The sequence below is a fragment of the Clostridium sp. NSJ-49 genome, assembly GCF_014287725.1.
Lineage (GTDB): Bacteria > Bacillota > Clostridia > Clostridiales > Clostridiaceae > Clostridium > Clostridium disporicum_B.
The window spans coordinates 1-47,437 of record NZ_JACOOP010000028.1; the positions used below are offsets into that span (position 1 = coordinate 1).

Below are 47,437 nucleotides of genomic sequence, written 5' to 3' on the forward strand. Positions count from 1 at the left end.
ATCAATTTTATTGTAGGTTTGTTTACCATACAATAAAAAATTCAAACTTATATAATTTTCAAAGAGCGAGCAATTCTATGAAAAATCAAGCTATTTTTTCATATCAACTTAACAGATTCAAAAAGATATATGTTTAATAATATCATATATCTTTTTAAAAACAAATAAGAAACTCCTAAAAGAAGTTTCTTATAAATCTTATTTTAATTCAGCAGAAATTATATTTAAAAGCTCAATACAAGTTTCTTTTGTTTTGTTATTTAAATCTAATTCTGGATTATACTCAACAAAATCTATAGATTTAACCAAGCTTGTACCTAAAATTGATTTAAGAAGTTTTTTACTTTCTTCAAAAGTTAAGCCATTTTCTACTGGAGTACCAGTGCCGGGAACATATTCAGGATCTAAACAGTCTATATCATAAGAAAGATGAATATTTTTTATATTATTTTCTTTAATCATAGATAGTAAATCAGCGATAATTTGATCTAAATTACCATTTTGTATATCATCTATATTCCAAACATTTATTTTAAGTTTTTCTATCAATTCAACTTCACCTTGATCTAAGTCTCTACATGCTATAATAAATACATTTTCCGGTTTAACTTTAAAATCATCAAAAAAAATTGAAGTTAATTTTTCATAACCAATCCCCATAGATGCAGCTAATGGCATTCCGTGAATATTGCCAGAAGGAGAAGTTGTTTCTGTATTAATATCTCCATGAGCATCTATCCATATTACGCCTAAATCATTACCGTAATATTTACTTGAACCTGCAATTGAGCCTAAAGCTAATGAATGATCACCGCCAATAATAAAAGGTAAAGTGTTGTTTGTTAATGCTTCATATACTTTAGAGGCAAGTCTATTATTTGCATCAACTACTTGTTTTAAATATTTTAATTTATCATTTTCTAAGAACTTGTCCTTTGACTCTATATAATCCACATCAATGTTACCTAAATCAGTAACATAATGATTCTTTCCTAATATTTTATCAAGGTTGTTTTCTCTTAAAATGTCAGGTCCCTTTTCTACACCGGCTCTATCGCAACCATAAAAAAGAGGCATTCCAATAATACTTATATCCATAAAAAACCTCCAATAAACAACTTATTTTTTAAAACAATAAATATATATTAATACTTAAAGTTTTAGAAGTAAACAATAATTTAAAAAATATAGTAATTTATCCGTAATAATATATTCCTTATACTAATATTCTGCCCATTAAAATATTAAGAAAACGATAGAAAATTAAGAAATTTAGGATTTTTTTTCCGATTAAAAATGGCTAAATAATATTTTTTAAATCGATAAATGTAAAATTTATAAAGAATTCATATTATTATTAAGTTTTTTTGTGAAAAATGTGATAATATATACTAAGAATATAATAAATACTTTAATTTGTTCACAAAATAATTATGAAGAAAAGTAAAAAGTAAAAAGTTTCAAAATTATAATTAATACGTAAATTTATAGTTATTAATTATGGAGGTTTAATAATGAGTGAAGATAATACAGTTAAAAGAAGGCAGAATAAAGATAAGAGAAAAAAGTGGTCAAATAGGAAGAAAATAATTGTATCTACTATATCTGTTTTAATAGCAATTATTATGCTTTTATTAGGCGGATATCTTTATGTCAGAGGTAAAATATATAGTAATGATAATTCTAATTCTATAAAAGATAGTGAGTATCAAGAAGTACCTGGAATAACCAATGTATTGCTTATTGGTACAGATGCAAGGACTTTAGATGAACAGTCAAGATCAGATTCTATAATAATTGCGACTTTAGATAATAATACTAAAAAAATTAAATTAACATCATTATTTAGAGATACCTTAGTAAATATTCCTGGGTATGGAGAGCAAAAGTTAAATGCAGCTTATGCTTTAGGTGGTCCAAGTTTACTTTTAGAGACTATAAATGATACATACGATATACATATAGATAAATATGTAGTAATTAATTTCTGGGGATTTGAAGCTATAATAGATCAAATTGGTGGAATAGAAGTTGATGTAAAAGATTATCAACTTGAAGAACTTAATAAGTACATTGGAGAATCTACTGGCGGAAATGATTGTCCAGTAACGCAAACAGGATTGCAAGTTTTAAATGGAAAACAAGCATTATCTTATGCAAGAATAAGATACAATACAGGTGATGAGTTTGAAAGAACTGCTAGACAACAAGAAGTTTTAATGAAGGTAGCAGAGAAGCTTAGGGAAACAAAACCAAGTAAATATCTTGGAATAATGAATAAAATGTTAGATTATATAAAAACTAACATTGATCCACTGCAAGCTTTAAATATGGCTTATACAATATATAAATTCCCTTCTTTAGTTACAGAACAATTACAAATACCAACGCCAGAACTTGCTGAGGGAAGATTGTATAAGGATTTAGGATGGGTATTCTTAATGGATGGAGAGCAAAATGCTCAAATTCTTCATGATTTCATATATAATGATAAAATTCCTAATCCTGATGAATTTGATTACTATTCTTTATATCAAAAGTTAGCTCAATATGCTGCAGATGAAGATATATATAATAGTCAAAATGGAATAAATCCAGAAGATTATGAAAATATTGATCAAGATTTACCAAAACAAGAGGAAATAACAAAACCGCCAGTTGAAGAAAAGCCTATAGAACAACCAGGTGGAAGCACAGAGCAACCAAGTGAAGGTACGGAGCAACCGGGTGGAAGTACAGAACAACCAGGTGGAGGCACAGAGCAACCAAGTGAAGGTACAGAACAACCAGGTGGAAGTACAGAGCAACCAGGTGGAAGTACAGAGCAACCAGGTGAAGGCACAGAGAAACCAGATGAAGGTATAGAGAAACCAGGTGAAGGCACAGAACAACCTGTAGATGGAACTGATAAACCTGTAAATGCAACAGATCCAGTTTAACCAGAAGATATATCACAAGAACAACCACAGACATAAGAAGATTAAGTATATTGTAATAGTAAATGGAGATAGGTATTTATCTCCATTTTTTATTAAAAATTTATTAATAATATAAAAAAATAATTAATATATGATATAATAACTTTAAAACAATAAGAACACGAGGTGAAAAGATGGGTTCATTTAGAGGGATATTACTAAATATTATACTTAGTATTCCAGCAGTTATGATTGCATTTACTGCACAAGGATATGGAAAAGCTTTTGTTGCTGATAGATTGGGCGATAAAACTCCTAGATTTCAAGGTAGACTAACGCTAAACCCAGTAGCACATTTAGATCCTATAGGATTCTTAATGATACTTTTAGTTGGATTTGGTTGGACAAAACCGGTAGAGACAAATCCAAGTGCTTTTAAAAGAGGTTATAAAGATTCAATTAAGGTTGCAATAGCACCACCTTTAGCGAATTTGATAGTAGGTTTTTTAGGGGCAATAATATATGTTTTATTTAATAAGTTGTTTATGTGGCTTCCTGGCAGTATATTTGTTGTAATAGCAGGAATGTTAGGAGCTATAGTTACAGTAAATGTTGGGCTAGCTATATTTACGCTACTTCCACTTCCTGGCTTAGCTGGATTTGATATATTTAGAGCAATATCACCAAAGAATTTTTATAAGTATGCGGATAAAATATATCAATATCAGTTAATAATATTAATGGTAGTTATAGTGCTTGGTAGAGGAATACTATCAATGGTTTCTTCATATATAATTAACTTCTTTTTATATATTGTAAGCTTTATATTTAGCTTTATATAATAAAAAAGTAAGTAGTTTAAATGCCCTTATGTTTTAATAAGGGCATTTAATTTTTACTTACTTTTTACGTATTATTAAATCTCTATCGTATACTTCTCTAAAGAAATCTCTAGCTCTTAATGCTTGATGAATTTCTACATCTAAATTAAGTGGTGAAGATAGGAGAATAATAACTTCTTCATCATTAAGTGTTACTTCAACATCTTTAACAGAAGAAACTAGGCTTCTATCTAATCCTTCTGCAATCTTTAATAAAGCTCCAATTTCATATATAGCTTTTAAATCAAGCTTATTGATTATAGATGAGAATTGAGGAACTGGTATTTGATAATTATTAAATCTATGTGATGCGGCAATAGCAGCGCTCATTAATAACTCTTTATGATTTAGAACATTTATATAAGAGTTAAGAATTATATAAAAAGAATGCTTATGATGCTGTAAATAATTAATACTTATACCACAATCATGAAGTAGTGAACTAGTTTTTAATATATTTAAATAATTATCATCTAAGTGATGTAATGGCTTTAAAGCGTTAAATAAATCTAAAGTTATTTTATAAACTTGATTAGCGTGATCGATATTGCAGTTTAATGAATGTAGTATACCATATAAACTATAGTCTAATATATCATGAATTACATCATAATTATTATCTAGGAATTCATAAAGTATACCTTCTCTTAATGAATGATTAGATATCTTTATATATCTTGAGCTCACTAAATCAGAAATATTATGGAATATTGCTAAAGAAGTAAATATTGTATCAGCCATATCTTGCTCAAGACCCTCTATCTTACGACGTTGTCTTAAATCTTTAGATTTTACCATGTTATAAAGTTCATGTATTTCATTATCTAATAATTCATAGTTATTAAAATTATCAAAAGGATAACGTCTACGTTTTTTATCTATTTTAGCTATATTACGACCTACATCTCCTATAAGAATTATCGACTCAAAAGAATTATTTAACCAATCAACATCTTTTAAGTGATTACTTATGAAAGAATTACATTCATCTATAGAATCAGATAAAATTCTATCGTTTAATCCATAATTATATGTTAAATTAATATTACCAAAAGGTAGTACTGACCATTCTTCGATATTACCATCTTTAACCCAGGTTAAATTTGTTGAAGTACCAGTTATTTCAACAACAAGAGAGTTTTCTACATTTAGGCTTTTTACTATTCCTAAATAGTTATAATATATTTCTTCTTTTGGAGTTAATATTCTTAAGTCTAAATCGAAGTTATCCTTAAGTGATTTAACTATGATTTCGTTGTCACAAATTTGGTTGAATGAATTTGTTGCTATAGCAATTATATTCGAAGTGCCACTAGCTAGACATAAAGACTCGTAAGTTTTTAATGTGGAAATTATATAATGCAATTTTTCATTACATACCTTACAAGTATTATTTAAATTGTAGCAAATCTTCATTGGGGTTTTTAATTCATCTACAACTCTGAAATACCCGATTTCTTCAATTTCTGCAAGTACAAGTCTAAGTGAACTTGAACTTATATGAATAATTCCAATTTTAACCATAACGCACCTTTTCTTATCTCATTAAATTTATATATTACATTATCTTATTGTACATTTAATTTTATATAAGTTCAAATAAAAATTTATGATTTATTGACAAAAAATCTTTTTATTAGTTATAATAAAATGAAAAAAGAAATTCTATGAAGAGGAAAAGTACTTTAGTTAAGTCTTAAAGCGAGTGAACGATGGTGTAAGGTTCATAAGATATATTAAAGGAAATAGAGCCTTGGAGAAGTTTACCGAATTAAGTAGGATAAACCGTAGTAGCTGCGTTAAAGCGTCGAGGTGGCATTGAATAAAAATGCAATTAGAGTGGTACCGCGGAATATCCGTCTCTTTATTTATGGAGATGGTTTTTTTTATTTTAAGGGAATAATAGAAAGTATAACAATTTTTTTGAAGAACTTAGAGTACTTTGAAAATTTAAAATATTATTGTGATAATAAATGTTGGAGGTAGTTTTATGGATTATAAAAAGAAAGTTGCAGAACTTATAAAAACAGAAGTAGATATGGATATAGAAAGCATAGAAAAGTTAATAGAAATTCCACCAAAGCCAGAGATGGGAGATTTTGCTTTCCCATGTTTCCAATTAGCTAAGGCTTTTAGAAAAGCGCCTAATATGATAGCAGAAGAGTTAAAGGAAAAATTAGATAAGGAAGGTTTTGAAAAAATAGAAAGCTTAGGACCTTACTTAAACTTTTTTGTTGATAAAGGGACGTTTACTAAGAATACAATAGAAAAAATACTTGCTGAAGGTGATTCTTATGGAAGCTCAAATATAGGTGAAGGAAAGACAGTATGTGTTGAATATTCATCTCCTAATATAGCTAAGCCGTTCCATGTAGGACATTTATTTACAACAGCTATAGGGAATTCTTTATATAAACTATTTAAAAAAGAAGGCTATACAGTTGAAGGTATAAATCACTTAGGAGATTGGGGAACTCAATTTGGTAAGCTTATATCTGCTTATAAAAGATGGGGTAATGAAGAGGCTCTAGAAAAAGATGCAATAGCAGAACTTTTAAGAATCTATGTTAAATTCCATGATGAAGCTGAGAAAGATCCATCTTTAGAAGATGAAGGAAGAGCATATTTTAAAGCTTTAGAAGATGGAGACAAAGAAGCAGAAGCTTTATGGGAAAGATTTAGAAATTTAAGCTTAAAAGAATTCCAAAGAGTATATGATATATTTAATGTTAAGTTTGATTCGTATGCAGGTGAAGCTTTTTATAACGATAAGATGGATGTAGTTGTAAATGAGCTAAGAGATAAAGGTTTACTAGTTGAAAGTAATGGAGCTCAAGTTGTAATGCTTGATGAATACAATATGCCTCCATGTATAGTTTTAAAGGCTGATGGGGCATCTATATATGCTACAAGAGACTTAGCAGCTGCTATGTATAGAAAGAATAAGTACAACTTTTATAAGTGTATATATGTAGTGGGAACTCCACAAGCATTACATTTTAAACAAGTATTTAAGGTATTAGAGCTTGCAGGGCACGAATGGGCTAAGGATTGTGTGCATGTTGGATTTGGATTAGTTAAGTTTGCTGATAGAAAATTATCAACTAGAAAAGGTGAAGTTATACTTCTTGATGACTTAATAAGAGAATCAATAGATAAGACTTTAGAAGTAATAAATGAAAAGAATCCAAACCTTGAAAATAAAGAGGAAGTAGCTAAAAAGATAGGGGTAGGAGCAGTAGTATTTACTTATCTTAAGAACTCAAGAGAGAAGGATATAGTTTTTGATTGGAAAGAAATGCTTTCATTTGAAGGGGAAACAGGTCCGTATGTTCAATATTCTTATGCAAGAGCAAATAGTATATTAACTAGAGCTGGTGAAGTAAATGAAGCTCCAGACTTTACAAAGTTAAATTCTAAAGAAGAATTTGAATTAGTTAAAGCATTAGAAAGTTTTGGTAAAAACATTCATTTAGCTATTGAAAAATTAGAACCATCAGTTGTTACTAGATATGTTATTGAAGTGGCTAAGACATTTAATAAATTCTACAATAATCATTCAGTGTTAAATTTAGAAGATAAGAGTTTAATGGCAGCTAGATTAGCGCTAGTAAAATCTACATGTCAAGTAATTAAAAATGGATTAGAATTAATAGGTATAGAAGTAGTAGAAAAAATGTAGGATTTGAAAGTAGGAGCTATGCTAAATAGCTTCTACTTTTGTTAATTTATGATATTAACAAAAAGATAACAGAAAGTTTATTATCGGAAGAATAAATTCTGTTATAATCAAAGAGTAAAATGAAAGGAGGCACAAAGAACGTGTTTTTGAAGAACAATAAGTATAAAGATGCAGTGGTAGCTGCATTATGGATAGTAGTTTTTAGTATTTTAGCATTTAAATTGTTCGGGTACCTAGATGACATAACAAGCACTCTAGGAAAAATAATTTCGTTATCAATGTCATTTATATATGGAATAGTAATAGCATATGTATTAAATCCTATAGTAAAGATAATTGAATCAAAAACGAAAATGAGAAGAAGTCTTGCAATAGCTGTAACTTATATATTGTTTATTACGATAATCGCAATTATATCAATATATGGAATACCGAGTTTAATTGATAGTATTAGAGATATGATTAATAAGGTGCCAGGTTATATAGATTCAGCTCAGAGATTCTTAAATGATATAGTTAGCAACGATAATATTAATGGATTAATTAATTCTACTGGTACATTAGGTACAATACAGTCATATATAGAAAAAATAGGATATGTTTTAATGAATTTATTAGAAGGTTCATTTAATACTTTATTTAATTTATCCTCACAACTTGTTAAAGTAGTTCTAGGATTCTTAGTATCTATTTATGTTTTATCAGATAAAGATAAACTTATAAATGACTGGAAGAGAGTCTTAGTACTAGTGTTAAAAGAGAAGAGGGCAAAACAAGTTATTGAATTTGGTAGAATATATAACAATATGATAGGTACATATATAGGAATAAAAGCTATAGATTCAACTATAATAGGGATAATGGCATTTATATTGTTAACTATAGTAAAATCAGAGTATGCTTTATTGCTTTCTATAATTGTTGGTATAACTAATATGATACCTTATTTTGGGCCTTTTATAGGAGAGATAGTAGGGTTTTTGATAAATATATTTGTTTCTCCAACTAAAGGTTTAGTAGTGTTCTTAACGTTATTTGCATTACAGATGTTTGATGGTTGGTATTTAGATCCTAAACTTATAGGAAGTAAAGTTGGGGTTAGACCATTCTGGATTATATATGCAGTAGTGATTGGTGGAGGATTCTTTGGACCTATTGGAATGTTACTTGCATCTCCAACAGCAGCTACAATGAAGTTTTACTATTCAAAGCTATTAGAAAAGAATAAAGAAGTAATAAAGAATATTGAAAAAGTATAAAAAAAGGAGTGTATGGACTCCTTTTTTTATACATAATAGTAATTAGTTATATCAAAATTTATATGAATTTTATTTATCATCGTTTTTATATTTAGAGCAATGAGAAGAACAACTTCCACAATTACAATTGCCTTTAGATGATTTTTTTATGTTTTTATATATTATAAATGATGCTATTAAAACTATCACTATTGTTATAAAAATCTCCATAATATACATCTCCTTTATATGATTAAAGAACCTATATTAAATACTAAGAAAGATACTATCCAAGCTAAAACAAGTTGATATCCAACAGAGAAAAGTGTAATTTTTAAACCGAATTCTTTTTTCATAGTACCTAAAACAGTTATACAAGGTGTATATAGTAAAACAAAAACTAAAAATGATAGTGCAGATAATGCTGTAAAGTGTAGTGGTAATAAGACAGAAAGGTCTCCGCCGAATATAACACTCATAGATGAAACAACAGTTTCTTTGGCAATTAATCCTGTTAATAGCGAAACAGAAGCTTGCCAGTTACCAAAACCTAACGGTTTAAATATAGGTGCTAAGAAACCACCTATAGATGATAATATACTGTTATTAACATCTGTCATGCCTGAAAAATTAAAGTTCGATAAGAACCATAAAACTACGCTCATGGCAAAGATTAATGTACCAGCTTTTATGATAAAACTTTTACTTTTTTCATAAAGTTGATTTAAAATACTTTTAAATGATGGTAATTTATATTCAGGCAATTCAATTAAGAATGGCTCTTCATCTTTTTTGAATAAAGTATTTTTAAATAATATCCCCATTAGAAAAGCTAATAGGACTCCCAAGAAATAAAGGGAAGCTACAATAATACCAATATTATTTGGGAAAAATACTGCAGCAAATACGCTGTAAACAGGTAATCTAGCATTACAACTCATCAATGGAACAAGAAGAGCAGTAAGTTTTCTATCCTTTTCGCTCTCTAGAGTTCTAGCAGTCATAATTGCTGGAACTGAGCATCCAAAACCAACTATCATTGGTATAAACGCTTTACCTGACAATCCCATCTTTCTCATTATTTTATCCATAAGGAAAGCAACTCTTGCCATATATCCACTATCTTCTAAAATTGTTATGCAAGTAAATAGTGATAAAATTATTGGTAATAAAACTAATATTCCACCAACACCGGAAATTATCCCATCAACAATTAGAGAACTAAACCAAGGACTAGAATTTGATAATAAAGTTGATACATAGGGAATAATAGTATCATTTAAAAATCCATCGAGTAAATCAGAAAGAGGTTGTCCTATCCAACTGAATGTTACTTGGAAAATTAAAGCCATGGTAATAAAGAAAATTGGATATGCTAACCATGGATTTAATAAAATATTATCAAGTTTATCTTTTAAAGTTTTTTTCTCCGAAATATGTATTTTGTTACATTTATCTAAAAGTGATGAAATAAAGTTATAAGCATCCTTTTCTGAAGAAAATTTATAATTATTATCATCTGTTATCTTTAAGAAATTATCAGATTTTATAGTTTCTTTAATTTCATTTATTCCTAATCCTTTGGCAGCTTGTATAGGAATAACTGTTACCTGTAATAATTCTGAAAGTTTATTATAATCTATTTGAATTCCTTTTTTCTCTGCTACATCAATCATATTTACAGCTAAAATGATTGGCTTTTTAAAAGCTTTTAATTGAGTGGTTAAATAAAGATTTCTATCTATATTTGAAGCATCAATGATATTTAAAATAACATCAACATCACCAGTTTCTAAAAATTCTTTTGAAACTTTTTCTTCATTAGAATAGGTATCCATAGCATATATACCAGGCAAGTCCACAATTTTCACATCATCAAATGTTCCTTCTTTTCTGTCAACAGTAACACCAGCCCAGTTTCCAACTCTTTGGTTTGAACCAGTTAAGGCATTAAAAAGAGTTGTTTTACCGACATTTGGATTACCTAATAGGGCAATAGTCTTCATTATGTCATCTCCTTTATTTAGTCAAGCATATGTTTTTTGCATCTTTCTTTCTAATTGCAAGATCAAAGCCTCTTAAGTTTAAGATTATAGGATCTCCTAAAGGAGCAATTCTTTTTAGTTCAATTTCTGTTCCCTCAATACAACCTAAAGCGAAAAGTCTTTTAGCTAATTTGGAATCTCCATTTATTTTATCTATAATACCTTTTTCTCCAAGTTTTAAATCACAAATGCACATAAATTCCACCTCAAATTGAAAATCATTATCATATTTATGATATCAAAACTTTAATAAGGGGTCAATATATTAAAATCTCGCATTAGTTTAAAATGCTGTATTAATAGTAATAATTATATATTCACTTGTAAAATAAGATGATATAATGAAAAAGAAAGTTTGGTATATTTGAATTGAGGGGGAAGAAACAATAAACAAGAAAGAGTGATATTTTTGATAATTAGAGAAAATATAATAGAGTTAGAGGAACAAGAGTTAGATTATATTCTAGAAAGAGATGATGTTAAATTTAAGCCTGAAGAATTAATATTTTTCGATTTAGAACATTACGTGTATAAAAAACCTAAATGTGTAGGTGTTTTTGGTGCATGTGTATTTGATGAAAAAGATAAAAAACTTCATGTTACTCAATATATGATAGAAGGAAAAAATGATGTGGTAGATATATTGATATTAGCAAAGAAGTATTTTATAAAAATGAAAGAAGAGGGAAAAAAAGCAATAGTAACATTTTCAGGCAATAATGACTTTACAGTAATTAATTATTTATTTAATAAGTATGGTATATATTATGACTTCACAAAAGAATATGAATCTGTGGATATTCAAAAAGAGTATGAGATGGATAAAAAGACATCTATAGGATTAAAAAACCTAGAAAAAGTATTTGGTATACATAGAGAAAGTGAATTAATCAGTGGTTCAAATTTAGCTAAAACTTTCCATAAGGTATTGAAGGATAAAGAATATATTGAAAGAATGCCAAGTGAAAAAATAGAAAATATATTATTGTATAATGAACAAGATGTTGTAAGTTTATATTCTATGTTTATTTCATGGAGAAAATATATTAATCCGATAGAAGAAATGAACGAAGAGGCATAATGTTTATTATCAATATATTGATTTAAGGATAACATCCTTAAATGATAGATGCTCCTAATTATTTAGGAGCATCTATCATTTATAGGAGAATTTTTTATAGATATTATTACCATCAGAAATTAATACTATAGTATTATCTATATCCGTTCGATAAATTTTATTAGAGCGTGAATTTAATAGGTTTAATGTTTTAGAAGTTGGATGGTTATAATTATTATCTTTTCCTACTGAAATAACAGTTATATAAGGAGATACTGCATTAAAAAATGCTGTAGAAGTAGAAGAAGATGAACCGTGATGTGCAATTTTTAATACATCAGATCTAATAGAAGTATTTGAATTTAAAATATCCTCTTCATTAGTTTTTTCAGCATCACCAGTAAATAAAAAAGAAGTATTACCATATTCAATTTTAAATACAGCAGAGTAAAGATTAAGATTATCACCATAATCTTTCAAGAGTGGGGAGTATATAATTATTTTTACATTTTCCCCTAAATCAATTGATGTTGTATTTATATCAAATACGTTTATTTTTTTATTTTTAGATATAAGTGATTCAACCATTTTTTCAAAGGATTTTGAAGTATGTGTTATCTTAGGGGCATAAAATTCACCGATATCATATCTTTTTATAACTGAATACATATTTCCTATATGATCTTCGTGAGGGTGACTAGCCAAAATATAATCAAGTTTTTTTATATTTATGGAATTAAGATAATTGAAAAAAATAGAACTACTTTCCTTAGGACCAGAATCTATAAGAAGATTTTTATCATTAACTTGCACTAGAATTGCATCACCTTGACCAACATCGATAAAATGCACGGTCATAATTGAATTAGAATTTGCTGAAGTATTAGAGCAACTATATAATAGGAGAATAAAAATAAGAAATAAAAGTTTGTAAAATTTCATAATAACCTCCAGGGTATTACTAATGCTTAACAATATTACGAAAAAATATACAAACTTATTAACATATTTCTTGAAGTAAAATCTTTTAAATAGTATAATTAAAACAATTAAATAAAAAAGGTGTGAGAAAGTTAATGATAATAAAAGGGATTTTATACGGGGTGTACATGTTAAATGTAAGAGTGAAAGCTATAAAACATTCGTGGATAAAAAAGTATAAGGGGCAAGAAGAAGCAGATAAATATGCTCAAAAAACTGCGTATCTTTGGGCAAAATACACAATAAAAACTATTGGGATAGATTTAGAGGTAAAAGGATTAGAGAATATTCCTGATGAAGCATGTGTTTTTATTGGAAATCATACAAGTATATTAGACATACCTATTATGTTTTATACAATAGATAGATTAGTTGGTTTTGTAGCTAAAAAAGAAATGTTAAAAGCTCCAGTTATTGGAATGTGGCTTGAAAAGGCACATTGTATTCCATTAGATAGAGAAAATCCAAGAGAAGCAATTAAAACAATTAATTATGGAGTAGAATTATTAAAAAAAGGATATTCGTTGGCTATATTCCCAGAAGGAACTAGAAGTAAGGATGGAAATATAGGAGAATTTAAAAAAGGAAGTTTAAAGCTTGCTACAAAGGCAAAGGCACCAATTGTACCAATTGCAATAGATCGTGCTTACACTAGTTTTGAAAAAGATAAAAAATTTAAACCTTCAAAAATTAAAGTTACTTTTGGAAATGCAATTAGTACTGCTGAATTAACTAAAGAAGAAGAAAAGACTTTAAATGAAGATGTTAGAAACATTATTAAATCATATTTAAGTTAGAAGATACTTTAATAATTAAATAACTTAAGTGAAAATTGTTATATTCAGTAAGAATTTCTTATTTATTTTGCATATTAGAGTATTTTTTGAATAAATAATATAAGATAAAGCCACATTGGGGAGGAGATTGCTAAATGCGAAAAGAATTTTCTATCAATAATGATAAAGTATTAATTAATTTTACAGCAAAATATTGTACAACTTATGAGATGGTACTTGATAGTGATGGGTTTAGAAGAACGTTAGAAGTTTATTTAAAGAAGGCGCAAAACAAGAGATCTAACTCATATAGATATTTAACAGAGGCCCTTGAGAGTAATGATATACAATATATAAGAAAAAATCTTGTTACAGTGTTTAAATGGTTAACATTAATGACTGTAGAAGAAATATTAGAAGTAAATATAAATTATAAAGGGTTATTTGAAGATAGAAATGAATTTATAAAAGTAATAGAAGATTTTTATCGTTTTTGGAGAAGGCTAGAAAGATATACTATTATCCATACGGATAGAGTGAGACAGGGGCTTGCGGCTATGAGCTTTACTGAAGCAAATAGTAATTTTTCAAGATTAATATTAAAGTTATATAGAAAAGTAGAAGAGAATGTTTTAGGAGAAAAACCGCTTGTATTTAGACAAATACCAGTTGGGGGAAATTGTAGTGTAATGATAAATAAGGTGAATTGGCCAATGCCTAAATCTTATAGAATGCTACAAGAAATAAACTTTATTGATTGTATTTTAATTGAACCTCCATTTATAACTTATCCAAAAAGAAATACAAGAACTGGAATATTCTCAGAGGTAACTGAAAATCCATTAAAAAATTGTGTTATAAATAAAGAACATTGGTTCTGCTATCCAGCGAAAGTAGGAGAATTATTGGCATATGTATATTTCCATAGAGATTTTATGGAGCATGGAATAACTCTATGTAATCTTTTTGAAATGGCAAAAAGAGATGAATGTAGAAATAGAAAGCCAGATATAATCTATGTGTTTGGAGGAACTGATAAAGAAGAAGACTTTAAGACAGTATTTTATGATGATGTAGAAAATGATATTATGTTAGGATACATTAATCATTCAGATCAAATTGACTATTTTGGATATATGAAAAAGATGATTTTAACTCTTCACAATTTGATTATGATAAAAAAAGGATATCTACCAATACATGGAGCAATGGTTAATATTAAGCTTAAGAGTGGTAAAGAAGCCAATGTTGTAATTATGGGAGATAGTGGAGCAGGAAAATCAGAGAGTTTAGAAGCTTTTAGAGCACTTGGTAAAGATAATATAAGTGATATGACAGTGATATTCGATGATATGGGTATATTTAAAAATACAGATAATGAAGTAGTTGGATATGGTACAGAAATCGGAGCATTTGTTAGATTAGATGATTTAGAGCAAGGTTATGCATTTAATGAAATAGATAGAAGTATATTTATGAATCCAGATAAGATAAATGCTAGATTGGTAATGCCTATAACTCCATACTTTGAAATAGTTAAAGGCTATAAAGTAGATATGATGCTTTATGCAAATAACTATACAGCGGTGGAAGCTGAGGATAAATCTATAGAGTTCTTTGGAAATGTAGATGAAGCTATTAATGTGTTTAAAAGTGGTGCAAGAATGGCAAAAGGGACTACATCTGAAAAAGGGTTAGTAGAAAGTTACTTTGCAAATCCTTTTGGGCCAGTTCAAATGAAAGAGAAAACTGATGTATTAATAGAAGAATATTTCAATCTTATGTTTAAAAATAATATTAAGGTAGGACAGATTAAAACTTGTTTAGGAATAAAAGGACAAGAAAAAGATGGTCCAAGAAGAGCTGCAATAGAGTTATTTGATATTATAAAAACATTATAAACAAAAAAATCCTTCGATAAAAAGAAGGATTTTTTTTATTTGTCATTACTTGTACTTTTGCTTTTCATAAAAAATGAAATAGCATATAAACCACATATACCAACTAATGTATAAATAATTCGAGTAAATACGGACATATCACCGAAAATGTTGGAAATTAAATCAAATTGAAATATACCAATTAGCCCCCAATTAATAGAACCAAGTATAATTATTGCAAGTATTATAGTATCTAATAATTTCATAAAAAACCTCCTTATTTATGATACTGTTGCTATAGTAACCATAAAAAGGAGGTTTTATTCACTAAATAGTAATATTTCTGTCTATAGGTTGATTTAAAGATATAATAGTATCGGTTCGTTGAATTCCGGTTATAACATTAATTTTATTTAAAAGTATATCTTGAAGATCTGTGATGTTTTTACATATAACTTTGGCAAATACTGAATAATCACCAGTAGTTAAATGCAATTCAACAACTTCTTTTATTTTTGATAGTTCGTCAAAAACATCATTAAATGAAGATGTTTTATCAACATATATTCCAACAAAACAACAAACATCATATCCTAACTTTGGAAGATCAAGTAATATACGAGAACCTTTAATTATACCAAGTTCCTCCATCTTTTTCATACGAACATGTATTGTACCACCACTAACATGACAAAGTCTAGCAATTTCTAAATAAGGAGTTCTACAATCCTTAACTAATATATCTAATATCTGAAAATCTAGTTCATCTAACTGATAACTCTGATTCAAAACTAACACCCCTTTTAATAAATTTATAATATCTTTAATATATTTTATCAAATTATATAAGAAAAAAGAAGTATTAAATAAAATCTTTTAAATAATAACTCAATATTTAACGTTTTATCAAAATATGGAAAAATAATATTACTTGAAAATATGTTAAATAAAAAGTAATATATAAATGTATATATATATGGAAGGAGCAAACAGAGGATGGGCATTTTATTTACAGTATTATATTTTGTAATATTATTAGCAATCACATTTGGAATTCTGTTCTTAGGTAGAAAATATGTTTTCTCAAAGGTAAGAATAAATAAGTTTATACCACTAGGAATATCAATAGCATTATTTGTTTTACAAATGTTTTTACCAAAGATTATGCAAGAGCAAAATTTATGGTTAAGTATGATTCTTACAATAGTTACAGTAACATTTTTCTTATGGTTCTTAGAAATTCAAACTACTGGAGGGCCTAAGAAGAAAGAAAAACAAATAGAAATTAGACCTAAGGCTAAGCCAAATAGAGTTAAGCATTTAAAAAATCAAAAAGACAATAAGTAAAAAGATGAGAAGTATAGCTTCTCATCTTTTTTATAAGGTGTTTTCATCAATAATATTATAGTGATAAATGAATATGGGGGATGTAATAGCGATTTTTCCATTAGATTGATAAACTTTTATTACATACCAACTTTCGTTTTCAACAGGAATATGTTCATAGAGATACTTAATGCTATTTAAATTTATATTATTTATTGATTTAATAAGTTTACCACCATTAGTTATTATTTCTATATCTTTTATTCTATATTTAACATCTTCAGCAAAAATTAAAAATTTTAATTTTTTATTGTTAGTAACAATACTTTCTCCCATAAAATTATTGTTTATTGTAAAATATAATCGCAAAAAACGAGATTCAGTAGAATATGTTCTATGCATCCTAAATGCATCTATTAAAGCTTCTTTAGATAGCTCATTTCCAATGTATACCGTAAGGTTATCAGATTCATCGAAGTTAACTCTATGATTATCTTGACCATTTATAGCACCTAATTTCCAACCGCAATCTAATAGTTGAAAAAAGTATTTTTCATGGTAAGTAATCTTTGCAGATGGATTCCCATTACAAACTTCTATTGAAGTAATTATATTATTAAATATTGGATCATAGGGTATATCCATTATGTTTTTATGTGGATGATTAATAGATATAAAAGCAGTAGGATTATTTATCATCCATAGTGTTAAAAGTCTTAAGTCTTTAAGAGTGCCAGTAAAAAAATTTTTTGAATTTATTACGTTAAAATCACCATATGATTGAGTTTTACATTCGAAACCAACAACTGGAAGAAAATCATCATGAGACTTTTTAAATTTATTACAAATACTAATTAAACTTTGCCACTTAGTTGATGAACCGTCTTTAGATGATTTATTATTAAGAAAATCATTATGATCAGTTATAAATAAATAATCTAAGCCACATTTGGCTGCGTATTCATAAAGCTCAGTAGGTGTTCCTCTACCAGTAGAGTAATTTGAATGACAGTGAGGTATTCCGTAATAAAATCTAATTTTATTTTGATCAAAGACTATATTATTTTTACTTTTCTTTTTTCCCAAAATGTATACCTCTTAATAAATTATTACATACTTATATATAGTATTAGGAGTATTAAAATAATGACAACAATTATAAATGATGATAAAATAAAGTGAAACTTTGGAATGAGAGAGGTTTAATAGTAATGGTTAAGGAGTTTTATGGAAAGTATCCTAATATTAATGAGACAGCATATATATCAGAATCTGTAGATATTATAGGAGATGTTTTAATTAAAGATAATGTTAATATATGGTTTGGTGCAAGGCTAAGAGCTGATATGAATAAAATAGTTATTGGAGAAAATACTAATATTCAAGAAAATTCAGTTATTCATATAGATGTTGATTATGAGACTATAATAGGTAGAAACGTTACAATTGGGCATGGAGCTATAATTCATGGATGCAATATAGCAGATAATGTTTTAGTAGGAATGGGGTCTATAATATTAAATGGAGCTAGAATTGGTAAGAATACTATTATAGGTGCAGGATCATTAATAACTCAAGGCAAAAGCTTTGAAGAGGGGGTTCTAGTATTAGGAAATCCAGCTAAGGTTATTAGAAAATTAACAGATGAAGAAATAAAGAGTATTCAAAAATCTGCTGATAATTATGTGGCCTTAAGTAATAAATATAAAAAATAGGAGGACTTATGTTAAAAATAGGTGATTATAATACTCTAAGAGTTGATAGAGAGAAAGATTTTGGTTTTTACTTAGTAGATAAAGAGAGTGGAGAAGATGTATTACTTCCAAAATCTTTAGCTGAAGGAATGAATGTTGAAGTTGGTCAAGAGAGAGAAGTTTTTATTTATAGAGATTCTAAAGATAGACCTATAGCTACTTTTAAAAAGCCATTAGCTAAAGTATATGATGTGGCGTACTTAAAAGTTGTTCATCAAGGAGAATTCGGTGCGTTTATAGATTTTGGATTAGATAGGGATATTTTTGTTCCACTTAAAGAACAACGATTCAAACTTCGTACTGGAGATAAGTATTTATTCTATATATACTTAGATAAGACAAATAGATTAGCAGCTACTACTGAAGTAGAAAACTACATAGAAATAGCTGATGAGTCTGTAGGATTCAAGGTTGGAGATGAGGTTACTGCGATGGTTTATTCAAGAACTCCATCAGGAACATTGAATGTTGCTATAGATGGAAAGTATAAAGGATTAGTTTTACCTAATGAATATTATGAAGAAATATTCCCAGGAACAGAAATGAAGTTAAGAGTTAAAAGAATATATGAGGATGGAGTTATAGGATTAACTCCAAGAAAAACTAGATTAAATGAAAGAGATGAACTAAAAGAAAAGATAGTTAAATATATGAGAAAAAATGGTGGATTTATGGATTTTAACGATAAATCTAAACCAGAAGATATTAAAGCTACTTTTGGAACTAGTAAAAACTACTTTAAGATGGCGTTAGGTGGTCTTATGAAAGAAGGTAGAATTGAGCAAGATTCAGAGGGATGCAGATTAATTTAGATTATATTTTAAAGATGTTACAAAAGTGTAGCATCTTTTTTTATTAGGAAAGTAATTAAAGAATGGCGAGAGGTCATTTTTATAATTAGAATGAAATTTGTGGTAAAAAGAAGAAAAATAAATAAAAATAGTAATTTAAAGAAAAAATTGAAATAAAAGTGAGAATGATGTAAAATTTATAAGTATGAAAAAGTAAATAAAAAATGATAAGAAGTTTTGCTTAAATATAGTAGTTATGGTGTGGGAATTTAGATATGAATCAGGGGTTTATGATAAAAAGAGCAAGTACAAGGGATATAATAAATATTTTAAGTATAATAACATTTTTATTTTTTACATCTTTTGTTATAAATGGAATTGTGGATAAATATTTTATAGAATATTTATGTAAGACTATAATCAGTATGTTTTATATAGTTCTAATGATTTATTCGTTAAGCAAAATTAAATATAAGTGTAATAGTATTTTATCAGAAGATTACGGAGATAAGTTTTATTTACAAATATCAGTTGGATGTGGATTTTTAGCAATTATTACAATAATTAAATCAGCAATTTTCTATTCAACATATAGTAATAATATAGATTTAGATTTAATATCAAATAAAACTGTATTTATTAATAATGTATATTATTTGCTACAAATAATTTTAATAGCTTATACACTAAATAATTTCAAAGAAAATATTAGGAGTTTTATAAAGATATTATCCTTAGGGCTATTAGTAAACTTTATTTCAATAAATATATTTAAAGTAAGTGTTGGGACAATAGCTTATTCCATTAGAACTATATTTTTTATATGTGGGTTTATATTTTTAGTTTTTCTTGTATATAGAGCTAAGGAAAATTTTGAAAAAGAGGCTTATAAAGGTATTTTAATTTATTTAATTTCAAAAGTAATATATTTATTGTTTATGTATTTCAAAAGATATGATTTAGGAGATTATAAATTCTATTTAATCTTATTAGTTTTTATTGTAGGTGAATACTCACTTTTAAAAGTATTGATAATCAATAATTTAATAAATACAGAAAATAATTTAAATAAAAAGTTAAGATATATATTATCCTGGTATGAAGGGATATTTGAGAATATGCCAGATGCAGTAACTATAAGAGAAAATGATAAAATAATATACATAAATGATAGTTATAAAAATTTCTTTAATATTAAAAATAAAAATGATCTTATGGGAAAGAGTATATATGATATTGTAGATAGCGCCTCTTATGAAAAAATTAAAGAAAAAGATAAAATACTATCTAAGGAAAATATTTTGAAACCAAGATATAATACATATACTATAAATGGAATAACGATAGAGTGTGAAGAGATTGGAGTTAAATTAAAAGATACATATAAGGATTTATATTTATTTATATTGAGAGATATAAAGTATAGAAAAGAATATGAGAATATGATAGTAAAATTAAAGCAAAAGGAAGAAGATGAAAAGTTGAAAAATCAATTTTTTACTAATATATCTCATGAATTTAAAACACCTGTAAACGTAATATATTCTGCTATGCAGATGCAAGAAAAGTGTATAGAAGAAGGTAATTTAACAGGCTGTGGAAAATATACATCATCAATAAGACAAAATTGTTTTAGACTTATAAGATTAATTAATAATATATTAGATATAAACAAGATAGAGAGTGGGTACTATTCTCCTGCTAAAAAGATAGTAAATATAGTGGAAAAAGTTGAGAATATTACAGAATCTATAATAGATTATGCTTCTTTTAAAGGGATAGAGGTTATTTTTGACACAACTGAAGAAGAAATTTTTTGTTACTGTGATGAAGATTCGTTAGAAAGAATAGTATTAAATTTAATATCTAATGCTATAAAATATAATGAATATGGGGGTTTTATTTTTATAAATATAGAAAAAGATAATGATAAAGTAAAGATATTTTTTAGGGATAATGGTTGTGGAATAGAAAATGAGAGAATAGAATCTATATTTAATAGATTTGAAAGAGGAGATACTACTTTGTATAGGAAAACAGAAGGAAGTGGAATTGGATTAAACCTTGTTAAATCTATGGTAGAAATTAATGGCGGAAATATAGTTATAGATAGTGAAATAGGAAAAGGCACAACAGTAAAAGTAGAATTTCCTGTAGTACAATATAATGTAGAAGATTATTATAGATTACAAGACGAATTTACCTTTGAAAACACACTTGTATCTAAAGTGGAAATAGAATTTTCAGATATATACTTTTAAAATAAGCTAATCTTTTATTAGATTAGCTTATTTTAAGTTATTTAGTTGTAAGGGGTAGGTGCCTAAATCTTTTTCTATAATTGTATCTAATGATAATATTTTTATTGTATATGGATGAGGAAGATTTTTTAAAAAATCAAGCGCTTTAGAACTTAAAGGAGAAGTGGTAATTAATATACCATTATATAATGATTTTGATATTAAAATGCCTAAAAGGCTTTCTAGTTCGAATTCGCTAACCATATTTTCTTTAGGAGTCTTTTTACAATAAACATAATAGCTTGTATTATCTAAAGTACATATTATTGAAGAATTTGAGTTAGATACATCAGAAAATATTATATTACTATATCCTAAATAAACTAAATATTCACCACACCAGATTTGAAATTCTTTTGCAGTTAGTCTTATCAATGAATTAATTAATGAATTCCCATTTTTATATTCTTTTGATAAATTGTAAAGCTCTAATGCTTCAAAAATTATTTTGCCGATTAACGGACAAAAAAAGATAATTATAATAAAAAAATAAACATTATTAAAACTCATTACTTACCTCCAATTCAATATTACAATTTTTATATAATCTAATTGATTTAGTAAGCTCATAACCATCAACTAATTTAATTTCATAGTTAGATGATTCGTTTAATTCTCTGACAAAATTACAGGCATCTTCAGAAAATGAACTATTATTAATTAAAATACCCTTTTTACATCCATTAGAAATCATTCTTCCTAAGAATGATTCTATGTCTTTCTTTGTAGTAAGTGTAAATAAAGTTTCATTAGTAGAATCAGTAGCTGTTTCATTTTGAATACATGTTATATAGATATTCTCTCCATTTAATATACCTTTAAGATTTGTTAACTCAGGAGAGTTATCTTTAAAAATAATAATATTTTCATAATTATGAGTAGAAAGATAAAATTTAATTGCCTTAAGAAATCTATCATAATTACTTTGTTGTAAATCTTTTATAGAAAGAATTCCTTTTTCAATTTTTTCATTTGATATTTGCTCTTTAAGAGAGATAATATTTTCTTCAATAAACTTAGAAAGAAGTTTTAATGAGAAATATATTAAAATTATAAAAGGAGTATATTTTAATAAACTCATATAGTAATTCACCTCTTTATAGAGTATTGACAAATATATCTATATATATACAAAAAAAGCTAGTTTATAAGAGTGAATCTTATAAACTAGCTGAAAAAATAAATGTCTAATTATTCTTCAATATTAGAATTTGATTTATCATCATTATTAAAAACATTTTTATCTAAATCACCTGTTATAGAGCTTGTTATAACTGCTGAAACCATAGTTCCATTAACGTTTATCATAGTACGTGCCATATCAAGAATTGGATCTATAGCTATGATACCTGCAGCTAATGGGAAAAATTCTCCAAGTCCAACACCGCTGATAACAACTGAAACAGCCATGATAGCAGTTCCAGGTAAGCCTGCTATTCCAAGTGAACTTATAACAATGACAATTATTAATGTTGCATAGAAAGATATATCTAAAGGTCTTCCTACCATATTTGCTAAAGTTACAGCCATAAGTGCAGGATAGATACCGGCACATCCATTCATACCCATATTAGAACCAAGTGAGCCAACAAAAGTAGAAGTACCTTCTTTTATGCCAGCATTTTCTGTTAGAACTTTAATAGTTACAGGTAAAGTTCCAAGGCTTGAACGAGATGTAAAAGCAAGTACAAGTGCTTCTAAAACATTTTTAACATATTTAAATGGATTTAATTTGAACAGTGAAACTATAAGCATTTGTAATATAAATGCAATAGCTGTAGAAATATATATTGCAATTATGAAACCAAATACTTCTTTTAATGAACTTATACCACGTGAAGCTATTACATTTGATAGTAATGCAACAACGGCATAAGGCATAAATTTAATAATTGTTATAGCAACACTTGTTATGATTGTATAAGAAGCTTCAATGAAATCTATAAAAACCTTAACTTTATCATATTTTTTTACTTTTAATCTTCTTATAGAAAGACCTATAAAAGTTGCAAATATAACTATAGCTATAACATTTCCTTTAGCCATTGAATCTACAATGTTTGAAGGTAATAAACCTCTTAATGTATCTGCTATAGGCTCGATTTCTTTAATTGTAGCAGAGCCAGCAATAACATTTGCACCGACACCTAGTTTCATTATATTTGCTACAATAACACCTATTATTGCAGATAGAGCTGTAATAGATAAAAGACTTACTATAGATACTCCTGTAAGTTTACCTATATTATCATCTTGAGTCATATTCATAATTACTCTGATGATAGATATTAATACTATTGGAACTACTAGCATTTTTAATAAATCAATAAATCCATTACCTATAAGTCCATACCATTTAGAAACTTCACTAATCCATGTTATTTCAGATGGATTTGCAGGGAATTTAGCTACAAGTTGGATTAATAGTCCTAATAATAAACCTATTATAGTGGATAGAATCATTCTAGTAGAAAATTTAAGCTTAGTTTTGCCTTTACCTAAAAAACTGATTCCAAAGAAAATTAATACTAAAATTCCTATAAATAATACAGTTTTAAAATCTGAAATCATTAAAAACTGTTGAAAAAAAGTTGAATTCATTTTTTTTCTCCTTTCGTAAATAACTCTTTAATTTAGTATTATATATTTCAATAAAAATTAATTCAACAAAATTTAACAAAAATAGATAAAAAAATCTTGAATACTTTCTAAAAATGCTTTAAAGTTATAAGTAAACGATTTAAAAAATGAGGATTTTTACATTTTATTATTCAAAATGTGGAAAAAAGGTATTTTAATAAATAAAATATAATATTATAATAATATATAAGTAGAAATTTTATAACTAAGAATTAAGGGGGAGTCTAATATGGAAAAAGTATTAAGATGTAGTATTCTAATAGTTGATGATTTTAATAATGTTTTAGTAGCTGAAAGAGGAAAAGGAAAAGGTACAACTAAAACTTGGGGGTTATTTGGAAAAGAAATTAAAGGAAAAGAAGATGAAGAAAAATGTATTACAAAAGCTGTTGATAAAGATATAAAGTGTAATATATTTGATTTAAAACCTTTTAAAGAATATTTTGATGAAAAAGATAATGGGCTTAAAGTATTTATAGGTAGTATAAAAGAGTACATAACATGCCATAAAAGTATAAATCAAGTTAAATGGATTGGAAAGAATGATATAGATAAATATGAATTTAACCAAGAAGATATAAAGATTCTTAAGGATTTTTTTAATATATAAAAGATGAAGCAATTAAGCTTCATCTTTTTATGTTTAAAATTATTATTTGATTTCAGTCAAGTTATGCCAGTATCTAGTAGGCATATGCATTTTTTGAAGCTTTGAGTTTTCTCGTTCTTTTATATTTATAGAATTATAGAATGTTTTCCATAAGGATTCAAATTCATCATTAGAATAGTTTAATAAATTTTTTGTTTCATCCTTAGAAAGTTCAGTTATTATACTATTATTTTTATTATAGAAAAGAGCAATTTCTCTTTTCAAATCATGAATTATAAAGTTCTGATCGGAAAAACGTTCTATAAAGTGAGTAGATATTATAGGCAAAATATTATGGTCAGGCTCAATAGTACTATAGTATAATTGGGCTTTAATTTTTTTGAATCTAACAAACCCAGTAAACCTATGAGATTCTAAAGAAACTTTTCTATAATATTTATCAACTAGAGAGATTATCTCATTGTTCTTAGCTAAGTTTATATTATTTCCATAGTTATAACATAGTTTAATATATTTATATATTAATGTTTCTATATTATTAACATCACTTAAGTAGAGATAATAAATAGTTTTTAATGTAGTATAACTAAGTTTGTCACGTATGCTTGAATAAACTCTATTAAATTTATCTATTTCAGTTACAATCTCTATTGGAGATGAAATAAGATTAGGTAAATAATTTTTAGTTTTAGTTATTTTCACCTCTGTTCTAGATGAATAACAATAGAATATACATGTTAATAAACCTTCAAATGTACCGTCATATAAATACTCATTTATCATAATTATATTTCTCCTATAATTGAAGAATTTTTATCTTTCAATAAAGATAACTTGTTAAAAGAAGGTGATAAAGCAATGTTATTATCAAAAAAACTAAGTTGTTCATGATTGTTATCTATTATATTCAAATCAACTTTTGGAGATAAAACTTTCTTTATTTTATCACCATCTATATCTACAGAACCAAAATATTTTCCTTTACAGGTTATAAAATATTGAGCTCTTTTTAAAACTACTCCTAATTTTTTTAAATCTTCAAAATCTAAAGAAGATATTCTTCTAGAGCTAAGAATTTTTTTTGCACCTCGTATTCCTATACCAGGAATTCTTATAAGAGTTTCGTAAGGGGCTTTATTTATTTCTACAGGAAATAGGTTAATGTTATTAATTGCCCAATTTGTTTTAGGATCAAAATTTATATCGAAGTTAGGAGCTTTATTATCTAATAATTCATCAGCTTTAAAACCGTAAAGTCTAAGAAGCCAGTCGCCTTGATATAGACGATGTTCTCTTAATGTGGGCGGATTTTTTATACTAGGTAAATTTTTATCAGTATTAACAGGTACATATGCAGAGTAATAAACACGTTTTAATGAAAATTTATTATAAAGGTTTTCACTTAACTTCAATATATTATAATCACTTTCTTTAGTAGCACCAACAATTAGTTGGGTACTTTGTCCTCCGGGAACAAAAAGTGGAGCAGATTTGAACTTTTTTCTTTCATCATTGTGTAGAATAATATTATTTTTTATGGATTTCATAGGAGTAAAAATACTCTCTTTGTTTTTTTCAGGGGCAAGAAGCTTTAGTGAATCGTTTGAAGGTAACTCCAAGTTAACACTCATTCTATCTACTAATGTTCCTGCTTTTTTTATTAATGATTCATCTGCACCAGGAATTGCTTTTAAGTGGATGTAACCTCTGAAGTTATAACTATTTCTAAGTTTATCAACAACATTAGTTAACATTTCCATGGTATGATTGGCGTTTTTAAATATGGCAGAGCTTAAAAAAAGCCCTTCAATGTAATTTCTTCTATAGAAATTAATAGTTAAAGATACAATCTCGTCCACTGTAAAAGCTGCTCTTTCTATATCATTAGACTTTCTATTTAAGCAATAAGTACAATCGTAAATGCAGTAGTTAGTTAATAGGATTTTTAATAGAGAAATACATCTTCCGTCTGGAGTAAATGAGTGACAAATTCCAGAGGTACTCACTGAACCTAGTTGACCTTTTTTTGAGTTTCGATTTGAACCAGATGATGAACAAGATACATCATATTTAGCAGCATCACTTAATATTCTTAATTTTTCATTTATATCCATAAAATCACCTTCAAATATATTGATATATTTATATTATCAGAACGTATGTTTATCTGCAAGGGGTGGTATTGTGTAATAAAAGGAAAATATAAAAAATACAACCACAAATATTAAAATGTGGTTGTAATATTATTAATAAGTAGTTTTTCTAAAAAACTTTGATATTTCAAAAAAGGTAAATGGTATTATGGATAGCAAGGATACAAAAAGCCAATCTTTTAATGTTAAAGAGAAAACACTAAATATTTTAGCAATTGGTGGGATAGAAACTATAGATATCTGAAGAATGATACCTATTAAAACAGCTCCTAGCAATTTTTTGTTTTTAAATAGACCAATTTTGAAAACAGATACTTTCTCACTTCTCATAGCTAAAGAGAGTATAAGTTGTGAACTGCTTAAAACCACAAATGACATAGTTTGAGCATGAACTAAAGAGTTAGGATATAGATATTCACCTACTTTAAAAGCAAATAAAGTTGTAAAGCCTATTATTACTCCTAGTAATATTAAAGTTGTTGCAGTACCGTTAGAAAATAGGTTATCTTTAGGGTTACGAGGCTTTTCTAACATAACATTAGGATCTTTAGGGTCTACTCCAAGTGCTAAAGCAGGTAAACTATCAGTTATAAGATTTATCCATAATATATGGATAGGTAATAGAGGAGAAGGCCAATTAAGAAGTATAGCAACGAATAAAGTTAGTACTTCTCCTAAATTACTACTAAGTAAAAATACTATAGATTTTTTTATATTGTTAAATATATTTCTACCTTCTTCTATTGCTTTTACAATAGTTGAAAAATTATCATCAGTAAGAATCATATCTGCAGCACCTTTTGCAACATCAGTTCCTGTAACTCCCATGGCTACACCTATATCAGCAAATTTTAGTGAAGGAGCATCATTTACGCCATCACCCGTCATAGAAACAATATTACCATGAGATTTTAAAGCTTTAACAATTTTTACTTTATGCTCAGGAGAAACTCTTGAAAAAATATTATAATTATTAACAATTTTATTAAATTCATCTTGTGAGTAAGAATCTATTTCACTTCCTGATAAAGCTTCAGAAATATCACTTGCTATGCCAAGCTCGCTACCTATGGCAAAAGCTGTATTTTTATGATCACCAGTTATCATAACAGTTCTAATTCCTGCCTTTTTGCTTATGGCTATGGAATTTTTAACTTCACTTCTTGGTGGATCAATCATGCCCATAAAACCTATAAAAACTAGGTCAGATTCTATTGGAATATTTTCATAAGGACCATCTATATCTTTATAAGCAAGGGCTAAAACTCTTAAGGCTGAATCAGACATTTTGTCTGAAACATTTAATATATAGTTTTTATCTTCATCACTTAGAGGTACTATCTCGTTATCTACTAATTTTTTTGTTGAGATTTTAAGGATATTATCTATAGCACCCTTAGTAAATACTCTATATTTATTTTGGTATAAGTGTACTGTGCTCATTAGTTTACGGTCAGAATCAAAAGGGATTTCATATACTCTTTTATGAGTAGTATTTAAAGTGTCTTTTAGAAGATTGAAAGTATTGCCTACATCTATTAAAGCTATTTCTGTAGGATCTCCACTTTTAGAATCATTTGTTGAAGTTGCATCATTACATAAGACCATTCCTTCAATTAAAAGTTTATTTTCAATTTGATTAATATCTAATTTATCAATATCGACTATAGAATTATTTACAAAAGCCTTTTTAACAGTCATTTTATTTAGAGTTAATGTGCCGGTTTTATCGGAACATATAATATTTACTGAACCAAGAGTTTCAACAGCGGGTAATTTTCTTATTATTGCATTTTCTTTACTCATTCTTTGTACACCAAGGGCAAGAACTATAGCAACAGTAGCAGGTAGACCTTCTGGTATAGCTGCAACAGCTAAACTTATAGATGTCATGAACATTTGAAGAAAATTTCGACCTTGTAACATTGATATTATAAACATTAATATAGAGATAGATACTGCCCCTATACCTAGAATTTTACCTAGATGAGCTAAGTTTTTTTGAAGAGGCGTAATATTTTCATTTTCGCTATCAAGCATTTTAGCAATTTTACCTATTTCAGTGTTTATACCTGTAGATACTACAATACCAGTTCCTCTACCATAGGTAGCCAAGGTTGACATAAAAGCCATATTAACTTTATCTCCTATTGCAGTATCATCATGAGATAAAACTATAGTTGAATCTTTTTCAGCAGGCAATGATTCACCAGTAAAAGCAGATTCATCTATTTTCAGATTGATAGATTCTATTAATCGTAAATCAGCAGGAATGTATCTGCCAGCGTCTATTATAACTAGATCACCTACTACAACATCTTCAGAAGGAATCTCAAGTATTAGCCCATCTCTTTTTACAATAGCTTTAGGTGTTGATAAAGATTTTAAAGCTTCTAAAGCTTTTTCAGCTTTATTTTCTTGAATAACTCCTATAGTGGCATTTAAAAGAATAACTATAACAATGATTATAGAATCACTTATTTCTCCTAGAAAAGCTGATATAATAGCAGCTGCAATAAGTATATATATCATCACATCATTAATTTGTGAAAGAAATAGTTCTAGAAGCGTTTTTTTCTTTTTTGTAATTAGTTTATTTTTACCATTTTTTAAAAGAAGTTCTTCTGCAGTTTTAGAAGAAAGGCCATTTGTTATATCTGCATTAAGCATAGATATAACTTTATCGATAGGCTCATTAGAATACATAGTTATCACCTCTAATAATTAATAAAAAGTTTTATATAAATATGTTATTAAAAGAAATTAATAATAATGACTTTAAAGGGAAGTATTAGTAGGAATGATTTTCGTATATTGTTATAAAAAGCAAAAATATGTATAATGTTTAATTAAGATATAAATTATCGGTAGAGGGGGAGTTTGATGATAAAAAAATTTATATCATATTACAAACCATATAAAAAACTATTTTATTTAGATTTAATTGTAGCAGCCATAGCATCAGGTGTTGATTTATTTTATCCTATGATGACTAGAAAACTAGTAAATGAAGCTGTTCCTAATAGAGATATTAGAACTATTGGAGTTTTTGCAATTACTCTTTTAATTATTTATTTAATAAAAGCAGCTTGTGGTTACTTTATGAATTACTATGGACATGTTGTTGGGGTTAGAATGCAAGCTGATATGAGAAAGGATATGTTTGATCATCTTCAGAAGTTACCTAATTCATATTTTGATAATAATAAAACTGGTGATTTAATGAGTAGAATGATAAATGATCTTATGGAAGTATCGGAGCTTGCGCATCATGGACCAGAAGATATATTTATATCTGTAGTAATGCTTATAGGATCATTTATAGTTTTAAGTACAATAAACTTTCCACTTACATTAATAATCTTTGCATTTGTTCCATTTATAGTTATGTTTACTTGGAAACAAAGAACAAGAATGAACAATGCTTTTATGGAAACACGAGTGGAAACATCAGAAGTTAATTCAAATTTGGAAAATTCAATTTCAGGAATAAGAATTTCGAAATCATATGTATCACATAATTATGAAAAGAAGAAATTTAACAAAGGAAATGAAAAATTTAAAGCTGCGAGAGAAAGAGCATATAAAGTAATGGCTGAATATTTTGCAGGAGTTAATTTTGGAATAGACTTTTTAGATTACGTTGTATTAATAGCAGGAGGAATATTTACATTTTATAATATTATAGATATAGGAGACTTTCTTGCTTATATGCTTTATATTAAGCTATTTACTCAGCCTATTAAAAAGCTAGTAAATTTTATGGAGCAATATCAAAGTGGTATGACTGGATTTAAGAGATTTATTAAAATAATAGAAGAAGATATAGAAAAAGAAAGTGATACTGCAATTGAAATTAAGGATATCAAAGGAGAAATAGAATTCAGTAATGTTAATTTTAGTTACGAAGATAATAAAATATTAGAAGATGTATCTTTAAAAATTGAAAAGGGAAAAATGTTAGCACTTGTTGGCCCATCAGGTGGAGGAAAATCTACTTTTTGTAATTTGATACCTAGGTTTTATGATGTAGATAGTGGAGATATAAAAATTGATGGTATAAGCATTTATGATATAACTTTATCATCTTTAAGAAATAATATAGGTGTAGTACAACAAGAAGTATTTTTATTTACTGGAACTATTAAAGAAAATATTAAATATGGAAAGCAAGATGCAACAGATGCTGAAATTATAGAGGCAGCTAAAAAGGCTAATATTCATGATTATATAATTGGCTTGAAGGATGGCTATAATACGTTTATAGGTGAGAGAGGTGTTAAACTATCTGGAGGACAAAAGCAAAGAATATCTATTGCAAGAGTATTTCTTAAGAATCCACCAATCTTAATATTAGATGAAGCAACTTCTGCGTTAGATAATACTACTGAGTATTTAATACAAAAATCTTTAGAGGAACTTTGCAAGGGAAGAACAACAATAGTAGTAGCGCACAGATTATCTACAATTAAAAATGCTGATGAAATTATAGTATTAACAGAGAATGGCATAGAAGAAAAAGGTAGTCATGCAGAGTTAATAAGGAAAAGTGGAATTTATGCAGAGTTAAATAGATATGCTGTTGTTAGCTAATAGTTATCTGGTAGAAGTTAATATAAAATAGTTGATAGTGGGACAAAATAAGGATGTTAATATATTAAGTTCGTATTGACTAAAAATATCTAAAAGAGTAAAATGAACTTAAACAATATACCCCGTGGGGGTACACTAGGAGGAAATATTATGGTTAAACATGTACAAGAAAATGAATTCTCAGCAGAGGTTTTAAATTTTGATGGAGTTTCAGTAGTAGATTTCTGGGCTTCATGGTGTGGTCCTTGTAAGATGATTGCTCCAATATTTGAAGAGGTTGCTGGAGAAATAACTAATGCTAAATTTGTAAAGGTTAATGTAGATGAGAATCCAAATTTAGCGAATCAATTTAGAATAGCTAGTATTCCAACTATTTTAATTATGAAAAATGGTGCACCAGTAGATACTTTAGTTGGTTTTATGCCTAAACCACAATTAAAGGATGCTATTGCTAAGCACGTATAGGAAGCGTGATATAGGTGGAGAGATATGATATTGCTATAGTAGGAAGTGGCCCAGCTGGGTTATCCGCTGCATTAAATGCAAAAATTCGTAATAAGAAGTTTATTATCTTTGGAAATAAAAATTTAACTAATAAGTTAGTTAAAGCTCCTAAAGTAAATAATTACCTAGGGTTTTATGGCATGAATGGTGAAGAGATTAAAAATAAATTTCAAGAACATTTAGATGCTATGAATATAAATATAACATATGAGAGAGTAAATAATATTTATGCTATGGGTGATTATTTTGCTTTAATGGTAAATGAAAAAATGTATGAAGCGAAAACCTTGATTTTAGCTACAGGTATGGAATACACAAAAGCTATAAAGGGTGAACTTGAATTTTTAGGTAGAGGTGTAGGATATTGTGCTACTTGTGATGCACCTCTTTATAAAAATAAAGTTGTTACAATAATAGGATATAATAAAGAGGCTGAAGAAGAGGCTAGATATGTTAGTGAGCTTGCAAGTAAGCTTTATTATGTTCCTATGTATAAAGGTGAATATGAATTAAATGATAGTATTGAAGTTATTCATGATAAACCTGTTGAAATAAGTGGAGAGTTAAAAGTTAATAAACTTAAATTAGAAAATGCTGAATTAGAAACTGATGCAGTATTTGTCTTAAAAGATACTATTTCACCTGGGCAACTAGTTCCAGGATTAGAAATTGAAGATGGACATATAAAAGTTGATAGAGAAATGAAAACTAATATAGAAGGTTGCTTTGCTGCCGGAGATTGTGTTGGAAAGCCATATCAATATATTAAGTCAGCTGGAGAAGGTAATATAGCAGCGTTGAGTGCAGTTAAGCATTTAGATAATTTAAAGGTTAAGTAAAAAAAGGAAACTACACAAAGTAGTTTCCTTTTTTTTACTTATATATTTTGATATAATTATTATGACTAAGTGTTTAAGGGGTATTATTTATGAGTACAGAATTATATAGTAATTTAGAAAATCATTGGAATAAAAATGGTCATAAACCTTATAAAAAGCAGAATATTAATATAGCAGGCAAAGATGAATGTGATAGAATCTACAGCAATGATTATTATACTGAAAATATACAGTCTGAAATTGCAGATGCATTATTGGAATTAATTATTGATTATAGAGATGATATAGAGCCAATATTAAACTATATAACAAGATATAAGTTACTTGACTTCTATGATAAGTTTTTATCAAAGTTAGATATATTAATTAAAGAGGGAATTGTTGTAAAAGATGAATTGCATAATTTGGCTATTTCGTTTGTAAAAAGATATGATGACTTTGAGGTAATAAAGTTAGGGTTATTGATGTTAAGATTTGGTTCTAATGAAGAAGGGTTAAATATATTAAAGATTTTTTCTAATCATAATGGTTTTATTTTTTATTCTATAGAAGGAATAAAGGGATATGAAAAATGTAATTCTATAATTTTTGAGATTGCAAAAAGATCTACTGGGTATGGACGAGTTATATCATTGTCTAAAATTGAGCCAATAACTTTAGGAATAAAAAAATGGATAGTAGGAGACGCTGTAAACAATATATTTTTACAAGAGTTTTTAGTTGCTATTTCATTTAATAAGATTGATTATGTTCAATACTTTAGTGAAGAAGAAAAAACAAATAAAATGTTTAAAATTTTAACTAGAAATTTATCTTTACTTTATGAACTTAGAGAAAGTTTTGTAAATAGTATCTCTTTTGAACTAATTGATATTTATTGTGGTTGGTTTAAAAAATATAAATGTTCATTTGATAGTTTGTATGTTATGTGTGCATTATTTTCACTATTCTATAAGGTTGATGGTGAGAGTAGCTTAATTGATAAATTAGAATTATCAAAAGAAGAAGAGGAGTTTATAGATTATGAAATAGAAAATTTTATAAAGAGTGATTATACTGATATTTTAAAAAAATGTATTAAATTAAAGAGTGCTGAAATAAGTAAAATTATTGATGTAGCCATGGCTTTGGATGTTTATTTAAGTTTTGATGAATTAATAAGTACGCTTGAAGATAATCCTCTTGATATTTCAATATATAATTATGTTATGAACTGTGGAAGTGATAAAGATAGAAGTGATTTAATTGAGTTTGCTTTAGATAAAATAAATTTTGATAAAATAATTAACACAAATGAACTCATAAACGATGAAGATTTTGATGAAGAGTATATAGAAGATTATTGTTTTTTATTGATAATAGTTTGTATGGATAGAAATTATAAGGACTTTTTAAAGTTAAATTTATTAGCTCTTAAATCAAGATATATAAAAACAAAAATAGAAGCCTTAAATAATTTAAAAAGTATTAAAGATAGATTAGATGACGAAGCTATTAAAGAGATTAAGTTAACGTATGAAAAAGAAATTGATAGTTATCAGAAGAAAAACTTGAGATCACTATTATTGTTGTTAGACGAAGAAACTATAAATAATGAGAAAGAGAATTTAGATAAGTATAGAGTGAAAATTCATGTAAAAGATATATACTTAACTAATATATGGGTTGAAAAAACAGAAAATATAGAAATTATAAAGTTAAGAAGAGAATTGTATGAAGAGGACATTGTGTATTTAAAAGTTGATAAAAATAATGATACAGGTGACAAAATATCAATTTTTAATAATGATGGTTATTTTATTGGTTATATAAAAAGTAAAGAAAATATTGTTTTGAAAAATCTTATGGATTGGGGTAAAATAATATACGGCAAAATTGCAAATATAAGTGAAGATTATAAAGAAATAGAATTGGCGCTTTATTTAAGTTATGAAGATGTTATAAAAGAAGTTTCTAACGCTTTTAATATGGTTATTAGAAATCCTAATGGATACTTGAATTAATAATTTGAATAATAAGTATAATCAGCACAAAAGATGAAGGATAGGTGAAATATGGTGATAGTAGTAGGTGGAATGATAGGGCTTGGGAAAAGTTCTGTAGCAGAAATATTAGGGGAACATTTTAAATCAGAGGTATTTTATGAAAGTGTAGATGATAATCCGATTTTACCACTATTTTATAGTGAAACAGAGGAAGAAATAGCAAAAAAAAGATATCCATTTTTATTACAATTATATTTTTTAAATACAAGATTTAAGAGTATAAAGGATGCACTTCATTATGATAATAATGTTCTTGATAGATCAATTTATGAAGATTGGTATTTTGCAAAGAAAAATATGGAGTTAGGAAGAATATCAGAATTAGAAATGAATATATACGAAGGTTTATTAAATAACATGATGAGTGAGTTAGAAGAACTTCCTAAGAAGGCTCCAGATATTATGGTATATTTAAAAGGTTCATTTGAAACTGTAATGAAAAGAATAAATTTAAGAGGAAGAGATTTTGAAATTGATGATAGCTTAAGAGATTATTATCATTTTTTATGGGAGGATTATGATAATTGGATAAATAATTATTATAATGCGTCAGAAGTTGTGGTAATTGATATGGACAATTTAGACGTGGTTAATAATGAAGATGATAAAGAAATACTTATAAAATTAGTAGAAGAAAAGTTAAGAGAAGTAAGAGGATAATAAAAGGTATAAGAGTATTAGAGAGTGAGATGTGAGGGGATGACGAAGAAAGCAAAAATAATATTACTTTCAATTAGTTTAGGAGTAATAATGTTAATTTCAGTAGTGCTATTTAAATTAGCTTCTGGAGGATTTCAATTTTTGACTTATGCTACTGAGAATTACTTAGAGGTGCAACTAGAGGATTTTTTAAGTAGAGATAGTGGAGAAGGTTACAATGAGAATATAACTATTATTGGGGAAAGAGATTATAATAATAGAACATTGATATTTTATGAATCAGATTGTCAAGAAAATATAATTGTGAGTTATGAAAATAAAGGGAAATTTGGCAAGCATAATGTTTATAATCTCGAGAGAATTGTTAAAAGTGATAATTCTATTGCTATGATAGATATTTATGAGAATAATAGAAAAAAGTATATAATACTATCTAGTTTAAATAGAGATGATTTTGATAGTATAAATATAATGAATAAGTCAACGAATAAAATATTGGAAGAAATAGATTTAAAAAATATTTCAGAAGAAGATTTTAATATTAATGAATTAAATGAGAAAAGTGTTGTTATAGAGTATATACCAAAGTCTAATATTGAGATTAAATTAGAATTAAACAAAAAGAGTGGAAATTAAATTCAACGGGTTCCGTTTCTAGGTGCAAAATACACTAAATAGACTAAAATCTCAATTAAAATCACATGTGAAATCACACTAAGATTCACTTGTGATTTTTTTATTAAATCGTTTATATTGCTTATTTTAGGGAATAATTATAATATATAATTGATTGAAAATCACATAGTAAATCACAGGGTAAATCACATATAAAATAAAAAAATAATAGTTTTATTATCTTTGTGAATATATATGTGATTTTATATGTGAATACGTATGTGATTTATACCTAAACGAAAGGAGTTGCGGAGGTGAAGTATATAAAACCTAAAAAAGAAAATAAGAAAAAGGTTTCTTTGGAATTATCAACAAGAACACTTGCCATATTAGAGCATTACTCTAAATACACTCAATATAGCCAAGAAGAAATACTGGATATGTTTTTATTAAACCTATTAGAAGATACTGATTTCATAGAATGGGTTAATAAGCAAAGATACAATAAGAAAATACTTGCTTCATTGTATGATACTATTAGTGATTCGGAGTTGAAGGATAATGAAACTAAAGAGATTGTCAGATAAAACTGTTAGTAAAGTAAAAGTTATTCCACCTATTACTCAAGAAGAATTTAATCAGAGGGAAATAGACTATACCACTTTATCAAAGATGGAGTTTTCGAGAAAATATGGATACCTTTTATATACCCCAGTAGAATTAGTTGTTGATAAAAAGTTTTATAACATTCAAACTAACTTTTGTGCTAACCCTTTTTGTAAATGGTATGGTAAAGAGCAATTTAAGTATAAGAATCTAAAGGGAAATCCTTCTCGATATATAATTACAGGAAAGAGTTTTAAATCAATAAAGTGTAATGATATTGATGATGATACTATTGATAAGCCTGTAATAAGAAGTTATGTGGCTCCTTATTCAAATTGGGCAATGGCAGAAGAAATTAAAAGGTTAATAGATATTAATACTACAGTTCCTATCGAGCCTGATTATATATTCCATAAAGAAGATTGTTCTAAAAAAGATTTAAATCCGTTTGATAATCCTAATAGTTTTTATAGACGTGGTAAAAGTTCAAGCAACTCTCAAAAGTATCAGTGTAAATTATGCAAGAAAATTACAAATGTCTTACCAGAGCAGAAAGAATGTTTTACTTATTATCAAAAGAAGAATGATATACTACCTCTATTTATGAAACTAATATTAAGCAGAACTCCTGTAACAAGAATATGTGAAATATTAGATATTGGTAGCAGCACTTACTACAATAAATTAGAGTGGTTATATAGAAGGTGTTTAGAATTTCTTGAGCGACATGAAGATAAGAAGTTAAAGAAAACTCATTTCGATACATTATGGCTTAACACTGATAAATTCACTTATCATCTTAACAATGTTAGAAAAAAGGGACATGGTAAAAAATCTATTTTGGAAAAAGAGAAACCGTTGTTTCCTACAAGCATTATAGCGACTACAGATTCGAGAAGTAGATATATATTTAGAGCAGATGTTGCTTTTGATTTTACTACATCCGTAAACGAAGTTAAAAATGACTATATAAGATATAAGGAAGATAAGTTGAATACATATTTGCAAAAGACAAGTAAATATAAAATATCTAAAACAACTACTGATTCTACTTTAAGTGAATTGGAACTTTTTTTAAGAGATTTAGAAGTTAGAAAATCATATATAGATGGATTTCATGTTAATTCAACATACACTACTTATGCACATCATTGGCTAATAAATAACTTGTTAAATGTTGATAAGTTATTTATAGTTACGGATGAAGATACTTCTTTACTAACATCTCTTTTGAGAATATATAAAGGAAGTATTTCAAGTAAAGATACTCATATTTTCACCTGCAAGATTGATAAAGAATTAGATAAAAATGAAGCATATAAACAATATTTAACTCATAAAGAAAATATTAAATTATGGCAAGAGGCTAATGATTTAAAAGAAGGTTTAGGCAAAGCAGCGATAGACCTATTGGCTCATACTATATTTAATAATGATATATATATAACTGAAACAATTAACGGAAAAGATTATGTTGTTGGAACTAATGGTTCTATCCCCCATCCATTTCCTTATAAAGATGAAGGATATAGATATATTAATTGTGTTACAGATTTATCTAGCCTTAATTGTTATGAATTAGCAGAGATAATGTATAGGGTAGATTTGAGGTCTATAAACACTTTTTTCAATCAGATAAGAAGAAAGGTATCAATATTGGAAAGACCATTATCAGGTGGCAGAGGAGAAGGGAAAAGTTATATATATGCTAATTTTAATCCTAAATATGCTCAATATATGATAACTATTTTAAGAACATATTTAAACTTCTGTGAGACTTATAAATATAAAGGTGAAGAAATAACCCCTGCCATGAGATTGGGAATATCTAAAAAGAAATATAACATTGAAGATATTTTATATTTAAAGTAATTGAATATAAATAAAGCGTAAATGACTGACTATTAATAGTCAGTCATTTACACTTTATTCTAATTATCGAAATCATCTTCATTTAGTTTATTATCAATAATTTGTTGTTTTTTCTTATTTATATTTATCATTACCGAACGAAATACAAAGAAGAAAAGGACAAAACTAACAAAATATAATGCCAAATTTTTCACATTATATTGCCCGCTTAATATTGCAAATAAAATTACGGAAGCAATCCCTGAAACAACTGTGTTTAATAATATTTTTTTCTTACCCTCGCCATTTGGGTTCCATATATCAATCCCTTTTGTTAAGTTACGAATTGAAATAAATCCCCCACATCCTATTAATGCAAAAAATTCAACAGCATATTGAGCGAATGGAGCATTCATAAGAAATTTCTGTACAATAATAGAAATCATCAATCCAACCACTAACCACCCGTATGCCTCACTTTGAATTTTTCTTCTCTCCAAAAGTATTCTTTCATCTTGAATTTTATTGTTCTTCATCTAATCCCTCCCAAAATAAATCATTTAGTGTTTTGTTTAATGTTTTGCAGATTGCTATACAAAGATTTAGTGTAGGGTTATAATCACCAGATTCAATAAGCCCTATAGTTTGTCTTGTTACGCCTACTGCTTTAGCCAAATCATCCTGTTTCATATCGCATTCAATACGAGCGATTTTCATTCGTTTATTTTTCATATAGCACCTCCTTATATTACATACTATATAGTATATATTACTAAATGTCAAATATATATTGCATTAAGAATAAAATAATAGTCATATAATATTTGAAACGCTTTGGATAAATATACATATTTTTACTTACTAATCCTTTTTTATTGTATATATAATGAAAAAAGTTCTAAGTCATTTATTTAACTTAGAACTTTAGTGATTTATTATGTGATTCTGTATGAGATTTTAATTGTGATTTCTTATGAGAATTTATAACTTTGCACCTCAAAACGGAACCCGTTGAATTAAACTCCACTCTTTTTCTTCTTATTATTTAAATGAAGCAAATGATGCATCAGATGGCATTCTCCAATCACCTCTAGGGCTTAAAGAAATAGTTCCAACTTTTGGACCATCAGGTAATGCGCTTCGTTTAAATTGTTGAGTGAAAAATCTATATATGAATTTATCTAACCATTTTTCAATCTCTTCTTTAGAATAGTCATTTTTAAAGGCATTTTCTGCTAAGAATAATATTCTTTCTTTTGAAGAACCATGTTTTATAAAGTGATATAGGAAAAAGTCATGAAGCTCGTAAGGACCTACTATATCTTCTGTTTTTTGAGAGATATTTCCCTCGCTATCTTTAGGTAGCAATTCAGGACTTACTGGAGTATCTAAAATATCTAATAATGTTTCAGAAACATCTTTGTTAGATTCATTTTCAGCTACATACTTAACTAAATACCTTACAAGAGTTTTAGGAATTGAAGGATTTACGGAGTACATGCTCATATGATCTCCATTATAAGTACACCAACCTAATGCTAATTCAGAAAGGTCTCCAGTACCTATAAGTAATCCACCTTCTTTATTTGCTAAATCCATAAGTATTTGAGTTCTTTCCCTAGCTTGAACATTCTCATATGTTACATCGTGTATATCTTTATCGTGGCCTATATCTTTAAAGTGTTGAAGAGAGGCTTCAACTATGTTTATTTCTCTAAGGTCACAGTTAAGTTCCTTACATAGAGTTAAAGCATTATTATAAGTTCTATCTGTAGTTCCAAAGCCTGGCATTGTAATAGTAATAATATTTTTATTATCAATGCCAAGAAGTTTAAATGTCTTAGCAATTACTAGTAATGCTAAAGTAGAATCAAGTCCTCCGGAAATTCCTATAACAGCTTTTTTTAAGCCAACATGCTCTAGTCTTTTTGCAAGAGCTGATGATTGTATATTAAAGATTTCTTTGCATCTTTCATCGCGCTCATGAATATTTGATGGAACGAAAGGATGCTTATCTATATATCTAGTAAATTCATTTATTTTAACATCTTTAAAAGCGAAATTAATATATTTAAATTGATGTAGTAAAAAAGATGAAGAATCTCTAAAACTTAAATTCTTTAATCTTTCAGAGTTTAATTTAAATACATCTACACAAGATGAAATAACTTCATTTTCTCTTTGGAATCTTGAGTTTTCTTCTAAGATAGATCCATTTTCAGCTATAATAAGGTGACCACTAAATAATAAATCTGTTGTAGATTCATATACACCGGCTGAAGAATAGATATAAGAAGACATACATCTAGCACTTTGGTTAGAAATTAAAGATTTTCTGTAATCTTTTTTGCTAACTAGTTCGTTAGAGGCTGAAAGATTACCTATAATATTGGCACCAGCTAAAGAAAGATAAGAGCTAGGGGGAATAGTTACCCATAAATCTTCACAAATCTCAACTCCAAATTTATAATCTCCAGCATTAAATATTAAGTTTGTACCGAAAGGAATATCTTTTTGGAATGAAAGGTTAACTTTTTGGTCTATTATGTTGACACCTTGAGTAAACCATCTTTTTTCATAGAATTCACTATAGTTGGGAATATATGACTTAGGAACGATACCTAAGATATTTCCTTCAAAAATTAGATAGGCACAATTGTATAATACGTTATTATGTAAAAGTGGTGCACCTACTGCTATTAACATATCTTTATCTATGCTACTTTTCACAATAGACTCTAAACCTTTTATAGATGCATTTATAAGTGAAGAATTTAAAAATAAATCTCCACAAGTATAAGAAGTAACGCATAATTCAGGAAATACTAAGAATTTTATATTCTTATTTTTTGCATCTTCAATACAATGACATATATTTTCTATATTATAAACTATATCTGCAACTCTAGTTTTAGGGCATGCTGCTCCGACTTTTATAAAATCCATTTTATCATCTCCGTAAATAAATATTATTTAGTATTAGATTAAAAAGTTAATATAATACATATAAGACAATAATAAAAGGAAAATGCTATAAAATCAACGAAAAGAAAAGGAAAATTAAAACTACGATATTAAATGGTTTAAAATAACTTATAAAATAATAAAAAATAACTTGCAATAAAATAAAAAATAGCATATACTGTAAGCATGAAGAATAAAATATATAAATATCAATTTATTGGAAAGTGTTATATAATAAACTTATCCACAAAGTTGTATCTATATATTTCATGGTAAAATACTTTTATTATTAATGAAAGGGGGAGAACTATGTTAGATGTTATTATTTGGTTAGTAGTAGCAGTTGTCGCAATAATAGTTGATATAGTTACAAGTAGTTTTATATTTATGTGGTTTTCAATAGGAGCATTAGTAGCAATAATTTTATCATTCTTTGGCATAAGTATGGCTTTGCAGTTTATAGTATTCTTGATAACGGGAATAGTTTTAATTGCTGTGGGGTATCCTTGGGCTAAGAAGAAATTTAAGGTAGAAAAAAATCATACACTTACTATGGAACAAGCATATATAGGAAGAGTTATGAAAGCAAATGAAGATATAGTTGAAAAATCTAAGATTAAAGTAGATGGAATATATTGGACAGCATATAACAAAGGAAAGAAGATAAGTAAGGACGATCAATTCGTTATAGTAGGAATAGAAGGTAATAAATTAATAGTTGAATTAAAGGAGAATTAGTATGATTAAATTAATTGTTATTGGAGTTTTATTACTAATAGTATTATTAGTATTACTATCATCTATTAAGGTAGTAAACACAGGTTATTTATACGTAGTAGAAAGATTGGGGCAATTTCATAGAATTTTAGAACCAGGTTGGCACTTTATGATTCCTGGAGTAGATTTTGTAAGAAAAAAGGTATCAACTAAACAACAAATTTTAGATGTACCACCTCAATCAGTTATCACAAAGGATAATGTTAAAATTTCTGTAGATAATGTTATTTTCTATAAGATGTTAAATGCAAGGGATGCTGTATATAATATAGAAGATTTTAAATCAGGTATAGTTTACTCAGCAACAACTAATATGAGAAATATCATTGGTAACATGACTTTAGATGAAGTATTATCAGGAAGAGATAAGATAAATTCAGATCTTTTAAGTATAATTGATGAAGTTACAGATGCGTATGGTATTAAAATTCTATCAGTTGAAATTAAAAATATAATTCCACCAGCTGAAATACAACAAGCGATGGAAAAACAAATGAAGGCTGAAAGAGATAAGAGAGCAGCTATTCTTGAAGCCGAAGGGCAAAGACAATCTCAAATTGAAAGAGCTGAAGGGGAAAAGCAAGCTAAGATTTTATCAGCAGAAGCTGAAAAACAAGCTAATATAAGAAGAGCAGAAGGTTTAAGAGAGTCTCAATTATTAGAAGCTGAAGGTAAAGCTAAGGCTATAGAACAAATAGCTATTGCTGAGGCAGAAGCTATCAGAAAAGTTAACCAAGCAATTATTGAATCAGGTACAAATGAAACAGTTATAGCATTAAAACAAGTAGAAGCTCTTAAAGAAATGGCAAATAATCCAGCTAACAAGTTAATTTTACCTAATGAGACATTATCATCTTTAGGAAGCATTGCTGCTATAGGAGAAATGTTAAAAGGTAATAACGAATAAAAGTAAAGAAATAAGGAAATATTATAAATAACCCAACAGGGTTACGTAGGAAGAGTTGTCGTATGAATTTTCATATGGCAATTCTTTTTTTGTATAATTTTGATTATTAATTGACATAAGAAGGAGAACTACTATGATATAATAGAGTTAATGAAAGAAAATAGTGGAGGTTAATATGTTTTTTATTGGAATATTTGGAGTTGATAATAAAGAAAGAGTAATAAATGAAAGTCAGAATATATACTGTAAAGGATGTAATAAGTACGAATTAGGGAAAGTTATTAAAAAGTATAGCTTTTTTCATTTCTTCTTCATTCCACTATTTAAGTGGAATGAACAATATTATGTTATTTATAATGAGTGTAATCATATTTATGGTATATCAAAAGAAAAAGGTAAACGTATAGAAGGTGGTGAGAAAATAGAGATAAATTATTGGGATTTAAAAGACTTAGATGGATATAGTTATAATGGTGGTAATATATGTATTAATTGTGGAAGAAAAATAGAAGAAGGTTTTGTATTTTGTCCATATTGTGGTGAAAAATTAAAATAGAATTTTGAAGTGATTGTCAAGTTTAATTACATAATAAGTAAAAAATTTTGACTATATCAAAAAAACATATATAATTGTATATGTGATTTTTCAGAATATGATATGAGGTGACTTAATATAATATGGCAGATAATAATAAAATACAAGAAGAAATAATAAAGGCAGATATTAAAGCGGTAGAGAGACTGTGGAAAAATAGCATTCAAGATAACTTATTGGAGTCTTTATTAGAAAAAATGACAAAGGAAGAATTAGTTAAAGTTGCTAAAAAGTATTCCATTAAAGGACTAACATCTTTAAAGAAAGCAGATGTTGTTGAAAGAATAAAAAATGGTATTTTAGAAAAATATGAACAAGCTTTAGATGTTATCAATGAAGATACTTTAAAATTTATTGAAGAGTTAATAGAGAATAATGGACAAAAATTATATAGCTGTAATGATATAATATATTCAAATTATTTAAGAAATAGAGGATTAGTATTTACAGGAACTGTAGATGACGAACTTTTTGTAATATTACCAAAAGAACTTATAGAATTATTTAAAGAAAAAATAAATAAAGAGTTATATCAAAAAGCTAGACTAAATAGAGAGATAATAAGAGCTATAGCAGGAATGATATATTATTATGGAGTTATGGATATAACTTCTATTAAGGAAAATTTAGAAAGAGTATTCGTATGTGAATTTGATTTAGGTTTTATAAAGACTATAGCGCTAACTGGGGAAGAATTAGGATATGATTATGTGGTTGATGAGGAAGTCTTATACCATATAGATGTTGAAGATGTTGAAAAATTAATAAAAGATCAAAGTTTATGTCAGAATGATTATTATAAATTTGATAAGAAAAGTTTAATTAAGGCTGGTGAACCAGATTTTATTGAAGAAAATAAACAGGCTGAAAAACTAAAAAAAGTTTTTAGAGAATTATTTGTTATAGATAATAATATTTTAAGAGAAGAAATGGATTCATTCATAATAGCTATCAAGAATGAAATGTCAAAAGATGAAGCTATAGAAGCTTTCTTAGAAGCTTACGAAATTGAATCTGATGAAGAAAAAGATATTTTTAAACATGAATTAGATGTTTTTGCTAGAAGTATTAGAAGATGGACTCTAAAAGGAAATAATGAAAACGAGATAAAGAAGAATGAGCAAAGAGTAGTTAATGAAGTTAAAATTGGAAGAAATGATCCTTGTATTTGTGGAAGTGGTAAGAAGTACAAAAAGTGTTGTGGAAAATAATGAGGTTATAAATTATGTTCAATATGGCCATTATAGTAATTGGAATAATTGAGTTTTATATAGGTGTAACCATAAGTGTTTTTTCAAAATCTAAAAAGATAAATGGATTTATCAAATTTCTTTATGATTTTGAAGATGAAGAAGGAAAGATTCAATCAATATTAAATAAATGGATAGGTGAGAATTATGGTATTGTGGGAAGTATGTATGTATTTCTTGCAAGTATAGCTATAGCATTTAATGCAGATTGGTTTATGTTAATCTTAGAAATATCAATAGTAGAATTTTTAAGTTATAAAAGGATAAATAAAGGAATTAAAGATATAATAAAGAATTCACAATAGGTATTATACTTATTGTGAATTTTGCTATAGGAAGTGGTTAGCGTTGGATAAGTCGTATTTGTTTAATAATTATATAAGTATAGCTAGAGGTTTTTTAGCTGAAAAGAATAATATGAAAGCATTGAAATTTCTTAAGAAGGCTTATGAATGTGAAGAAGGAAAAGAAGATGTAGAATTAATTTTAGATATAGCACTTTTATATGATAAGATTGGTAATCCTGTACTATCTAAGAAAATGTACAAAGAGGTTTTGAATATAGATGAAAATGAAGCTAGAGCATACTATGGAATTGGAGTACTTTATGATGAAAGTGAAAATTTTATAGAAGCTATAAAATATTATAAAAAGACAATTTCTATTGATGAGAATTATGATAAAGCATATTTCTTTTTGGCTAATTGTTATGATGAGATTGGAGAAAAAGAGAAAGCGATAGATTGCTATAAAAAAGTAATAAATTTAAATCCAGAAGATTTATGGGCAAATGCGAATTTAGCCTGTATATATGATGAAATCGGAGAAAACAAATTAGCACTAAAATATATGATGAATGCTTTGGAGATAGCACCAAATCATTTTAGAATACTATTTAATATGGGAGTGTTCATGGCCAAGTGTGGAGATGAAGAGAAAGCTAAAGAGTTTTATAAAAAATCTATTTTAGAAAACAGTAAATTTCCATATAGCTATTTAAATTATGCAGTATTATATAGAGAGAAGAATAAATTTAAAGAGGCTATTGATATTATAAGTGAAGGAATAAAAGAAAATCCGAAACAAGGTTTTTTATATTATAATAGAGCATGCTTTTATGTTAATTTAAAAGAATATGATAAAGCTTTTGAAGATTTACATATGTCTATAAAGCTTGATGAAATTTTTGAAGAATACATGAGAAATGATGAAGAATTAAATCCAATAAGAACGCTAAATGAGTATATACAGTTATATGGAGATTAAGGTAATACTTATATAGTGTATATATAAAATAAATATTATAAAAGAATTGTAGAAAAAAATCAAAATTTGATTGAAAGTTTAACTAATATTTATTATTATTAGAATAGGATTAGTAATTAAGTAGGAGTGAAATTGATGACTAATAGAAGTGAATCAGAAAGCGTACTGAATAAATTATTAGTTCAGTTGTTTAGAGATATTTTAGATATTGAAGAAAAGTGGTTACAAAATAGTGAATTTTCGGATCTTTCGGTGACCGAAATTCATGTCATTGAAGCAATATCTTTAGATAAAGAAAGAACTATGAGTGAAGTAGCTTATGATTTAAGCATTACCGTTGGGACTTTAACTACAGCTATAAATAAACTTGTAAAAAAAGGATATGTAGATAGAAGAAGAATTGAAGAAGATAGAAGAGTTGTATTAGTTATGTTGACTGATAAAGGTAAAGAAGTATTTAAGTATCATGAAGAATTTCATAATGACATGGTAAAATGCACTATTGATAGTTTCTCTAAAGAAGAGGAGATAGTTTTAGTATCGGCATTAAAGAGAGTATCAGAATTCTTTGAAGAAAAATACCATCTTATAAAATAATAAGTGTTTAAATAGACATCTGATTTGATGTCTATTTTTTTATAATTAAGATAACTTAATATGAAAAATGAATAAATATATGCTTAATGTTGAATCATATTTATATAATATTAAAATTGTAAATAGAGATGAGCATAATTGATCTTTTAAAAAGTGAATATTAATTAGAGATGAAAAAATAGGAAAATTAGGATTATTAGTAATAAAGTGACCTAAAAAAGGGCAGACTATCCCTATGAGGATAATAAAATGTAAAATATTAGGTTGTTAAAGAGCTAACTAGCTCGTTTAAGCTTGCTTAGAGAACAAATCTTATCTTCCTTTTTATTAACA

45 protein-coding genes and 1 other annotated feature are annotated in these 47,437 nt (G+C 27.1%); of the genes, 27 read left to right on the top strand and 18 right to left on the bottom strand.

Translation table 11 applies throughout. The features are described from left to right. Positions 1-198 precede the first annotated feature (198 nt). Positions 199-1,098 (bottom strand): arginase, encoded by a 900-nt coding sequence (rocF, locus tag H8S10_RS10825; protein ID WP_186838880.1) that lies wholly within the window; start codon positions 1,096-1,098, stop codon positions 199-201. Between the two features lie 416 nt (positions 1,099-1,514). Here rocF and H8S10_RS10830 point away from each other — a divergent pair, with 416 nt between their 5' ends. Next, positions 1,515-2,939 carry an LCP family protein gene (locus tag H8S10_RS10830; RefSeq protein ID WP_186838881.1) on the top strand — a complete coding sequence of 475 codons (1,425 nt, stop codon included), beginning with the start codon at positions 1,515-1,517 and terminating at the stop codon, positions 2,937-2,939. A 173-nt stretch (positions 2,940-3,112) separates the two neighbouring features. After that, positions 3,113-3,760 (top strand): site-2 protease family protein, encoded by a 648-nt coding sequence (locus H8S10_RS10835; protein WP_186838882.1) that lies wholly within the window; start codon positions 3,113-3,115, stop codon positions 3,758-3,760. 57 nt (positions 3,761-3,817) lie between these two features. On the opposite strand, the gene H8S10_RS10840 is transcribed toward H8S10_RS10835, so the two are convergent. Beyond that, on the bottom strand, positions 3,818-5,323 hold the full coding sequence (locus H8S10_RS10840) for a Ppx/GppA phosphatase family protein (RefSeq protein WP_186838883.1): 1,506 nt from the start codon (positions 5,321-5,323) through the stop codon (positions 3,818-3,820). A 134-nt stretch (positions 5,324-5,457) separates the two neighbouring features. Further along, positions 5,458-5,666: a binding site (T-box leader), on the top strand. A 123-nt stretch (positions 5,667-5,789) separates the two neighbouring features. On the opposite strand from H8S10_RS10840, the gene argS reads away from it, so the two are divergent. Next, positions 5,790-7,481 (top strand): arginine--tRNA ligase, encoded by a 1,692-nt coding sequence (gene argS / locus H8S10_RS10845; protein WP_186838884.1) that lies wholly within the window; start codon positions 5,790-5,792, stop codon positions 7,479-7,481. A 140-nt stretch (positions 7,482-7,621) separates the two neighbouring features. Next, positions 7,622-8,740: an AI-2E family transporter gene (locus H8S10_RS10850; RefSeq protein WP_186838885.1), complete on the top strand. Its 1,119-nt coding sequence runs from the start codon at positions 7,622-7,624 to the stop codon at positions 8,738-8,740. Between the two features lie 69 nt (positions 8,741-8,809). On the opposite strand, the gene H8S10_RS10855 is transcribed toward H8S10_RS10850, so the two are convergent. From H8S10_RS10855 to H8S10_RS10865, 3 genes are read right to left on the bottom strand one after another with little or no spacing between them, the layout of a single operon-like run. Then, the gene (locus H8S10_RS10855; protein WP_084759041.1) at positions 8,810-8,950 is read right to left on the bottom strand and encodes a FeoB-associated Cys-rich membrane protein; all 141 of its coding nucleotides are present in this window, start codon (positions 8,948-8,950) and stop codon (positions 8,810-8,812) included. Positions 8,951-8,964: 14 nt separating this feature from the next. Further along, positions 8,965-10,725, bottom strand: a complete 1,761-nt coding sequence (gene feoB, locus H8S10_RS10860; protein ID WP_186838886.1) for a ferrous iron transport protein B — start codon at positions 10,723-10,725, stop codon at positions 8,965-8,967. Positions 10,726-10,738: 13 nt separating this feature from the next. Continuing rightward, positions 10,739-10,960, bottom strand: coding sequence for a ferrous iron transport protein A (locus tag H8S10_RS10865; protein WP_186838887.1), 222 nt, complete (start codon positions 10,958-10,960; stop codon positions 10,739-10,741). A 213-nt stretch (positions 10,961-11,173) separates the two neighbouring features. Here H8S10_RS10865 and H8S10_RS10870 point away from each other — a divergent pair, with 213 nt between their 5' ends. Next, positions 11,174-11,845 (top strand): ribonuclease H-like domain-containing protein, encoded by a 672-nt coding sequence (locus H8S10_RS10870; RefSeq protein WP_055267545.1) that lies wholly within the window; start codon positions 11,174-11,176, stop codon positions 11,843-11,845. A gap of 75 nt (positions 11,846-11,920) precedes the next feature. Here the strand turns inward: H8S10_RS10870 and H8S10_RS10875 are convergent, their stop codons facing one another. Further along, a complete protein-coding gene (locus H8S10_RS10875) occupies positions 11,921-12,766 on the bottom strand; it encodes a ComEC/Rec2 family competence protein (protein ID WP_186838888.1) in 846 nt (281 codons plus the stop codon). Positions 12,767-12,933: 167 nt separating this feature from the next. On the opposite strand from H8S10_RS10875, the gene H8S10_RS10880 reads away from it, so the two are divergent. Both H8S10_RS10880 and H8S10_RS10885 read left to right on the top strand, forming a co-directional pair. Further along, positions 12,934-13,602 (top strand): lysophospholipid acyltransferase family protein, encoded by a 669-nt coding sequence (locus tag H8S10_RS10880; RefSeq protein ID WP_243175863.1) that lies wholly within the window; start codon positions 12,934-12,936, stop codon positions 13,600-13,602. A gap of 134 nt (positions 13,603-13,736) precedes the next feature. Further along, a complete protein-coding gene (locus H8S10_RS10885) occupies positions 13,737-15,482 on the top strand; it encodes a phosphoenolpyruvate carboxykinase (RefSeq protein WP_186838890.1) in 1,746 nt (581 codons plus the stop codon). A 35-nt stretch (positions 15,483-15,517) separates the two neighbouring features. Here H8S10_RS10885 and H8S10_RS10890 read toward each other — a convergent pair whose 3' ends face one another. Further along, the gene (locus H8S10_RS10890) at positions 15,518-15,727 is read right to left on the bottom strand and encodes a DUF378 domain-containing protein (RefSeq protein WP_055267553.1); all 210 of its coding nucleotides are present in this window, start codon (positions 15,725-15,727) and stop codon (positions 15,518-15,520) included. 61 nt (positions 15,728-15,788) lie between these two features. Beyond that, positions 15,789-16,250 carry an Lrp/AsnC ligand binding domain-containing protein gene (locus H8S10_RS10895; protein ID WP_055267555.1) on the bottom strand — a complete coding sequence of 154 codons (462 nt, stop codon included), beginning with the start codon at positions 16,248-16,250 and terminating at the stop codon, positions 15,789-15,791. A 207-nt stretch (positions 16,251-16,457) separates the two neighbouring features. Between H8S10_RS10895 and H8S10_RS10900 the strand changes: the two genes are divergently transcribed. After that, on the top strand, positions 16,458-16,808 hold the full coding sequence (locus H8S10_RS10900; RefSeq protein ID WP_055267557.1) for a hypothetical protein: 351 nt from the start codon (positions 16,458-16,460) through the stop codon (positions 16,806-16,808). Between the two features lie 30 nt (positions 16,809-16,838). Here the strand turns inward: H8S10_RS10900 and H8S10_RS10905 are convergent, their stop codons facing one another. Continuing rightward, positions 16,839-17,873: a CehA/McbA family metallohydrolase gene (locus tag H8S10_RS10905; protein ID WP_186838891.1), complete on the bottom strand. Its 1,035-nt coding sequence runs from the start codon at positions 17,871-17,873 to the stop codon at positions 16,839-16,841. A gap of 125 nt (positions 17,874-17,998) precedes the next feature. On the opposite strand from H8S10_RS10905, the gene H8S10_RS10910 reads away from it, so the two are divergent. From H8S10_RS10910 to H8S10_RS10920, 3 genes are all read left to right on the top strand, one after another. Continuing rightward, positions 17,999-18,502, top strand: coding sequence for a gamma carbonic anhydrase family protein (locus tag H8S10_RS10910; protein WP_055267561.1), 504 nt, complete (start codon positions 17,999-18,001; stop codon positions 18,500-18,502). Positions 18,503-18,510: 8 nt separating this feature from the next. Beyond that, positions 18,511-19,353 (top strand): S1-like domain-containing RNA-binding protein, encoded by an 843-nt coding sequence (locus H8S10_RS10915; protein ID WP_186838892.1) that lies wholly within the window; start codon positions 18,511-18,513, stop codon positions 19,351-19,353. Positions 19,354-19,622: 269 nt separating this feature from the next. Continuing rightward, positions 19,623-21,593, top strand: coding sequence for a PAS domain-containing sensor histidine kinase (locus tag H8S10_RS10920; protein ID WP_186838893.1), 1,971 nt, complete (start codon positions 19,623-19,625; stop codon positions 21,591-21,593). Positions 21,594-21,620: 27 nt separating this feature from the next. On the opposite strand, the gene H8S10_RS10925 is transcribed toward H8S10_RS10920, so the two are convergent. From H8S10_RS10925 to H8S10_RS10935, 3 genes are all read right to left on the bottom strand, one after another. Then, positions 21,621-22,142 (bottom strand): restriction endonuclease, encoded by a 522-nt coding sequence (locus H8S10_RS10925; protein ID WP_055267567.1) that lies wholly within the window; start codon positions 22,140-22,142, stop codon positions 21,621-21,623. After that, on the bottom strand, positions 22,132-22,713 hold the full coding sequence (locus H8S10_RS10930) for a restriction endonuclease (protein WP_186838894.1): 582 nt from the start codon (positions 22,711-22,713) through the stop codon (positions 22,132-22,134). Before H8S10_RS10930 ends, H8S10_RS10925 begins: the two co-directional genes overlap by 11 nt. Positions 22,714-22,823: 110 nt before the next feature. Beyond that, a complete protein-coding gene (locus tag H8S10_RS10935) occupies positions 22,824-24,233 on the bottom strand; it encodes a cation:dicarboxylase symporter family transporter (protein WP_186838895.1) in 1,410 nt (469 codons plus the stop codon). 268 nt (positions 24,234-24,501) lie between these two features. Between H8S10_RS10935 and H8S10_RS10940 the strand changes: the two genes are divergently transcribed. Beyond that, complete coding sequence (locus tag H8S10_RS10940) at positions 24,502-24,882, top strand: hypothetical protein (RefSeq protein WP_186838896.1); 381 nt, start codon at positions 24,502-24,504, stop codon at positions 24,880-24,882. A 42-nt stretch (positions 24,883-24,924) separates the two neighbouring features. On the opposite strand, the gene H8S10_RS10945 is transcribed toward H8S10_RS10940, so the two are convergent. The 3 genes from H8S10_RS10945 to H8S10_RS10955 form a co-directional block, all read right to left on the bottom strand. Further along, positions 24,925-25,665 carry a TIGR03915 family putative DNA repair protein gene (locus H8S10_RS10945; RefSeq protein WP_207731873.1) on the bottom strand — a complete coding sequence of 247 codons (741 nt, stop codon included), beginning with the start codon at positions 25,663-25,665 and terminating at the stop codon, positions 24,925-24,927. Positions 25,666-25,667: 2 nt separating this feature from the next. Continuing rightward, positions 25,668-26,996 carry a putative DNA modification/repair radical SAM protein gene (locus H8S10_RS10950; protein ID WP_186838897.1) on the bottom strand — a complete coding sequence of 443 codons (1,329 nt, stop codon included), beginning with the start codon at positions 26,994-26,996 and terminating at the stop codon, positions 25,668-25,670. Positions 26,997-27,128: 132 nt separating this feature from the next. Beyond that, positions 27,129-29,741, bottom strand: a complete 2,613-nt coding sequence (locus H8S10_RS10955; protein WP_186838898.1) for a cation-translocating P-type ATPase — start codon at positions 29,739-29,741, stop codon at positions 27,129-27,131. 177 nt (positions 29,742-29,918) lie between these two features. On the opposite strand from H8S10_RS10955, the gene H8S10_RS10960 reads away from it, so the two are divergent. The 8 genes from H8S10_RS10960 (at position 29,919) to H8S10_RS10995 (ending at position 38,769) form a co-directional block, all read left to right on the top strand. Further along, complete coding sequence (locus H8S10_RS10960) at positions 29,919-31,628, top strand: ABC transporter ATP-binding protein (protein WP_186838899.1); 1,710 nt, start codon at positions 29,919-29,921, stop codon at positions 31,626-31,628. Positions 31,629-31,778: 150 nt separating this feature from the next. After that, a complete protein-coding gene (gene trxA / locus H8S10_RS10965; protein ID WP_032118049.1) occupies positions 31,779-32,093 on the top strand; it encodes a thioredoxin in 315 nt (104 codons plus the stop codon). Positions 32,094-32,107: 14 nt separating this feature from the next. Then, the gene (locus H8S10_RS10970) at positions 32,108-32,971 is read left to right on the top strand and encodes an NAD(P)/FAD-dependent oxidoreductase (protein WP_055263123.1); all 864 of its coding nucleotides are present in this window, start codon (positions 32,108-32,110) and stop codon (positions 32,969-32,971) included. An 89-nt stretch (positions 32,972-33,060) separates the two neighbouring features. Further along, positions 33,061-34,974 (top strand): hypothetical protein, encoded by a 1,914-nt coding sequence (locus H8S10_RS10975; RefSeq protein ID WP_186838900.1) that lies wholly within the window; start codon positions 33,061-33,063, stop codon positions 34,972-34,974. Positions 34,975-35,025: 51 nt separating this feature from the next. After that, complete coding sequence (locus tag H8S10_RS10980; RefSeq protein WP_055263127.1) at positions 35,026-35,676, top strand: deoxynucleoside kinase; 651 nt, start codon at positions 35,026-35,028, stop codon at positions 35,674-35,676. Positions 35,677-35,715: 39 nt separating this feature from the next. Next, positions 35,716-36,312: a hypothetical protein gene (locus tag H8S10_RS10985; RefSeq protein WP_186838901.1), complete on the top strand. Its 597-nt coding sequence runs from the start codon at positions 35,716-35,718 to the stop codon at positions 36,310-36,312. Between the two features lie 293 nt (positions 36,313-36,605). Beyond that, positions 36,606-36,878, top strand: a complete 273-nt coding sequence (locus H8S10_RS10990) for a hypothetical protein (RefSeq protein WP_181481559.1) — start codon at positions 36,606-36,608, stop codon at positions 36,876-36,878. Continuing rightward, positions 36,853-38,769 carry an insertion element protein gene (locus tag H8S10_RS10995; RefSeq protein ID WP_111926163.1) on the top strand — a complete coding sequence of 639 codons (1,917 nt, stop codon included), beginning with the start codon at positions 36,853-36,855 and terminating at the stop codon, positions 38,767-38,769. Before H8S10_RS10990 ends, H8S10_RS10995 begins: the two co-directional genes overlap by 26 nt. 59 nt (positions 38,770-38,828) lie before the next feature. On the opposite strand, the gene H8S10_RS11000 is transcribed toward H8S10_RS10995, so the two are convergent. The 3 genes from H8S10_RS11000 to H8S10_RS11010 form a co-directional block, all read right to left on the bottom strand. After that, a complete protein-coding gene (locus H8S10_RS11000; RefSeq protein ID WP_111926162.1) occupies positions 38,829-39,284 on the bottom strand; it encodes a DUF6773 family protein in 456 nt (151 codons plus the stop codon). After that, the gene (locus H8S10_RS11005) at positions 39,271-39,480 is read right to left on the bottom strand and encodes a helix-turn-helix transcriptional regulator (protein WP_111926161.1); all 210 of its coding nucleotides are present in this window, start codon (positions 39,478-39,480) and stop codon (positions 39,271-39,273) included. Before H8S10_RS11005 ends, H8S10_RS11000 begins: the two co-directional genes overlap by 14 nt. Positions 39,481-39,789: 309 nt before the next feature. Continuing rightward, entirely contained in the window at positions 39,790-41,694 is a 1,905-nt protein-coding gene (locus H8S10_RS11010; protein ID WP_055263131.1) for an NAD(+) synthase, read from the bottom strand. A 327-nt stretch (positions 41,695-42,021) separates the two neighbouring features. Here H8S10_RS11010 and H8S10_RS11015 point away from each other — a divergent pair, with 327 nt between their 5' ends. The 7 genes from H8S10_RS11015 to H8S10_RS11045 all read left to right on the top strand — a co-directional run bounded on the left by H8S10_RS11015 (position 42,022) and on the right by H8S10_RS11045 (position 47,104). Then, the gene (locus H8S10_RS11015) at positions 42,022-42,450 is read left to right on the top strand and encodes an NfeD family protein (protein ID WP_055263133.1); all 429 of its coding nucleotides are present in this window, start codon (positions 42,022-42,024) and stop codon (positions 42,448-42,450) included. Position 42,451: 1 nt separating this feature from the next. Next, a complete protein-coding gene (locus tag H8S10_RS11020; protein WP_055263135.1) occupies positions 42,452-43,396 on the top strand; it encodes an SPFH domain-containing protein in 945 nt (314 codons plus the stop codon). A gap of 175 nt (positions 43,397-43,571) precedes the next feature. After that, complete coding sequence (locus H8S10_RS11025; RefSeq protein ID WP_186838902.1) at positions 43,572-43,952, top strand: zinc ribbon domain-containing protein; 381 nt, start codon at positions 43,572-43,574, stop codon at positions 43,950-43,952. 122 nt (positions 43,953-44,074) lie between these two features. Continuing rightward, on the top strand, positions 44,075-45,202 hold the full coding sequence (locus tag H8S10_RS11030) for an SEC-C metal-binding domain-containing protein (protein ID WP_186838903.1): 1,128 nt from the start codon (positions 44,075-44,077) through the stop codon (positions 45,200-45,202). A gap of 14 nt (positions 45,203-45,216) precedes the next feature. Then, entirely contained in the window at positions 45,217-45,546 is a 330-nt protein-coding gene (locus H8S10_RS11035) for a hypothetical protein (protein ID WP_186838904.1), read from the top strand. A 43-nt stretch (positions 45,547-45,589) separates the two neighbouring features. Continuing rightward, positions 45,590-46,507, top strand: a complete 918-nt coding sequence (locus H8S10_RS11040) for a tetratricopeptide repeat protein (RefSeq protein ID WP_243175864.1) — start codon at positions 45,590-45,592, stop codon at positions 46,505-46,507. A 135-nt stretch (positions 46,508-46,642) separates the two neighbouring features. After that, positions 46,643-47,104: a MarR family winged helix-turn-helix transcriptional regulator gene (locus tag H8S10_RS11045; protein ID WP_055263145.1), complete on the top strand. Its 462-nt coding sequence runs from the start codon at positions 46,643-46,645 to the stop codon at positions 47,102-47,104. Positions 47,105-47,437: the final 333 nt, after the last annotated feature.

What these genes read in the sequence shown, in the direction of transcription:
- rocF (WP_186838880.1), bottom strand. Translation starts at nt 1,098, where the DNA reads ATGGATATAAGTATTATTGGAATGCCTCTTTTTTATGGTTGCGATAGA.
- H8S10_RS10830 (WP_186838881.1), top strand. Translation starts at nt 1,515, where the DNA reads ATGAGTGAAGATAATACAGTTAAAAGAAGGCAGAATAAAGATAAGAGA.
- H8S10_RS10835 (WP_186838882.1), top strand. Translation starts at nt 3,113, where the DNA reads ATGGGTTCATTTAGAGGGATATTACTAAATATTATACTTAGTATTCCA.
- H8S10_RS10840 (WP_186838883.1), bottom strand. Translation starts at nt 5,323, where the DNA reads ATGGTTAAAATTGGAATTATTCATATAAGTTCAAGTTCACTTAGACTT.
- argS (WP_186838884.1), top strand. Translation starts at nt 5,790, where the DNA reads ATGGATTATAAAAAGAAAGTTGCAGAACTTATAAAAACAGAAGTAGAT.
- H8S10_RS10855 (WP_084759041.1), bottom strand. Translation starts at nt 8,950, where the DNA reads ATGGAGATTTTTATAACAATAGTGATAGTTTTAATAGCATCATTTATA.
- feoB (WP_186838886.1), bottom strand. Translation starts at nt 10,725, where the DNA reads ATGAAGACTATTGCCCTATTAGGTAATCCAAATGTCGGTAAAACAACT.
- H8S10_RS10865 (WP_186838887.1), bottom strand. Translation starts at nt 10,960, where the DNA reads ATGTGCATTTGTGATTTAAAACTTGGAGAAAAAGGTATTATAGATAAA.
- H8S10_RS10875 (WP_186838888.1), bottom strand. Translation starts at nt 12,766, where the DNA reads ATGAAATTTTACAAACTTTTATTTCTTATTTTTATTCTCCTATTATAT.
- H8S10_RS10880 (WP_243175863.1), top strand. Translation starts at nt 12,934, where the DNA reads ATGTTAAATGTAAGAGTGAAAGCTATAAAACATTCGTGGATAAAAAAG.
- H8S10_RS10885 (WP_186838890.1), top strand. Translation starts at nt 13,737, where the DNA reads ATGCGAAAAGAATTTTCTATCAATAATGATAAAGTATTAATTAATTTT.
- H8S10_RS10890 (WP_055267553.1), bottom strand. Translation starts at nt 15,727, where the DNA reads ATGAAATTATTAGATACTATAATACTTGCAATAATTATACTTGGTTCT.
- H8S10_RS10900 (WP_055267557.1), top strand. Translation starts at nt 16,458, where the DNA reads ATGGGCATTTTATTTACAGTATTATATTTTGTAATATTATTAGCAATC.
- H8S10_RS10910 (WP_055267561.1), top strand. Translation starts at nt 17,999, where the DNA reads ATGGTTAAGGAGTTTTATGGAAAGTATCCTAATATTAATGAGACAGCA.
- H8S10_RS10915 (WP_186838892.1), top strand. Translation starts at nt 18,511, where the DNA reads ATGTTAAAAATAGGTGATTATAATACTCTAAGAGTTGATAGAGAGAAA.
- H8S10_RS10920 (WP_186838893.1), top strand. Translation starts at nt 19,623, where the DNA reads ATGATAAAAAGAGCAAGTACAAGGGATATAATAAATATTTTAAGTATA.
- H8S10_RS10925 (WP_055267567.1), bottom strand. Translation starts at nt 22,142, where the DNA reads ATGAGTTTTAATAATGTTTATTTTTTTATTATAATTATCTTTTTTTGT.
- H8S10_RS10930 (WP_186838894.1), bottom strand. Translation starts at nt 22,713, where the DNA reads ATGAGTTTATTAAAATATACTCCTTTTATAATTTTAATATATTTCTCA.
- H8S10_RS10935 (WP_186838895.1), bottom strand. Translation starts at nt 24,233, where the DNA reads ATGAATTCAACTTTTTTTCAACAGTTTTTAATGATTTCAGATTTTAAA.
- H8S10_RS10940 (WP_186838896.1), top strand. Translation starts at nt 24,502, where the DNA reads ATGGAAAAAGTATTAAGATGTAGTATTCTAATAGTTGATGATTTTAAT.
- H8S10_RS10945 (WP_207731873.1), bottom strand. Translation starts at nt 25,665, where the DNA reads ATGATAAATGAGTATTTATATGACGGTACATTTGAAGGTTTATTAACA.
- H8S10_RS10950 (WP_186838897.1), bottom strand. Translation starts at nt 26,996, where the DNA reads ATGGATATAAATGAAAAATTAAGAATATTAAGTGATGCTGCTAAATAT.
- H8S10_RS10955 (WP_186838898.1), bottom strand. Translation starts at nt 29,741, where the DNA reads ATGTATTCTAATGAGCCTATCGATAAAGTTATATCTATGCTTAATGCA.
- H8S10_RS10960 (WP_186838899.1), top strand. Translation starts at nt 29,919, where the DNA reads ATGATAAAAAAATTTATATCATATTACAAACCATATAAAAAACTATTT.
- trxA (WP_032118049.1), top strand. Translation starts at nt 31,779, where the DNA reads ATGGTTAAACATGTACAAGAAAATGAATTCTCAGCAGAGGTTTTAAAT.
- H8S10_RS10975 (WP_186838900.1), top strand. Translation starts at nt 33,061, where the DNA reads ATGAGTACAGAATTATATAGTAATTTAGAAAATCATTGGAATAAAAAT.
- H8S10_RS10980 (WP_055263127.1), top strand. Translation starts at nt 35,026, where the DNA reads ATGGTGATAGTAGTAGGTGGAATGATAGGGCTTGGGAAAAGTTCTGTA.
- H8S10_RS10985 (WP_186838901.1), top strand. Translation starts at nt 35,716, where the DNA reads ATGACGAAGAAAGCAAAAATAATATTACTTTCAATTAGTTTAGGAGTA.
- H8S10_RS10995 (WP_111926163.1), top strand. Translation starts at nt 36,853, where the DNA reads ATGAAACTAAAGAGATTGTCAGATAAAACTGTTAGTAAAGTAAAAGTT.
- H8S10_RS11000 (WP_111926162.1), bottom strand. Translation starts at nt 39,284, where the DNA reads ATGAAGAACAATAAAATTCAAGATGAAAGAATACTTTTGGAGAGAAGA.
- H8S10_RS11005 (WP_111926161.1), bottom strand. Translation starts at nt 39,480, where the DNA reads ATGAAAAATAAACGAATGAAAATCGCTCGTATTGAATGCGATATGAAA.
- H8S10_RS11010 (WP_055263131.1), bottom strand. Translation starts at nt 41,694, where the DNA reads ATGGATTTTATAAAAGTCGGAGCAGCATGCCCTAAAACTAGAGTTGCA.
- H8S10_RS11015 (WP_055263133.1), top strand. Translation starts at nt 42,022, where the DNA reads ATGTTAGATGTTATTATTTGGTTAGTAGTAGCAGTTGTCGCAATAATA.
- H8S10_RS11020 (WP_055263135.1), top strand. Translation starts at nt 42,452, where the DNA reads ATGATTAAATTAATTGTTATTGGAGTTTTATTACTAATAGTATTATTA.
- H8S10_RS11025 (WP_186838902.1), top strand. Translation starts at nt 43,572, where the DNA reads ATGTTTTTTATTGGAATATTTGGAGTTGATAATAAAGAAAGAGTAATA.
- H8S10_RS11030 (WP_186838903.1), top strand. Translation starts at nt 44,075, where the DNA reads ATGGCAGATAATAATAAAATACAAGAAGAAATAATAAAGGCAGATATT.
- H8S10_RS11035 (WP_186838904.1), top strand. Translation starts at nt 45,217, where the DNA reads ATGTTCAATATGGCCATTATAGTAATTGGAATAATTGAGTTTTATATA.
- H8S10_RS11045 (WP_055263145.1), top strand. Translation starts at nt 46,643, where the DNA reads ATGACTAATAGAAGTGAATCAGAAAGCGTACTGAATAAATTATTAGTT.